Below are 55550 nucleotides of genomic sequence, written 5' to 3'. Positions count from 1 at the left end.
TAGTGAGCTGTTGTCTGATATTGAAGACAATGAAGATACTCCTACAGAAGTGACAGAACTGACTTCGGAACAGCGGGATGCTTTCCGGGAGCTTGCTCAGCCTATGCGTGACTACTATCGGGAAAATGCCGGAGACCAGGCCGGCGAGATATTAGATAAGCTGGAAACCGAAATTGAAGAAATTACTGGAGAATAAATGTAGAAAAAAGGAGCCCCGGTCACGGGCTCCTTTTTTATTGGATAAATATGCTATCCTTCTGGGAAAAAGCAGGTCAGGCGGTCCGCTTTGACGGGTTCAGGGTTGTCTGTCTTTGCAGCAGATGGTATAACTTAGGAACAGCCGCTGCGGTTAATGCGGTTAAAATAAGATCTTTAACCAGCGGAAGGGCCATCCATCCCCAAACCATGGAATAATTGAAGCCCTCTGGAGCTTCGGCAATCCATTGATAAGCGTAATACATATACGTTGTCCCGAGAGCATAATTGATAACCAGGCTTGTAAAAGCGGCGGTCAGAAAGGTAGGAAGACCGGGATTTGATTTGCTTTCAATTATTTTTCCTGTAACAAAAGCCATGATAATAAACGTAAGTATAAATCCGAATGTGGGACTTACGAGGGCGCGGAGGCCTCCGGAAAATTCAGAAAAAACCGGCATTCCAAGCAGTCCGATCAACATGTATATGATCATCGAGAAAGCGCCGAGGCGGCTGCCAAGCAGGGCACCGGCGAGAATGGCAATAATTGGCTGCAGCGTCACAGGAACCCCGCCGATTACCAGAAAGGCAGCAATGTTTGCTCCAATTCCCATTAAGGCTGCAAATAAAGCGACAGTAACAATATCGATGGGTTTAAACGTCATTATGCAGGCTCCTTTTTGTATTCTTTTTTCCATCGTAAAGGAAGGGAAAGGGTATGTCAACTTAGTTTTTATTTGAGTTTACGTATAAATCTTGTTAAAAAGGTCGATGACTTGACTTCGGTATATTATATTTATAAGGGAAGTATCCATCTCATTCATTTCGGGGGTAACGAGAATCATGGGAGTAGGTAACGATTTTGTAATCATAGCACATCGTGGAAGTACCAATGACTTGATCCGTGAAAATACACTGGCAGCTTTTCAACGGGCAGCGCGTCTTGGCGCTGATATGATAGAAACGGATATTAGAGTGATGAAAGATAATAACCTGGTGTGCTCCCATAATCCTGGGTGGAACGGCCGGCTGTTACGGGAAATGTCCTATGAAGAATTTCGAACAGGCGCCGAACAGAAAGAAGGATGGACTCCTGCTTTATTATCCGATGTGCTGCCTCTCCTGGAGGAAGGAATAGGATTCAATATTGAAATAAAAGAAAAAGGAATAGAACGTCAGGTGCTGAACAGCCTGCCTTCCACCAGTAATATCGTGTTTTCTTCATTTGAAGAGGGAGTGATTGGATCGATAAAAGCACTGGATAAAAAGGTGAAGACTGCGCTGATCGTGGGTCAATCTTTATTTTCCAGCCAACCGGGAAAACCTTTCTCCTATTGGCGGGATTATTTTCCCGAAAAACGGCTGAAAGCAGCAGGAGCCGATGTGATATGTCCGCATTTTCGGATGGCTACCCCTCGATTTATTCAACGGATGCATCGAAAAGAATATAAGGTATATGTCTGGACGGTAAATCGGCCGGAACGCTGGAAAAGGCTGTTGAAATCCGGGGCAGACGCGATATTCACAGACGAAATCGGAATGGGGCGTCATTTTCGTCGATAAACGGTGTGGATTGCCAAAGGAAACGAAAGCATTGTATGATATAAAGAAGAGAAAAAACAAAGGAGTGTTGTAAATGGCACGTGTAGAAAGTTTTGAGCTGGATCATACCAAAGTCAAAGCACCGTATGTCAGACACGCCGGTTTTCAGCGGATAGGGACAGATGGCATTGTTAATAAATTTGATATTCGTTTTGGGCAGCCAAACAAGGAAAACATGACACCGCCTGTGATTCATACGCTGGAGCACCTGTTGGCTTTGAATATCCGAAAGTACGCTGAAGAATATCCTCATTTTGAAGTGATCGACTTATCACCGATGGGGTGCCAGACCGGCTTTTATTTAATCATGAACGGTGAGCCGGAAATTGGAGAGCTCATTGATATTCTTGAAAAAACCATGGAATATTCTCTTACGCTTGATGAAGTTCCGGCAGCAAATGAAGAACAGTGCGGCCAGGCAAAACTGCATCATCTCGACAATGCAAAAGAATGGATGAGATACTGGCTTGCCCAGGATAAAGAAGAATTGAAAAAAGTATTTTAATCTCTTTCTGTTAAAACGAAACCGGGGAAAAAGATAAGAGAAATGGCGAAAACCTGAACAATTCGTATTCTATTGTTAAACAGTAGGTTGACGGAGCGACAAAAAGCAGATAACGAAAAATTCCGAACGGTTTCTATAAATCGTTCGGAATTTTTTATCTTATAAGGGTATTGTTCCGGCCCCGTTTTAGTTCTCCCTGTCATATTTTTGTGCTTGGGCAATGAGATCTTCTAATTGGTAATCTCTGCTGTTTGTAATGTCCGCTTTTAACACATGGTTCATTAAATCCAGGGCCAGTTCATTATCCCTGGAGCTGTTGGAAGCGGTACAGTCCCCGGGCACAAATAATTGATAATGCCGCATGTAAGCGTCATTTGCAGTAAAATGAACACACATATTGCCGGCAACCCCAGTGATGATTAATGTTTTCACTTCCAGATATTCGAGTAATAAATCCAGCGGCGTAGCAAAAAAAGCAGAAAACTGTGGCTTTAATACAAAATAATCATCGTCGTCCGGTTCGATCCATTCGGTAATCGGTTTTCCTTTCACGTCTTCCCGTTTGCAGTGAGCCACCAACTCCTGAAAGTCACTTTGCCAGCGCCCATAATTGTCATTGACATAAATGACAGGGATTCCATATGCTTTCACGCTTTTCTTGAGCTGGGCAATATTTTTCGCTGCATCGAGCGCATGCGGAAACAAATAATCCCTATCCTCAAATTCCATGTCATTGATCATGTCTAAAATAAGTAAGGCTGTCGATGATTTTTCTTCTACGTGGGGCAGTGTTTCAGCCAATATAAATCACCTCGTTTCTTCTTTTCCTACTATTCCCGGAACTTCACGATTTTAAATCTAAAATACAATTACGCCGCGGCTTGTTAATATGATAAGATAGACGGTAATGAGAAAAGATATAACAGTCAGTGAGCTTGAAAGGAGAGGCAGAGATGGAAACGCATGAACTTGAAATTTTACAGCTCGTGGAAGAAAACGGCCGCCTGGATGTGTCGACGATGGCCAAAATGGTGGATCGAAGAGAGGATGAAGTACAGGCGGTTTTAAATAAATTAGAAAAAGAAAACGTCATTGTCAGCTATGCGGCTGTGGTGGACTGGAGTAAAGTGGAAGAGCGGGAAGGCGTTACGGCTATGATTGATGTGAAAGTAACCCCGCAGCGTGGAGTTGGTTTTGATGAGGTAGCAGAGCGGATTTACCGATTTCCGGAAGTGAAGGCGCTGTATCTCGTTTCGGGTGCCTATGATTTATCGGTCGTGATAGACGGCAATACCATGTCCGATATCGCAGGTTTCGTGTCTGAAAAATTATCCACGCTTGAGTCCGTCATTTCCACGACCACTCATTTCCGTTTGAAAACATATAAACATGACGGGGTGGTCTTTGAAGATGGGGAAGATGATGACAAAAGGATCGTGGTGTCGCCATGACCTCCCCATCGGTGAGAAAGAAGAACAGATTGTCTGAGGCGGTTCAGAATATCCGCCCTTCCGGTATCCGCCGTTTTTTCGATATGGCTTCCACGATGGAGGATGTTATCTCTCTCGGTGTGGGAGAGCCTGATTTTGTCACGCCGTGGAATGTAAGAGAAGCAAGTATTGATTCCATGGAGAGAGGCTATACGGCTTATACAGCGAATCCGGGTATTATCGAATTGCGCGAAGCGATTGCCGGATATCTCGAACAGCAGTTTCAGACCCCCTATGATCCGGAAAAGGAAATGATTGTCACCGTAGGGGCAAGTGAAGCGATTGATATAGCCGTCCGCGCTACCGTGAATCCAGGGGAAGAAGTCATTGTGGTTGAACCGGGTTTTGTATCCTATGCCCCGATTGTTTCCCTTGCCGGCGGAAAACCAGTACCGCTCGGCACAAGAAAAGAATATGCCTTTAAATTAACAAAAGAAGAGCTGGAATCCGTTATTACACCAAACACCAAAGCCATTATGCTCAGCTTCCCCAATAATCCGACTGGCGCCGTCATGACAAAAGAAGACCTTGCTCCGCTTGCTGATGTAATAGAAAAACATGATCTGCTTGTTTTATCGGATGAGATATATGCCGAACTTAGTTACGATCACAGCCATTACAGTGTGGCCAAACTCCCTGGGATGAAGGAAAGGACCATTTTGATATCCGGCTTTTCCAAGGCGTATGCGATGACGGGCTGGCGTCTTGGTTTCGTATGTGCTCCGCCGGATATCACGGCTGCCATGCTGAAAATTCATCAATACACTATGATGTGTGCGTCCACACCGGCCCAATTTGGAGCCCTGGAAGCACTAAAAAGCGGGAGAGACGATGTCGAACGAATGATTACAAGTTACAAACAGCGCCGGAATTATATCGTGAAATCATTCTCCGAAATTGGTCTGTCCTGTCATAGTCCCGGCGGGGCATTCTATGCGTTTCCCTCCATCGAAGATACCGGCATGACTTCGGATGAATTCGCAGAAGGCCTGCTGAAAGAAGAACACGTCGCGGTCGTCCCCGGCAACGTCTTCGGCGAGGGGGGAGAAGGCCATATCCGCTGTTCCTACGCTACTTCTATGGAATCGCTGGAAACAGCGGTGGAACGAATGGGACGATTCTTAAGAAAACATGCCACGTAATCGAGACCCCGCCAAGGGTCTCTTTTTTTTAGAGGGCTGGATCAAAAGGCACAGCCCCTTTCCTGTGATAAAGAAAATGGAATCGAGGCAGAAGCGGAAGGCGGCGACTCCGGGCCAACAGGATGTTGGTCATGCAGGCGCTGCCACTTTAGCCTGTTTCCTTTTCAAGCATCAGCCTCAGCATGTAACGCACTTTTGATACAGTTCCTGGCAATGAAGAAAATATAGAAGAACGAAAACGTTTTCTGGTTGGAGGAAAAATCACTTGGACAATAAAAAACTCCGGCTTCGAAAAAAGCCGAAGCTGCTCATTACCATACTCCTAATACATGGAGAAAAGCTGCAATAATAGCGAGTGGAGTAATGTAGCGGATAAGAACCAGCCAGGTGCTGAAAAAACCTGAGCCAAGGGAAGAACCGCGCAGCAGTTCTTCCCGCAGTTCGCTGCGTTTAATAAAGTAAGAAGCAAATACAGCTATACACAGAGCTCCAACCGGCAGCAGAATATTACTGACGAGAAAATCAATTTGATTGAAAAAGATATCGCCGAAAATCAGCCATTCCGACAGCAGGCCATAGGATAAATTCGAAGGAATCCCAAGTATAAAAATTCCTAACCCGCCGGCCCAGGCTGCTATCCTGCGCCGGCCTGGATTGCTGTGAGAAACCGAGGAAACGACGATTTCAAGCAGCGAAAAGGCGGATGTTAACGTCGCAAACAACAGCAGCAGCAGAAATAAAGTAAAAAACAGAGAACCCAATGCCATTTCATTAAAAACGGCGGGAAGGACAGTGAAAATCAGACTGGGTCCTTCATTTGGTTCCAGGTCAAAAGCAAAGACTCCTGGAAATATCGCCAGGCCGGATAGAAAAGCAATAAGAATACTGAGTCCAACGATCGAGGAAGCGGAGCGAACGAGACTTTCTTTTTTTGAAAGATACGAGCTGTATGTAACCATAATGGAAACACCCAGACTTAAAGAAAAGAAAGCCTGCCCAAGGGCAAAAAGAATGGTTTGACCATCCAGGCTGTCTAGGTCAGGCTGCAGAAAAAAGCGTACCCCTTCCATCGCGCCGTCTAATGTTAAGGAACGCACAACCAGTACGATGAAAATGATGAAAAGTGCCGGCATCATAATGCTGCTTGCCCGTTCTATTCCTTTCTGAATTCCGCCCTGCACGATCAGGATGGTGATAACAATAAACCCGAGATGGGCGGCTCCGACTTCCCAATGATTTGAAATAATCGATTCAAATAAGATGCCGTAATTGCCTTCCGGCGGATCTGTCAATCCTCCGGTCAGGCTCCGGATGAAATACGTTAGAATCCAGCCGCCGACCACAGCGTAAAAAGAAAGAATCAAACAGGAAGAAATAATACCAAGGATACCTACCCAGTACCAGGGAGTACCCGGGGCCAACTCTTTATACGCTTGAATCGGTGGTTTCTGTGTTTTGCGTCCTATGACAAATTCAGCTAATAACAGTGACGTTCCAAGAAGCAGGGTGAAGACAAGAAACACGAGAAAAAAAGCGCCGCCGCCGCTAGTCCCTGCTACGTACGGTAATTTCCATACCGCACCGAGACCGATAGCCGATCCTGCTGCGGCCAATATAAACCCTATTTTCGATTTCCACTGCTCTCCAGCCATATAGGGAACCATCTCCTTTTCATCGATCATGTAAACATATCATTACAATATCGAAAAAACGTGTTTTTTGTCAGTGTTTTGTACAGAAAAAGATATCACAAAAAAATTGCCGGAACCGCCCTTTTGTGTTACAATTTATAAGCTAATAAATATTTAGGAGATGTTTGAATGTCGGTAGAGCAATACGAGGTTGGCAGTATCGTTGAAGGAAAAATTACAGGAATTAAACCATTTGGAGCATTTGTCGCTCTGGATGAAAATAAGCAAGGTTTGGTTCATATATCCGAGGTAGCCCATGGCTACGTGAAAGATATAAACGAAGAATTATCCGTCGGCGATGAGGTTAAGGTGAAGATTAAATCCATTGATAACGATAACGGTAAAATTTCTCTTTCCATCCGCGATACCCAGGCGGCCCCAGAACGGGAAGAAAGAAAAGCCAGTCCAAGCGGCGGACCAAAAGGCGCTCCCCGCAACACCCAGAAAACTCAGGGCTTTAATACCCTTGAGGATAAACTGAAGGATTGGCTGAAGCAGTCCAATGAAATCCAGGCCGATTTGAATAAAAGAATCCGTAAATAACAGAACAAAGAAGGGGCTTTCCGTAAATGGAATCAGCCCCTTCTTTGTTTTTTTGCTGAAGTATACCTCTTTTAAGCGGCGATAAGCCGAATTCTTCAAAGGGATATGAGTTACCTTATCGTTGAGGTTCGGGGCTTCGTTCCAATTCTTCATCCGGTTTGAATAGAATAGAAATGCTATAAAGACCGGCGATCCCCACAAGCGCATAAATAACCCGGGACATAGCTTCCGCCTGACTACCAAAGATGGCGGCAATAAGATCAAATCCAAAAAATCCAATCAGTCCCCAGTTCACTGCACCAATAACGGTCAAAACAAGAGCAGTACGCTGCATTCCGCTCATATCGTTCACCCCCCTTCACCTATGCCACGCTTATCCCTTATGATGAATGAAACAGGACGGCTTTATACATCTTTTTGATAAAAAAGATATCCAGCACCATGAATTCGTTTACATTATGGAAATGTCTTGAATTCCGCAGAGCCCTTCTATACATTTGAGAGAGAGAATAAATAATGGAGGAAAATAAAAATGCGAAAAAATATCCAATTTGATTACAGTAATGCTCTGCCTTTTTTGAACGAACAAGAACTTGAACAATTGCGGGGACACGTACACAGTGCCCATACTGCTATCCATGAACAGACCGGGGCAGGGAACGACTTTTTAGGGTGGGTCGATCTACCTGAAACGTACGATAGGGAAGAGTTTTCCCGAATTCAAGAAGCCGCGCAAAAAATTAAAAACGATTCCGATGTATTACTTGTCCTTGGTATCGGCGGTTCTTATCTTGGCGCCAAAGCAGCCATTGAAAGCTTGACCCCGGCTTTTCGCAATCAGCAGGCAAACGAACACCGCAGCGGTCCGGAGATCTATTTTGCCGGTCATCACCTCAGCCAGTCTTATATTCATGATTTAATGGGACGCCTGGAAGGAAAAGATATTTCCATTAATGTCATTTCCAAGTCCGGCACAACGACAGAACCGGCAATTGCCTTCCGTATTTTCCGGGATTATCTTGAGAAAAAATACGGAAAGGATGAAGCGTCCAAACGCATCTACGCAACGACAGACAAAGAAAAAGGCGCGCTTAAAACACTGGCGGAGGAGCAGGGGTACGAAACCTTCGTCGTACCGGACGATGTCGGAGGACGTTATTCTGTTTTGACGGCTGTCGGTCTGCTTCCGATTGCTGCAGCGGGCCTTGATATCGAACAGATGATGAACGGGGCCGCGGAAGCCAGAAAAACTTTTGCGGAACCGGAGCTATTACAGAATCAGGCCTATCAGTATGCGGCGCTTCGTCATATTCTTTACCAAAAAGGGAAGGCGGTCGAACTGCTCGTCAATTACGAGCCTAGTCTAGTTTATGTTTCCGAGTGGTGGAAGCAGTTATTCGGAGAAAGTGAAGGAAAGGATCATAAAGGGGTGTTTCCAGCTTCTGTTCACTTTTCGACGGATCTTCACTCCATGGGTCAGTATATACAGGAAGGACGCAGGCATCTGTTTGAAACAGTTCTGCAGGTGGACTACGCCGGAAAGGATGTACTGATTCCGGAAACAGACGATGACCTCGATGGGTTAAATTACCTTGCCGGCCAATCCATGGATTTTGTGAACAAAAAAGCATTCCAAGGGACTCTGCTTGCACACACAGATGGAGAAGTACCGAACCTTGTTCTCACCATCCCGAAGCTAAATGAATTTTATTTCGGCTCCCTTGTTTATTTCTTTGAAAAAGCATGCGCCGTCAGCGGTTATCTGCTCGGCGTCAATCCATTTGATCAGCCCGGGGTCGAGGCTTATAAGAAAAACATGTTCGCCCTGCTCGGCAAGCCCGGGTTTGAAGAGCAGCAGGCGGACCTGCAAAAACGATGGAAGGAATAAACCACTCCCGGAGGAGACTGCCTCCGGGTTTTTGTATGAAAAAAAGCAGGCGGGGGAAATTAAGAAAAAAGGAGGCATACCTGCAAATGATGGAAATACAGTCCAAACTCGAAGGGCACCGATTTGTTCTTCATGATCTCGAAAAAAAGCTGGAACCGCTCGGATATGATATCGGAGGCGGATGGGAGTATGATCATGGCTACCTGGATTATAAAATGTCCGTAGACGGAGATTATCAGTTTTTCCGTGTCCCATTCCAGGCTGTAGATGGGGAATTGGAACAGAAAGGAGTAAAGGTTGCGATCGGCCGTCCCTTTGTATTGACGCACCAATACCAGCGCGGAAATGATGACGTGGAAGAGCCCCATAATGCCGTCGTCAATCAGTTTCAGGAACCTGTTAATCCGGATGCGGAAGTTCCGGCGTCTTACCTGGAACAGGGGGAACGGTTGAATAAAGAACTGGAACAAATCTTATTATCGTGAAGATACAAGCAGTAACACGGAATGTTCTTCATGCAGTGTCGTAGAACCTTCAGGATTGAGTGTTGTCTGTTTCTCACTGCTTAAGCCGAGAAGCAGGTTTTCTTCCTTTCGTGCCTCCTGGCTGACTTCTTCAAATGTTTTCCCGATCCATTCGTCGGGACAAGGCAGAGAATGCAAATGGGGACTGGCTTCGACATCCAGCAATAACGTAATGGTTTCGGCAATTCCCTGCTGTTCCAGACTTTCTGTCATTAAAAGACTTGAAATCATATTGGAAGCAATGATTTCATCAGCTCCTGCATGGCGGGCGTTGGGAAGCTGTTCGGAAGTAAGGATTTCAACCGCTGTGTAGACCTCTTCACAATAATGTTTGGCTGTCAGTAAGGTAAGAATGGACTGCGCATCTGACGTTTGTTCCGACCCTTCCACTTCGGCTGTAATGATGAAGGCTCTGGCATTTCTGATATTCGATTGTTTAAGCACATCCTGAAACGTAGGATTCCCTTTAACGAACTGCAGGTTCTTATTATTGTAGAATGGACTTTCCGTCAGTGTGTTGTCAATAAGCAGAATCGGGCGCTCTGGATAAGCCCGCTGGATTTGGTCAATAAACTGACGGGAGCGCTCATTCCAATTTACAATAATATAATGGTCATGGAAACTGGAAGAAAGCGTGCCTTTCTGCCAGCGCCGCTGCTCATCCACGGTACTGGAAGCGAGGTTGGTTACAAAAAACAAAACGAACCCAATCCCGAATAAGATTAAAATCATGGCCGAGATTCTTCCTGCGGTGGAAGACGGGACAAAATCTCCATAACCCACCGTAGTGGACGTTACGACGGCCCACCATAATGCTTCAAAATATGTAGAAAAGGTATCAGGTTCTAGTATGTAAAGTATCCAGGCAAAGCTAAGGAGAATAACCGCAATAATGAAAAGCAGTCGAACCAGAATGGGAATCCTGTCATAAAAACGCACCGCTGCATCTATCATTGTCCTGACTCCTTTCTGCCTCCCCGACGTGTAGAAGGAGGCTGTCAGTAGAAAGTAAATTTTATAAAGTCTGTGTTGTCTATACCCTGGAACACGGTTTTTATAATCCTGCTTTTACCAATATAGCCAGACCATTGCGGTTTCATTCGTCATCTGGTAAAGTGGGAAAAGATGCGGGCGGGGGGATTTCTACATGATACTACTGGAATCGATCAGCTTCGGCCTGGCCGTTTTTATCGGCTGGCTGATCTTTGATTACGCCAAAGAGAAAAAATGGCGCAAAGAAAAAGTGGCAGAATCTTTTACCGCAGGCGTGACCGGGGGCCTCGGCTGGGCACTGCTTGCTTTGCTGATTTAGTATTGACAGTTTGTCTCAACCTGCTTATAATAAAAATTGTCGTTTCAACACGGGGCATTAGCTCAGTCGGGAGAGCGCTTGGCTGGCAGCCAAGAGGTCAGCGGTTCGAGCCCGCTATGCTCCACCAAATAAACTATGAGCGCACCCACGTTGATATTTCTTCTCTGGAAGCGAATATCGCAGTGCCCTCGGTGCACCATACATAATGATGCCAATGACGCCGGTTTGAGGATATCCTCGGCCCGGCGTTATTTTTACCTGGAATATAATTTGACGGGAAAATGATGTATAATGGCAGTGGGAAGCTAATATGAAAGGCGTGACGATTAAATGGCTACAGGAGAAAATATTGATCAGCGTCTGAAACGTATTAAACCCGTGCTCCAGGAAAAATACCACGTTAGTAAAATTGGCTATTTTGGGTCCTATGCACGGGAGAAGCAGACAGAAGAAAGTGATATAGATATATTGGTTGAATTTTCAAAACCGATTGGTTTGGAATTTGTTTCTGTAAAAGAGTATTTGGAACAGGAGCTGAATAGAAAAGTTGATCTTGTTACCGAAAGAGCACTGAAACCACAGCTTAAAGAATCGATTTTGAGAGAGGTCATTTACAAATGACACGAAAAGTCACCTTATATTTGGAAGATATATTGGATTGTATCAATAAAATAGAAGAATACACTTCAGGGGTAAGTTTTGCAGAATTTGATAAAAATCAGCTCTTAATTGATGCAGTGATTCGAAATCTAGAAGTTATCGGAGAGGCAGCCAAATATATTCCGCAGGATATTCGCGAACAGTATTCACTAATACCCTGGAAAAATATTATAGGGTTAAGAAATATCCTTATACACGAATATTTTGGTATTGACGAGCGGATTGTATGGGAAGTCGTTACGGTTGATTTAATGAACACAAAGCCATTATTAGAACAATTAATTAGAGAACTTCAATAATAAAGGGGCAGTGTCTCCAGTAATGGCGGGAGAGCGCTTGGCTGGCAGCCAGGAGTTCATAGGCTCGAGCCCTATATGCTCCACCAAATAAACAATGAAGCATATCCACGTTGATGTTTCTTCTCTGTAAGCGAATATCGAGTGCCTTCGGTGCACCATACATAATGATGCCAATAACGCGGTTTGAGGGATTTCCCCGGCCCGGCGTTATTTTTATGGTAAGAGGTCACTTGCAAACATATTGCAAACCTAAGTCAAATAAAGCCTTGTCGAAGGTTTTCAGCTGTCTCTTTTTGCATCGGTGGGGTGACACGGGAATACTTGTCTAAAGTCATTCCGATAGAAGAAGGACCAAGTGTCGTTCACTGGCTATTCCTAAATTCGAGGTCGATGATTTTCTGGAACCCCGGCATAGCATAGACAGGGGGGGTTCTAAACCATTAAAAAATAGACAGCATCTCAGCGGTCTGTTATATTACCCATTCATGAGTATTCTAATTTGTGAAAAGCTGACTTACTTTACTTTCATCTTTCAACTGTTCTTGAACGAAAGCTTTCAATTCTTCTTCATTAGTAAATTCATTTAACTCTTTACCATACCAATCCTGTAGTTTTGATTTAGTAATTTTATATTTATGGTCTCCAAAATTAAAGGTGGCCCATTCCGCATTATCAATTAACACAAATAGAAAGGCAGCATTGTAAACTGTTGTTTCTTTATATTCCTTTTCTATCATTGTTGCTTCAATGTTTTCATAGTTTAAAGTCAAGCCATAGGGCTTTGTTTTTGTTTCAAGTGAAACTTCTTGAAATTCCGTATTGTGTTGTAATTGCCCAATTATATCGATTACTGCGTTGTTATCCCCAATTACAGATCCTTTGTATTGAAATATATCCTCACCTTTATTATCGTTTCCGGCACTGTTTGAACCACACCCATTTAGGAAGAATAATAGTAACAATGAAAAGAAAATATATCTGGTTATTTTTTTCATTATAATGCCCCCTTACATAACGTTATGTCTGTTTTTGGTTAACCATCATCATTTCAAATTCCTATAATTTCTTTAGAAGTTATTTCATAAAACCAACTCATTGACCAGGCAGGACTGCTGGGATAAACTTTGAAAAATTTGATCAAAACCCGCTTTTCATCGATGCAGGGATTCGCAATCTTGAAGTAATAGGAGAAGCAGCTAAATATATTTCCCGGAAGATTCGTGGAAAACATCCATGAACCCCCTCTTTCCAGCTTTAATAAAAATAAAGTTCACATAAAAATCCTTTATTTAACCCGCTTATCTTTGATAACAAAGTGTAGGTCACTGTTTTTTCTGTCCTCTCGCATACAAAAAAACTTGAGTCATACGAAGTGAAATGGAGAAAAGAGAAGAAAAGGTCCCTTACCTTTGGTACATCCAGTTGTTTTACATTCACGGAAACATAAAAAGTGCTGTTTTCAAATGTTGATGTAAACCCTGTAACGGAATGGTATTCTGTGAAAAAATCTGATATCTCCTGGGAGATACCAGGCTCATATTCTAAGTTTACTGCTTGTGACATTTCCAGCAACGCTTCTTTATCCATCATGCATCCCTTCCTATGTGTGTCCCTTTCTAAGGCTGCCAAATACATTATACCTCACGCCGTACCGTTCAAATACCCCTGTATGTTTAATGGAAAAAGAACCAGGATAATACATATAACAGCTGGTGTACATTTTTGGCAAAAAGGGGTTTTATAATGAGTATTTTTGCAGGAATCGCCTGGATTTCCAACCTGTTAGGAATAGTCCAGGCGGGATATATAACAGTAGATGTCATCCGAAAGCCGCAGCACATGATGCCGATTATGAATGTGGTCTGGCCGTTAATTGGTTTATATTTTCCGGTTTTCGGATTATGGTCCTATTGGAAACTCGGCCAAAACAAGAACAATAGGGAAACCCCTCCTCATGATCACCATCATGACTCCCATCATCCGAATAAGCCGTTCTGGCAGAGTGTTTTTGTTTCTACCACTCATTGCAGCAGCGGCTGTTCCCTGGGAGATATGATCGGTGTTCCGATTGTGGCGTTAACGGGATTAACGATAGCCGGCAGTACCTTGTTTGCGGATTACGCTGTCGAATTTGTGCTTGCCTATATTTTCGGGATTGCTTTTCAGTATTACGGGATGGGAAGAAGCAAAAAAGAAGGGGCAGGAAAAGCCATTAAAGATGCAGTGAAAGCAGACACGCTGGCTCTGGTGGCTTTTGAAATTGGAATGTTCGGATGGATGGCACTCGTCCACTATTTGTTTTTCGCTCAGCCCCCGGAACCGATGACAGCGGTATATTGGTTTATGATGCAGATCGCGATGATGCTCGGTTTTCTTACCAGCTACCCTGCAAATTGGCTTCTGGTAAAAAAAGGAGTGAAACACGCGATGTAATCCAGGTACGCCTTAGGATTTTCAACCCTAAGGCGTCTTTTACCGCGGCTATTATTGTGGGAAAAATATCAAGAAATAAATTCTAAAAATGAAAAGGGAGGGCAGAATCAAATCCCGGCCCGGCACGGTTTCAAAGTTTTGTATTCCCCGGTGAAAATCGATAAAACCAGCGGAGCTTGGACGAGGCCGGTGAAGCGCCGGATCGAGATGAAATCTCCGCCAGGAGGGGATTGAGCAAAAAACCAATAAATCAAAAAATGCGGTGTTATAATACGTACTGAAATGCTTAATCAATAAAGGAGAATGTGATATGACAGATATAAATGTTCCCGTTTCTGTATTGAATCTTGCCCCGGTCCGGCTGGGCCAGTCGATGAGGGAGGCCGTGGAGTCGATGGTGGATCTGGCTCAGGCCGTAGAGAAGATGGGATATGAAAGATATTGGATTGCCGAGCATCATAATACTTCGACTCTTGTCAGCTCTGCCACCTCCATTCTTATGAAACATACCCTGGAACACACCGACAGCATCCGTGTCGGCTCCGGCGGGATTATGCTGCCAAACCATTCTCCGCTGGTTGTAGCGGAACAGTTTGGCACGATGGCCACGATCTATCCGGATCGACTTGATCTCGGTCTCGGCCGGGCACCGGGAACAGATATGCTGACGGCCAGTGCCTTGAGACGGTCCCAGAGTGATACCGTCCATTCTTTTCCGGACGATGTGCAGGCGCTTCTCACCTATTTTGGACCGGAAGAACGCCAGGGCTATGTGAAAGCCAACCTCGGGATAGACACGAATATTCCCATTTATATTCTCGGATCCTCAACAGACTCTGCGGTATTGGCTGCTAAGTTAGGCCTTCCCTACGTCTTTGCTGCTCATTTTGCCCCCGCGCACATGGAAGAAGCCATATCAATTTATCGGAGGGACTTTCAGCCATCCGAATACTTGGACAGTCCTTATATGATGGTTTGTCTCAACGTAATTGCTGCAGAAAGTGATGATGAGGCCCGCTTTGAACAAACAACGATGCAGCAGTTTTTCCTTAATGTAGTGCGGGGGGCCAGGCAGCCATTAAGTCCTCCAGTAGAAAATATGGATGATATTTGGAATCCGCGGGAAAAAGAGATGGCTTCCTCTATGTCGAGTGCCACGTTACTTGGAAGTAAAAGTTCGGTACGGGACCAGTTCATGCGTTTTCAAGAAAAATATGCGGTGCAGGAAATCATGGCGGTTTCCTATATTTATGATCCAGGAAAACAGAAGCGGTCGTATGAAATGTTAAAGGAAGTCGTCCAAAATAAGTAATGACCGATTTGCCGTGATGGAGCAGGGAGATATCCCCTGCTTTTTTTATATCCTAAGATAAGGAGATTCTATCGATATGAACAATAAAGATCACCATAAGTTGTTCATTCAGACATATTGAATTATCTTACCAAAATGGTATCATGTACCTACGTTAAATGGTTCTTTAGTATTACATAATTGTTATTGATTGAATGGAAAACTTATAAAAAAAGCATTTTATCCTAGATTTATACTACTGTTAATAGTAAATTTATAGGAGGAATGGAGAAAGGAGAAATGAAAAATGGGGGAAGGCCCCAAAGTCCATGAAGAAAAAGAAGAAGTTACAAAAAAAGAAATAGACCAACTATTGGATAAGTTAAATGCATATTTGGGGGAGTGCCCCACTGAAACTCCTTCTGAATCATAAACCGCGGGGGAAGGATAGACGACCAAGTATTTCTGTTGTTTTTATACAAAGCATATTGCTCCATCATCAGGGAAAGGAAGTGACAGGATGGATAAAACATCAATCATAGGAATCATAATGGGGCTGGCTGCTATATGTACTGGAATGGTAATGAAAGGAGTCAGTTTAACGGCACTATTTAACCCGGCCGCTCTTCTGATTATCTTTTTAGGAACCGCAGCATCTATTTTCATTGCTTTTCCAATGAGCACTGTTAAAAAAATACCGACGCTGTTTAAAATTATTTTCAGAGAAGAACAGAACCAGGATATAAAAAGCATTATAGACCTGTTCACCGATATGGCAGATATTACACGAAAAGAAGGGATTTTAGCATTAGAAAAAAAGGCAGAGGAAGTGGACGATCCCTTTCTTCAATCTGGATTTCATCTTGTAACAGACGGGCAATCTGCTGATTTTATCAGAGATGTACTATCAGAGAAGATAGAGGCAATGGAGCAAAGACATCAAAAAGGGGCTTCCATTTTCACCCAGGCAGGGACATATGCTCCAACCCTGGGTGTATTAGGGGCAGTGGTAGGGTTAATCGCGGCCCTTGGGAATTTGGAAGATATGGAGGTATTAGGCCACGCTATTTCTGCTGCCTTTATTGCTACCTTATTCGGTATTTTTTCCGGATACGTCCTGTGGCATCCGTTTGCCAATAAGTTAAAGGAAAAATCCAAAAACGAGGTGCAGATTAAATATATTATGATGGAAGGAATTTTATCGCTGACGAATCAGGATTCCCCAATGATATTGAAAGATAAGTTAACATCTTATCTTCCGATGAATTCTAATGAGATGGAAAATGGAGAACAGGAGAAAGACGATGCGAAAAACAAAACAGCATGAGGAAGAACACATCGGCGAATCGTGGCTGCTTCCGTATGCAGATATGTTAACCCTTTTGTTGGCTCTATTTATTGTATTGTTTGCTATGAGTGAAATAGATGCTCAAAAATATGAAGACTTATCTCAAGTTTTACATAGTGAATTTGCAGGGGGCGACGGCATGATGGAACATAGTAACAGCCCTATTGATGCCTCCGTCCCTGGAGAAATAAAGGAAGAGGAAGACAAGGAACAAAAAGGGAAAAAAGAGTTAAAACAGTTAGAAGAACTCCAACAACAAATTAACACGTATATTAAAGAGAATAATCTTTCCGATGTGTTAGGAACAAAATTGACGGAGGAAGGCCTGATGCTTTCGATTTTAAACGATGTGTTCTTTGATTCCGGCAGTGCGGAAGTAAAGGGAGATGGAAAACAGATCGCTGCAGAAGTCTCCGAATTTTTATACTCCGACCCGCCACGACAGATTTTAGTAAGTGGGCATACAGACGATCAACCGATTCATACAAGCGAATTTACCTCCAACTGGGATTTGAGTGCGATGCGTGCGATCAACTTTATGCGTTTACTGCTGGAAAATGAGAAGCTGGAACCTCAGTGGTTCAGTGCAAAGGGCTACGGGGAACATCAGCCGATTGCACCTAATAATAGTGAAGAAAATCGGGCTATGAATAGACGGGTGGAAGTCCTCATCCTTCCGAATTATGACACGGCTTCGGAAAAAGTACAGTAATACCAAGACGGAGGGCAGCCCTTAAAAGAGGCTGCCTATATGGTTTGTTTCTTTTTATTCATTTTGTGCAGAGTATGCCTGGTTCCCCATTCATGCATCGCTTCCAGAATCGGTTCGAGACTCGCGCCGTACTCTGTAATGGAATACTCCACCTTAGGAGGTACCTGCGGGTAGACTGTGCGTTCAATAATGTCTTCTTCTTCGAGTTCGCGCAGCTGTTTTGTCAGCATTTTCTGTGTAATTCCGGGCATTTTTCGTTTCAGTTCATTGAAGCGGTGCGTGCCTTTCTGTAGTAAGTGTAATAAAATGATAGGCTTCCATTTTCCAACGAGAATACTTAATGCATCTTCAACACGGCATTCCTCCGGTATTTTTTCCATTTCATCCCCTCCTAGGTATCATTTTAGATACTATACCACTTTGAAGTGCGTACTTATAATTTTTTTCCTTATCTTCTATAATAACATGGTAAAGCAGGAACTTCCTTATTTGAAGAAAGAATGGTGAAATAGCTGTGAAACAATATCGCATAGATCAAAGCAAGGGGATGGAATTTGGTATTTATACGTTAGGCGATCATCTGCCTGATCCGCATACAGGGGAGAGAATTTCGGCAGAGCAGCGGATTCATGAAATTATTGAGTATGCCAGGCTTGCTGATGAAGCGGGGCTTGATTTTTTCAGTGTGGGGGAGAGTCACCAGGACTACTTTGCCACCCAGGCCCACTCCGCTGTTCTCGCCGGAATTGCCCAGGCTACGAAAGATATTAAAATCGCAAGTTCCTCCACCATTATCAGTACATCGGATCCGGTCCGGGTCTATGAGGATTTCGCAACGATTGACCTTATTTCCAGAGGACGAGCAGAGATTGTGGCAGGACGTGCTTCCAGAATCGGGCTTTTTGACTTGCTCGGGTATAATGTTCGTGATTATGAAGCTCTATATGAGGAAAAGTTTGATCTGTTGTTGAAAATCAATGAGCAGGAAACTGTAACATGGGACGGGGACTTCCGTGCTCCGTTAAACAATGCGAAAGTACTGCCGCGTCCACAGCAGGGAAAGCTGCCTATATGGCGTGCTGTTGGAGGAACCCCTCAGAGTGCCATCAAAGCCGGGTATGCCGGAGTTCCTATGTTCATGGCCCATTTAGGAGGGCCCGTCACGGCATTTAAAAGAACAATAGATGCCTACCGGGAAGCGGCCCAAAGCAGCGGTTTTGACCCTTCGAAGCTGCCGGTAGCTACGGCCGGTTTTTTCTACGCCGCCGAAACCTCCCAGCAGGCCCTGAAAGACATGTATCCCCATATTAACGAAGGCATGAAAAAGACCAATGGACAGGGTTTTTCGAAACAGGTTTTTGCCCAGGGAGCAGATAAACGAAGTGTGATGAATATCGGAAGTCCTCAGGAAATTATTGAAAAAATTCTTTATCAACATGAAGTGTTTGGCCATCAGCGCTATATTGCCCAGATCGATTTTGGCGGGATGCCGTTTGATAAATTAAGAAAAAACATTGATATTATCGGCACGGAAATACTGCCGGCTGTAAAAAAATACACAGCAAAACAGCAGGAGGAATAAGAAATGAATGTTGTTGTAGTGGCCGGTTCCATAGCCGGTTCAAAAACACGGACCGCCGTCGATTATACAGTGAAATCGTTAAAGGAAAACTATTCAGATGTCGACGTCACGCTGCTTGATCTGGCAGAATATAATGTTCAGTTCAGTGACGGAAGGAATTATCTGGATTACGATGGGGATACGGGCTATGTCGCCCGCACCTTGATGAAGGCGGAGGTCCTAATCATTGGTACTCCCATTTTTCAAGCCTCCATCCCGGGCTCATTAAAAAATGTCTTTGATCTACTCCCGGGAGACGGGCTGCGTGATAAAACAGCTGCCATGATCGTTACCGCTGGCTCGGCAAGACATTATTTAATCGCTGAGCAGCAGTTGAAACCGATCCTTGGCTATATGAAAGCACAAATCGTACAGAGCTACGTATTTATTGAAGAAGACAATTTCTACCGCCGGGAAATAACAAATGATGATGTGTTGTTCCGCATCGACCGCCTGCTGGAAGATACCATGGTGCTGGCGGAGACCTCCGCCAAAATCCGAGAAGCAAAAGAAGCAGAATATGACTTTTAAGGGAAAAACCCATGGGCGGACATTTGTTCCTTTATTTCCTCCAAATCAGTAAATTTGATGCTGGGTCCGGACATTTATTCCGTTATTCAAGCTTTTTAACCGGTGAACGGCTCCGTTTCAGGCCAATAGCGGAACAAATGTCCGCATTCCCTTTAAATATTAGCAAAATCGTTAAAATAGAGGAATAAATGTCCCATTACATTACCTCAATTGATACGTTCGCCTCCTTTTCTCTCCACTTGCGGCTGTCAAGGCACCTTTTTCTACCAATTGGTAAAGGATACGCCTGGCATGACGGTCACTGACGTTTAGATGCCGGGCCACATCATTTGGAGAAAATGGACGAAGAAGGCGGCGGGCAAATCTGACTATTTCTGCTTCTGCGGGGGTGAGGGTGGAAGATACTTCTCCTGATATGAACTTTCCAATAAAAGCAAGGATTAGCTGCTGACACTGTTTGGGTTCATCTCGTATGGATAAATAAGCGATCGGTAAAAACGTCCAACCGTCCAGAGCAAGCAGAGAATGACGCCAGCATAAATCTTTAAAACGTCTGACATCAAGGTCTCTGCCGTGAGGGCCGTATCCCTGAATTTCAACCCCCCCTTTTGCCCCGCCGGGCATATAAGCAAGATCCAGGTAACGAAAACCATTATTAAAATCACGTACCTCCCATTCCGGATATAGATAATCAAAATTACCCACTGCCGGAAACCACACACGCTGCAGGAATTCTATCGTTCCATGTCCCAGCCCTTTCTCCAGTATTTCACGTCTTCGATGATGTTTCTCTTCGGAAATGTTTTTTTCAAGCCATGCATGATACGTTTTTTCATATGGAAGAATGAGTGTCACATCCTTTTTGAGGAAATAAGAGGAAAAGTAGAGGCTTCATTATTATACCAAAGGACGCTCTCCCATGAAATATTAGAAAAGCGAACCCCTGCGTCATAAAAATACGATTTTTCTAATTGTATGGTATTTTCCTCATTCATTCTTTCAATTGATACTTCTAAAGTAGTTGTCTGTCCTTCTTCCAGTGGAAGTTCAAGATCGGTAAGGAAGGCCGCGTTCCCTTGAAGTGACCGCTCTTTTTCGGTTAATATCACTCCCTGGTCATTTTGCCAAATGTCGGCAGCCGCCAATCTGGAAATCCAATAAAAAAAGCGGGATTAGGCCCGCACTTGTCTTAGATGTCATATAGAGAGCAAAAGAAGGGAAGGCTATGACGGGTGATAAGGATGAAGGCAGATAAAAATGATTTTAATAAATACAGTGAAGCCATTGATAAGATTCAGGAAGGCAATAATGAAATGATTGAGCTGTTTAATGAAATGGAAGACGATGAACCTGTCATCGAGTATACTCCGGAAGTGTTGGAAAACATTGAAAAAGCTAAAAAGAAGTATGGGAGCGGGGTGGTGGACGAAAAAATAAATACGGTTGTGGGGGAAATGCTTTCCTGGCTGGAGCTGGAGGACGTAACCATAGACGAGCCAGACAGAGATAGTACATAATATGGGAAATCCCCTGTAAAGGAAGATGAATATTGATTCTCCGATTAGAAATAACATATCAAACGAAAAAGGGGACAAAGGCTGTATTTCGTTCCGAAGAAATGTCCGCGGAGAAGGCGGAAGAGATTGCGGATGATTTTGAAAGAACAGGCCGTGTCCACCATATCGTCTTTTTGGACTATGTTGAAACGACCTGGACAAGAAAAGAATTAAAGGAATATCAAAGCGAAATTCAAACCGAACCTCATGATATTAGCGTGTATTTTGATGGAGGATTTGACCGGAATTCCAAGAAATCCGGGTTAGGGTGTGTGATTTATTACAATCAAAACAGCACCTCCCTCCGGCTTCGCAAAAATGCGAAGGTAGAAGAACTGCATACGAACAATGAAGCGGAGTATGCAGCATTATATTTGGGGCTGCAGCAACTCGAAGATTTAGGAGCGCACCATATTCCTGTTACCTTTTATGGGGATTCCCAGGTGGTTCTTAATCAATTGAAGGGAGAATGGCCGTGTTTAGAAAGAGACCTCTCCTATTGGATCGATCGGTGCGAGGAGAAGCTAAACGTATTAGGTATGGAGCCGGAGTATGAACAGATACCGCGGAAAAAGAATCGTGAAGCGGACCGGCTGGCCTCTCAGGCCTTGCAGGGTATTGAAGTGAGCAGTACAAAAGAGGTATAACATTTCTTAGAATAGAAGAAAGTTTAGAGGTTGGCGTTTTTGAGAGCCACATCCAGCTCCCCGCCGCTCGCGGCCCTGCAGGACGCATGTCAGTCCGGCTCTGCCCCAGGACGCGGCGTTATGAGCCGCACTTCTACTGTTCAGGGAGCCCGCACTTTTTGAAGTATGTAGGAACAGGAGGGACGGACGGAAGCGTCCCTCTTGTTTTTTAGCAATGATGATGATCCATGCCGGCAACCAAGTCGGGATCCAGGCATTGAATGGCGCAGAAGCACTTTAAATCCACTTCAATGCAGTGCCTGGTGCGTTCCAGCTCATCAACGTCACATAACGAAACGGGATCGACACAGCATTTGTCAAAGTCCAGATGGCAATCTGGAGCCAGCATGGACAACGTAGCGCAGCAGGTATCTTTATCTATGCTTTCAACACGGAAAAAGACCGTTTGGAAACAGTCCTTTTTTCCAATCGCTCCAGTAGCACTGAAATAGTCGCCGTTTTTATCTTGAAGCACAAAAGGAATGGTGTCCAATCCATTATTATTTCCATTGCCGCTTAATAACATTTTGTTAAAGCAATTATTTCTGCAACTGCCATTGTTATTATTCTCTGCCTCGTCCTGTGCCTTCTTTATAGCAGCAACAGCACTGCACACACAACTGCCGCTATCTTTTCTTCTGTGGTGGTGATGTTCTTCCATTACAGTTTCTTCTTCTCTTTCTTCTTTGCGTCTTCTATTTCCCATGTTTTTCACTCCTTTAAGTTTCTTTCCTTATCATCATATATCCAATGGTCCAGGATGGTGTTGAGTCTTTCACCCAATTTGAATGCCCGAAACGCCTGGTTTCAAAAATTGGGCACTGTAAGTTTGGAATCAAACCAACAGAGCAAAATTTTCCACATTATGTTTAAGTATACTATTATATGGAAATAGTCAAATGAAATCTAATGAAAGGAGGCTGGAAATGAAAAGGAGCATTGCTTTGATTTCTTCCTTAAGCCTACTGTTGTTTGGCGTGTATGCCTGTGGTTCAGAAGAAGAAGCGAATGAATCTGATAATGAAACAGAAGGGCAGGAGGATGCAGCGGAGGAGGAGACAGAGGGAAATGGTTCGGTCGTCTCTCTTATAAATAGCGAAGAAGAAGAAATAGGAACAGCGGAAATAAAAGAAGCAGAAGAGGGGGTACAAATGAACCTGGAAGCCTCTGACCTTCCTGAAGATAGTGAACATGGATTTCATATTCATGAAACCGGGACTTGTGAAGCTCCGGATTTTGAGTCTGCCGGGGGTCACTTTAATCCTGGAGACCAGGAACATGGTTTTGACAGTGAGGGCGGACCCCACGCAGGAGATCTATCCAACCTGACGACCGATGAAAACGGCGAAGTATCAGAAGAATTCAAAGCCGGTGAAGTCACCCTGCAGGAAGGAGAAAATAATTCCCTGTTAAACGGTGATGGCACAGCCCTTGTTATTCATGCAGAAGCAGATGATTATGAATCCCAGCCTTCCGGAGATGCCGGTGATCGCATAGCCTGCGGCGTGATTGAAGAATAATAACGGGCGGCCGGGCCTCGGCCCCCGTTTTTAATCGCTGGTTTATCTAGTTGTTTTTCACTTGCAGCCCAAAATATTCTTGAGCCAGCTCAAGAAAGTCCTCCCGGGTGACGTTTTGCTTTTGTGATGTGCCGTAAATACGCCTGGTTAAAGAAGTATCCGTTAATGTAATATTTCCATTATCGGTAAGCTGCGTAATGAGCGGAGTTTTATAAACGGAGAGTCCTTATGCTCTTTGATAATACTCTGGATTTCATTCATCTCCTCGGAGACTTTCGTTAAGGGACGTCTGGAATCAAAACCATAACCAATTTTCCAGTCTTTGTCTTTATGCTTTAATTTCATTTCAAGGATGGAGTCTCCATATTCGCTGTCTAAGGCGGTCACTCGAAAATCGCCATTTCTCGAACTTATTGTTTCCCCGTTTAACGGCACAGGTTCTAAAGGGAGATTGGCTCCAAATCCAGTGTCCACTAAATAGAAGTCGTCTTCGTGCATCAGAAGAATCGCAGCGTGTGTTCTCCCTAAGTTGTTCCATTGTTGTGATTCATTGTTGTATGTTTCCCCCCGGACGAGCGTGGCATTAAATCCATTTTGCACCAGAAAAAAATACAGCAGTGAATTTAATTTCCCTCTTTGTTGTTGAGAATTTTATTTGTTAGATGGTCTCTTGTTACCGGCTGGAGGCTGCCCCTTAATAACGTTAAATTTTCAAATGGGAAGGCCGCTGCTGTTTTTTCCAGGAGACGGGGGAGAGAATCGAAATCGACGGGTTCATCCTCCGGCATATTAATTCTTTGGCGGAATCGCTTATTTATTTCCGTTCTCATTCCAGCACCTCTTTTCGTATGTTTTTCGTCTATCATTATATTCTGTTTTTCTAATGATACCTTCGGTGAGATGGAGGATCTTTATCTACAACTTTTGAAGGAGATTATAAAGAGAAAATAAATTCCCGATGGCCTGCTGCGACCATCGGGAAGGGTACTACCTATTCAATATATCGTCTTGCTCCGGCAAATTCTATTTCATAGGCAGAATTCTCCCAGTCTTCGATGATTTCCACGGTGCTGCTGGAATTCGGAGAGTGGATCATGCTTCCGTCTCCGGCATACATACCGACGTGGTGGACGCTTCCTTCCCCTTCATCATAGGCGAAAAACAGCAGGTCGCCTTTTTGCAGGTTATCGCGGTCGACAGCCTCGCCATGGGTGGCCTGTACGGAAGAATCACGCGGGATGGTAATACCGTGAGAATCATAGACAGTATGGGTGAAACCAGAACAGTCAAACCCGAACCCGGAAGTTCCAGCCCACAAATAAGGAAGGCCGAGAAACTGTTTCCCGGTTTCTACTAAATCGCTTCCGTCCGGCGCTGGAATATCGTCTTCAGCAGCATAAACAGAGATATCTGAAGCTGGCAGCCATTTATTGCCGTCGCTTGGGGTAGCAACAAGCACGGCTTCTTCTTTTTCGTTTATCACCGGCAGGCGTGTATTATAGCTGAGTTCTTTAAACTTGGAATCAAGTTTTTTATTCGTGTAGAGCCAGGTGGTTGGCTCGGTGACAAGCGCAAAAGGCTCTTTATCGGTATGGTTGAATCGTTGATTGTCAGCCAATTGGTCTTTTGGCATCCATGCTGGATAGCCCAATTCATTTTTCGGAGTAGGCTGGCCATCTGCTGCGACTTTCACCCAATCTGGCTCTTCTTCCAGTATGGTCACCTTGCTTCCATACAATGCCTGGGTTTGCAGTTCCCCGACCAGCCAAAGTTTTTCATCCAAGGACATACTTTCGGTCCAGGTCCACAAATCGGCGGGGTTGGATACAGCTGGTTCGTCCACCTCACGTAAATCTCCCGGAGTGGTCCAAAGGGAAGCGGCAGAAACATCAATATATGCTTCCTCTCCGGCAGAAAAGGTACCTTTGGCAGACACAGAGCCGGAAAACAGCACGCATGCTGTGACAACAGTGATCAAAGCAAAAATCCATGACTTGCAGCAATTTTTCAATAACAGCACCTCCAAGAATTAATTTAATCCAAGTCCTGGTCGGTTCGACAGTTCAATGGTGTTTCCCTGCCATTGCATCCCTCCTTGTACGCCCTGATCCTGCAGCCAGAGTGCAGCATCAAGGTCATATTTTGTGATATTACTGTGGGCGTAAGCCAGATGAGCGGCCGCTGTAACCGATAGATGGGATTCCATCATACTGCCAATCATGCATTCTATGCCTGCGCTTTGGGCCATATCAGCAATCTGTCTGGCCCGGCGGACACCGCCGCATTTCATTAGTTTAATATTAAGCAGATCCACCGCTTCCTCTTTTACCAATCGAAACGCATCTGCCGGAGAAAAAACACTCTCGTCCGCCATGATAGGGGTGTCTACTCGTTCGCGGATATATTTCAAACCGGCAATATCGTGGGCCGGGACCGGCTGTTCCACTAATTCAAGATTTGTTTTTTCTTCGAGTACGCGGATAATTTTTACAGCCTGTTTGCTGTTCCAGCCCTGATTGGCGTCCAGGCGGAGCTTCACTCTGTCCCCGGCAGCTTCACGAATCTTGGAGATACGCTGAATATCCAGTGCTTCTTCGTTGCCGACTTTTATTTTTAATATATCAAAACCCTGCTCTATGGATTGTTTTGCATTGTCCTGCATGGTTTCCGGTTCATCGATGCTGATGGTCATATCGGTCACAGGAAATACGGCACCCCCGCCCAGGTATTGGTGAAGCGGAAGCCCAAAAACTTTGCAGCAGGCGTCATGTAGAGCGATATCTACGGCAGCTTTGGCACTCGTGTTCGCTGCACAGCTTCTTTGCACGGCGGTTAAGATGTCTTCCAGCTGTTCAATATCACGGCCAAGGACTGCTTGTTTTATTGGCCCCTCCATCGCGGCCTGGATACTCTCCAATGATTCCCCGGTGATCTGCCATGTAGAGGAAGCGGACCCGAGGCCGCTGTCCCCGTTTTCAAGCTGAATGGTTACATTAATAACTTCAATGGCATTAATGCTCCTCAGGGCCGTTTTAAAAGGTTTTTCCAAGGGCAGTGATGTTTTTTGTGTCATTAATTCCGTAATTTTCACGATGTCTGACTCCTTTTTTCCGATATCATCTGCATTGGCTTCAAGCTGCTTTTACAAAAAGGACAGTAATTGTGCGGTAAGCAGGCCGAAGTAGGTCCCCAGGAAGGACCCGGCTAGGGCCATAACCACCCCTATGGGAATGAGCGCGCGGTGATAGGCACCGGCAAGCAGCGGGGCGGAAGCCATGCCGCCGATATTGGCCAGACTTGAGACACCAAGTGTAAATAGATCCAGTTTGAAAACCTTCGCCGCTAATGCCATGATGAGACCATGGATAGCGAGGATGATAAAACCGGTGAAAATGTAAATGGGAGCCTGCCAAAAATCAGAGAAATCTGCTCTGGATGCAATCAGTGCGATGACAATGTAAAGGAAGACATTGGCTATATCCATGGATCCGGGAATGTTGGATACTCTTGTCATAGCAAGCATCACTCCCGCTATAGAGACAATGAATATGGTCCACGTGAGCGGACTGACAATATCACCGTAGGAAGGAAGCATGCCGCCAATACTTGTAGCCACAGCAGATCCAAATACGCCAAGGGCAATCAAGCCCATTAAGTGAACAAAGCTCGTTTTTTCACCCTGTTTCCGTTCCTCTTCTTCCACTAATTCTTTACTTACTTCATCAAGATGAGAGGTGTTAGCTTTTGCCCAGCGGTTAAAAACAGCCGCAAACGGGACAAGCCAGAACATAATCATCACCCAGGTGGAATAGTTAATAGTATCCATTACCAGCGCATAACCAAAAATATTTTCCGGGATATCCAGGATTCCTTGAATAATTGCCATATTGGCAGAACCGCCGGTCCAGCTTCCCGTCAAAGCGCCGAATGCCTGCCAGGTATCTGTGACATAAAGGCCCTTAAAGAGGAGATAAGTCACTACAAAACCAAGAATAATGCTGACAACTGCAGTGAAGTATCCAATCAGCATTTTTGGCCCTAGTTTGATAAGCTTACGTAAATCACAGTTTAATAACATTAATAAGATCAAAGCAGGTAATATCGCATCTCTTACTGTACCGTACGTATTGTCGACTGCTTCGCTGTCCCCCAGCACCCCGATGGTTTTTAGGAAGGCACCGGCAAAATAAATAAGGATAATACCAGGAACGTACTTGAAGAACCTGCTGTCCGAGCTTTTTTCAATGTAAGCAATAAGCCCGGCCAAACCGATCATGATTCCCAGATATAAAAAGCCGTCCTGAATCATACAAGAACCCCTTTCTATGAAATATGTAATAATATAAGAAAAACCCAGCCAATAGGAAATTAAATTCCTATCAGCTGGGTTTTATCTACGTTGTAATAGATAAAGCAGCGTGATTGAAGTTATTCTGATTCAAGTGCCTGTTCATATTTTATCTGGGCATGTCTGAAAGCAACAATAATTGCCTTTTGGGAGGATCCGAGATAACGGTTCATCACCCGGTTTGTTACGGCATCACTGTCCCAGATATTGTGACCGGTGAACAGAGACTGCACGAACTTTTTGGTTAGTCCGAGAACAGAAGTACAGTCTGCATCTACAATAGTGCCGTCGGTGCGGTCAATAACGAAACCTACAAAAAAAGTGTCGTATTGTTTCATGATAGGGTTGTTTTCCGGAGATTTCGCTTCTCCAACGACATACACCGTTTTTTCATCATACATGGTATCTTGCTCCTGAAAAGCCAGTCAGACTCCGCATGGGGGTTCATCCGGAAAAGATAAAGATATATAACGGAATGATCTGCTTTTGGAGATTTTTTTAAATATTAACACAGATAAAGGTTATCCTCAATAGTAAATTTTAAGTCTTCTGACATCTCCTGCTGTGCTGAACGAATATAAAGCTGATACATCCGCTATACGTGCAATTTTTGGAGATATATGTCTAATAATGGACATACAGCGCTAAAAGCTTATTTTATGGAAGTTTACGGTATTTGTTTATTTGTTTCATTTTTCCTAGTCTATAGGGGATAGTGATTAATAAGAATATATTTATTTAAGAAGGAGGTTAAATGTGGAAAATAACAATGATCAAAAAGGATTGACTACGTTTAGTCAAACGCTGAAAGCTCCGGTATTTATTATTTCTTTTATTCTTGCTGCAGCTTTTGTTATTGTCGGGATTGCCCTGCCGGCGTTTGGCGATTATATGGATGCAGCATTCACCTGGATGACGACTAATCTGGGCTGGGCCTTTATTATAGGAGCCAGTGTTTTTTTAATCGTTACTATTTACCTCATCTTCAGCCCTCTTGGGGAAATTAAACTCGGTGAAGATGATGAAGATCCGGAGTATCCCACAGGAGCCTGGTTTGCAATGCTCTTTAGTGCAGGGATGGGGATCGGCCTGCTTTTCTGGGGTGTCTCCGAACCACTGAACCACTATGACTGGCCGCCTCTGGGAGAAGCTGGTACGGCAGCAACCGTACATACCGCGCTGCAATATTCTTTCTTCCATTGGGGATTTCATCCTTGGGCGATCTATGCGGTTGTTGCCTGTGCTCTGGCCTACTTTTCTTACCGTAAGGGACTCCCAATGCTGCTGAGTTCCACCCTCGAGCCGATTCTTGGACGCGACAACCTGAACGGCACTTGGGGGAACCTGGTTAATATTATTGGGGTACTGGCCACGCTGCTTGGTATTTCTACTTCTCTTGGTCTTGGTGTGATGCAGATCGGAGGAGGGCTGGAGCAGTTGTTCGGCATCCCCAACAACCAGGGGCTCTGGGTCGCTATCGTGGCAGTTGTCACAGTCCTTGCTATTATTTCAACGTCCACCGGTATTGACAAAGGAATTAAATGGCTGAGTCAGATTAATCTGAGTGTTGCCGGCCTCTTAATGTTGATCGTGTTTGTAGTGGGGCCGACATTGTTCATCCTGAATGCTCTAACTCATTCTACCGGAACATACTTCCAAAATCTGATCCATATGTCCTTTGGACTGGATGCAGCAGGGGAAGGGACAGAAGGATGGTATCAGGCCTGGACCATATTCTACTGGGCATGGTGGATAGCCTGGGCTCCATTTGTCGGCTCTTTTATCGCTCGTGTATCCAGAGGACGCACGATCCGGAGTTTCGCCGTCGGAGTGCTGCTCGTTCCCACAGCTGTCAGTATGGTCTGGTTCAGTGTATTTGGCGGAGCTGCGCTCTATAATCAACACTTTGCTGGTGTCAATATTCTGGAGGCCGTTTTGGAGGATGAAGCGCAAGGCTTCTTCGCCTTGTTATCCGAGTTCCCGGTATCTGGTCTGTTGATTGCCGTAGCAATGATCTCGGTAGCTGTCTTCTTCGTGACATCTTCGGACTCTGGAACGTATGTGATCGGCATGCTGACATCGAAAGGGAACCCTAACCCGCCGCTTGGGGTACGTATTACATGGGGAACGATCGAAGGTCTGTTTGCGATCGTGCTCCTTTTAGCCGGAGGCCTAAATGCTCTGCAGACAGCGTCCTTTCTCGGTGGTTTTCCATTTATGCTTGTCATGCTTTTAATGGTGTATTGCCTGATTAAAGCATTGTATGACGAACTCCGTGATGGATCGCTTCCACTGGAGAGACAGCGTATTTTTGCTGCACTGGAAGATCTGCAGCGCGAAAGAAAAATTGATGAAGATGTCATCACCGAAGAAACCAACGATGAGTCAAATAAATAAGAAATTCCGAGAGCTGTATCAAAAGGGTGCAGCTCCTTTTTTATGACAAAACGTTCCTTTTATAGGGAGAGATATCTTTTTTAAAGTGAAACATAGCAGAGGGCGTTTCGTATATTTCTGAAAGCACGCAAATAACAACAAGGGGAGACAAGTTATGTTTAGTTGGATATTTATCATGGCACTGGCGTGTATAGAGTTAAATCCCTTCGTCTGGATACAGGGACTACGCCGCGGAAAACCCTTTTTGGCTGCTCAAGCCGGCCGGTATCTGATTGGTCTGATACTCAGTTTTGGGATCATTTATTTTCTTTTAATTGATATCTCTCTGACTGGATTAATGAATACGTTCGGCTTTATCATAGCCGGCAATTTGATTCTTTCCGGCTTATTTCATGCCTCCGCCCGAAAAGACGATGGAGACGAAATGAAAGAAAAAAGGAAAGAAAAGTCCAAACGAACCATCGTTGGGGTTCAAAGCGGAGTGGGCCTTTTATTTTTGATGGTCCTTTTATTTCTGAACTTCGTCTATCCGTTCACAGTTACAAAAGAGCTGGCAGAAATGGGGGACATAGAAACCAGTACAGATCAGATTGAATCGGTAACGGAAGAATCAGTACGTTCTGTCCCTTATACGTATGCACGGTATAAATCAGAAATCGTATTCGGGAACATTGATAATTATTCTTTCTATGAAATGGGCGAATCGAGTATACAGAAAATAGAGGATGAATTGTTTTGGGTAACGCCGATTGAGTATGCCAGCGTATGGAGATGGTGGCGGGCGGACAGCGTCCCGGGATATATTATGGTGAGCGCTGAAGATCCGAATGCGGAAGCTCAGCTTGTAGATGATTACAATATGAAATATCTGCCGAGCGGTTTTCTGGAAGATAATCTGGAACGTCATGTTCGGCAGAGCTACGAAGATATTGTACTGATGGGGGCCTCCTTTGAACCGAATGACGAAGGGAAGCCGTATTATGCGTATTCTTACGCCCATTATGATCATTACCGTTCCGGGCCGGATGCAGACGGCGTTATCCTCATTGATGCAGAAACAGGGGAGATGGAGCAACATGAGTTAGGGGAACAGCCGGAGTTTGTAGATAATGCCATTGATTACCGCCTGGCCCTTAATTATGCGGAATGGTTTGGGAAATACAGCAATGGTTTTCTAAATTCAATTTTTGCCAAGGAAGGGGTTCATGAACCGACCAGCGATGAAGAAATGATTGGAGTGCTGGGCCCGGACCATGATATGTATTGGATGGTGGACCATATGCGTCCGAATCAGGATTCCAACACAATGGTTGGATTCACGATGGTAAATGCACAGACCGGCGAGGCAACCTATTACACTGGCTCTTCTGGGCTGTTAAATGCTGGCGGTGCCCGTGAAGTAGTCAACAAATCCTTTCAGCGGGAGCAGTGGAGCGGAACGCAGCCGGTATTATATTCTGTTTATGACAATTACACATGGGTGGTTCCGGTCGTGGACCAGAACGGCTTGATGAGAGAAATAGCAATGGTACATGCCGAGACGGGGACCATAGCCTCTGGTTCTTCGCGGGAAGAAGCCTTCCGCAGTTACCGGCAGACTTTGGCCAACGAATTGGACGCGGATAATTATACGCCAACTGATGTGCTTGAAGAAGAAACGGTGGAAGGTACCGTTTACCGGGTGAGTGATATGAATGACCAGGTTATTCAAGTCCTGCTTTCTGGAGAATCACGCGTGCTTGAGTTTGATGTGTCGGAGATCGCAGATGTGGTTTTCCTGCGCGAAGGAGATAAAATAGAGGCCCAGGTAGTGGACACAGAAGAAAATGTGCTTAATGTGATCGAGTACACCAACCTCACCGTCGAAGAAGAATTTGGCGGAGTGGAAGAGTTTGAAATTGAAGAAAATACAGGAGAAGAAACACAGACGGATTCTTCCGGCCCCCAGGGGGACCAGACAGATGGATAAGGAGAAAGAAGTCGGGGACAAAAGGAAAAAGTGTTAAAATGACGGACACAAAATACCCGAACGGCTCATCGAAGAATCGTTCGGGTATTTCTTTTCCTGTAATGGTTTGTCCCAGCCCCTCTCCGAACATCCACTGATTTTCCCGTTCCTTCCGGCATAATGATTATAAGAAAGCGCTGACATGATAAAATAGGGATAAACTGTTGTAGCAGCAGGGAGGATTTGGATGTTGCAGATTTTAGAGAATTATCAGGACGGTACTCTGGATACGATTTTCGGTAACGTAAACCACTGTATCGTAGTGGTCGATCGTCACGGTCTGGTCTCTTATATGAATGACAGCTATTGCAACTTTCTGCAAGTCGATAAAGAACAGGTGAAAGGCAGGCATGTAACGGAGGTAATTGAAAACAGCCGAATGCATATTGTGGTGGAGACAGGAAGGGAAGAAATTGCCGATTTACAGTTTATCCGTGGTAATTATATGATTGCCCACCGTATTCCCCTTCGATCAGAGGGCATGGTAGTCGGCGCCCTTGGAATGGTATTATTCCGGGATACAGGGGAATGGCAGGAATTAAACAGTCACATCCGGGAGTTATTTCTCGAAATGGAAACCCAACGTCGTTCTGCCAACAATAAAACTTTGTATTCGCTTCATGATATTATCAGCAGCTCTACGGAGATGCTGTCGTTAAAAAATAAAATAAAGAAGGTCGCTCCGGGGGATGTATCCATTTTACTGCGGGGCGAAAGCGGGACCGGCAAAGAACTGTTTGCCCACAGCATACATCATTTGAGTGAGAGGAACACCAAACCATTTGTCAAGGTGAATTGCGCAGCAATTCCAGAGCATCTTATAGAATCGGAATTGTTTGGATACCATGAAGGGGCTTTTACCGGCGCCAAAAAAGGAGGAAAACCTGGAAAATTCCAGCTCGCTAATGGAGGGACCCTGTTTCTGGATGAAATCGGCGATATGCCTCTTCATGCCCAGGTGAAAATACTGCGTGTCCTTCACGAGGGGGAGGTGGAAGCGCTTGGAGCTGTAGAACCACAAAAAGTTGACGTGCGTCTTATTGCAGCGACCAATCAACCCCTGGAAGAACAGATAGAAGAGCAGACATTCAGGGAGGATTTGTTTTACCGGATAAACGTCGTACAAATCGATATTCCTCCTTTACGAAAGCGCCCGGAGGATCTGCGTCTTTTGACAAAATACCTGCTGGAAAAAATAACAAAACGAACGGGGAAACGGATCGTTGAATGTTCTCCTGCTGTGTACGATGTGTTTCAACAGTATCATTGGCCGGGAAATGTAAGAGAGCTGGAAAATGTAATAGAAGCAGCGGTCCACTTGACGAATAAGGAGGCCATTGATGTAGAAGATCTGCCGGCTCAACTGCAGCCTGATTTGAATCTTCCCCGGGAGAATCAGACGCTGAAAACCATTATGGAAACCACCGAAAAGCAAGTGTTACAGCGTACCCTGAAAAAGGTGCACGGAAACAAAGGAAAAGCCGCGCAGATACTGGGAATAGGAAAATCCAGTCTGTATGAAAAATTAAAAAAATACCATATATAACGGATTCCGGAAATCCGGAAAACCATTCCAGTATTCTGGAATGGTTTCTTTTTTGCCTGTAGGAGCGGAGCGTTTGTCGATGTTTCTACCAACCAAAATTCTGGATGATTGGAAGCGCTTTCTCTGGCTCTTTTTTCCTCCCCCTGCCAGGTCTCGATATTCAACTTGGCATGAATGTTGCAAATGTAAATAGATGAATCAAACCAATGCAGGAAAGGGAGCGGTACAAAGATGGTCGCAAACAAGGTTGTATTTATCACGGGAGCCGCCGGCGGAATAGGATTTGAAATAGGGAAAGCGTTCGCGGAGCAGGGAGCAAAAGTGGTCATCACGGATATCAATGAAAAGGTAAAGGGGGCCGCAGAAGAAGTAACGGAAAAAGGAGGCGACTGCCTCGGGATGTTATGTGATGTGACCAGAGAAGAAGATTTAAAAGCAGCGCTGGATAAAACGGCGGGCCTGTATGGAAGGCTTGATGTGTTAATCAATAATGCAGGACTTCAACATGTAGCTTCTGTAGAAGACTTTTCCATGGAGAAATTTGAATTTATTACGAAAGTGATGCTTACAGCTCCTTTTATGGCAACAAAGCATGTCTTTCCCATGATGAAAAAGCAGAAGAGCGGACGGATTATTAATATGGCCTCGATTAATGGGTTAATTGGGTTTGCCGGAAAAGCCGGGTATAACAGTGCAAAGCATGGGGTCATCGGACTGACGAAGGTGTCAGCATTGGAGGGAGCAGAACATGGAATTACAGTTAATGCGCTCTGTCCGGGATATGTCGATACACCGCTTGTCCGCAATCAATTACAGGATTTGGCTGACAATCGAGGTGTCACGATGGAAAAAGTGCTGGAAGATGTAATCTATTCCCTCGTCCCGCAAAAACGGCTGCTGACGGTTCAGGAAGTGGCTGATTATGCGATATTTTTAGCAAGTGATAAAGCCCGCAGTGTTACGGGGCAGCCTGTTGTCATGGATGGCGGCTATACCGCTCAGTAAAAATGAAAAGGAGGAAAAGGAATGTTTGGGATTATACTTGGTCTTATTGTGTTAATGGTACTTGCCTATTTGGGCTGGTCCATCATCTGGGTAGCACCGATCGCTGCCGGAGTTGTAGCCCTGTCAGGAGGCCTTGATCTGCTGGAGGCTTACCGGGATACTTATATGGGTGGTTTTGTTGACTTTGCGAAGGAATGGTTTCCGGTTTTCATGCTTGGAGCTGTGTTTGGAAAATTAATGGAGGACACTGGGATGGCCCGATCCGTGGCGGCAGCATTGACAAAAGTAATCGGGACCAAACGGGCGGTACTTGGAGTACTGGCATCGGCAGCGGTGTTAACGTATGGAGGGGTCAGTTTGTTTGTCGTGGTGTTTGCTATATATCCCCTGGCTTTATCTTTGTTCCGGGAAGCCAATATCAGTAGAAAGCTTATTCCGGCAACCGTGGCTTTAGGGGCTTTCACGTTTACCATGACAGCCATTCCAGGTACCCCGCAGATCCAAAATCTTATACCGATGCAGTACTTTCAGACAGACGCAGCAGCAGCACCGGTGATGGGACTCATTGCAGCCCTGATTATGGCTGTAGGAGGCTATTACTACCTAAGGTGGAGAGAAAAAAAGATGGCTGAAAAAGGAGAAGTTTTCACGGAGCCTAAAGATAAAAATGTTTTAGAAGAGGAGAATGAAAAAGACCCTCTATTTGTATTGTCCCTGCTGCCTCTGCTGACTGTGTTGATCACATTGAATATTTTAAACTGGGATATTGTAATCGCTCTTATTTCAGGTATTTTATTAATTATGGTCTTAAACTTTTCAAAATATAAGCGTTTTGTTCAATCGATGAACAATGGGGCCGGCGGCTCTATCGTAGCTATCATTAATACAAGCGCAGCGGTTGGATTTGGAACTGTGGTAAGAGAAGTTCCTGGATTCGAGCGGCTGACAGAACTATTAATGGGCATCAGGGGCAATCCGCTCATCTCAGAAGCGATTGCTGTCAACGTTTTGGCAGGTTCGACCGGTTCCGCCTCCGGCGGTATGGGTATTGCACTGGAAGCACTAGGCTCCAAGTATTATGATATTGCGATGGAGACCGGCATCAGCCCAGAAGCTTTCCACCGCATCGCCTCCCTTGCCTCCGGCGGCTTGGATGCCCTTCCTCATAATGGGGCAGTTCTTACTCTCTTTGCCATTACAGGAATGAGCCATAAAGACAGTTATAAAGATTTATTCGTTGTAGCAGTACTCATTCCAGTGATTTCCGTTATAGTGGTGATATTCCTGGCTTCTATCGGTATTCTGTAAATTAATAGGAACCCACACCAAAAACAGGACCAGCTGCTCTCAGCTGGTTCGTTTGATTATAGGGGCTTGATCAGAAAGACGCAGTCCGATAGCGAAGGACTGGCTTTATTCCTTGTTGTATAACTTTTTAACAAGCAGCTTTTCATATTCATTCAATACCTCATCAAGCTTTGCACTTTTTTCCAGCATCTCCGGATCGGTCAGAGATTTATCTTTGCTAATATCGTGGAGCTGCTTCCTTAAGTTTTCTATTTGTCTCTGAATCTCTTCCATCTTGCTTGTCATAACGTTCCTCCTATTCTCTTACTAATAGTATTTACATTCCTAAATAATTTATAAACACCTTTTTTACATCCCATGGGTCAGGCCCCACCTAGATTGGACTGGGAAAGGCTTAAAAAGTATTTCAAATATTTCATTCAGCTAACAACTATGAAATCTCGAGTTTTTAAGACATACTATTTTTTTATTACGGGTAAAGCGCCCATATATTGAAAAAGGAACAGGTGGTGAAGCATTATGACAACAAAAACTAACGCGAAAATCACTTATGTTTGTATGGCAGCAGGAGGTGTCATAGGCGGCACAGCACTGCTGGTTAATCAAAAAGCAAAAAAGAATTCTTCCACAGGGGAGGAGACGTCCTCCGTGGGCAGCGAAAAGCAAAAACCAAAATACAAAATGAAGTATAGGACGAAAGTGGAACCCCTGAAAAAAACCCAAGAAATCATGAAGAACGTAAAAAATTCGGCGGGAGAAAGGTTAGAACGGAAAGGACAGAAAATGCAGAAGGAGGCGGGGCAGGAAGCGCCGGTTAACGTGAAGAGAGCAACCATCCAGCGTGAACATTCGGAAAATAACGATAAGCAGCCAAGGGCGCAGTAATCCCTGGAGAGTGGTAGTTCGTGAAAGAAAAATACAAAGACAAAACGTATGTATTAAAAGATTCGAGAGAAATATTTCACTACTCCAATGAGGAATATCCAACCTCCAGTGCCGGAGGAGAAAAGGAAAGGAATCTCAAAGAAAAAATAAAAGCAAAGACGAACGGTTTGCTGCCAAAAGCGGTGAACAGGGACAAATCAACAGAAAACAAGGAAGAGGATTTAGCAGCACAGGCAAAAGAGGTAACAAAAGAAGCAGTCAAGGAAACGGCAAAAGAAACGATGGAAAATATCGCGGATAAGAACTCAACAGAGGAAATCAAGGAAGAAGCAAAAGAGACGGCGGCGGAAACAGTCAAAAAAGAAACGGAAGATAGGCCAAAAGCCAAAAACGCCGCGGCAGCCTCACTGATCGGAAAGAAATTTTATGATGCTTTTGAGAAAGCAAGGATAGTCAAAGAAAAAGCGAAAGAGAATGCGGAAGAAGCTGCTCAAAAGGTTAAACAAGCCGGCGAAGGGGCGTCGGAGAAACTAAAAAACCAAACCGAAGAGGCAAAAGAGCAGGTTCAGGAAAAAGTAGAAGATACGAAGGAACAAGTCGAGGAACACGGGATTCCGTTTCAATCGGAAACAAATCGAGATAACACGGACGGTCCGCCAAACTCCGTTATAAAATCAAAAAAAGATCTCCAAGGATGCAAGGATATAAAAGGAGTCCGTTATATAAAAGGAATCAACGAACTTAAACGGTATGAAAACAGGAAAAGGAGCAGTCAGGTAAAAGGAATCAGTAAAAGGAAGGGCACAAAGGATATTAAAACTTTAACCTAAAGGAGTGAATTTCTATGGAAACATTAGAAAAACGTACAGATTCTTCAAGTCTTGCAGAGGTCATTGACCGAATTCTTGATAAAGGGGTCGTTATTGACCTTTATGCCATTGTTTCCGTGGTGGGAATTGAATTGATAACAGTAGAAGCACGAGTTGTTATTGCCAGCGTGGATACTTGGTTGAGATACGCGGAGGCAGTAGGGCTGTTAAGGGATGATGTACAGGGAGAAATCGACAATGAAACCGGTGGGAATGACAGAAGAGATCAACTGAATTTTGCTTAATTTGATCCAGGAGATGGAACCTGCCCAGGCATGTATACCTGTGCTTAGGCGGGTTTCCTCCTATAAATTAGAAAACGAGTATAAATAAGGAAGAGGAGGTCCAGGAAATGGCAGTGGAAAATTCTCAAACCAATCAAACGGAAAAAGAATCTTCTTCCCAGAAATCCTCCACCTCAAAACAATCTGGGGCATCCTCGGGGGCCGATCAAAAGAAAACTTCGTCTAATAACCAAAAGCAAAAGGAGAACCGGGACCAAAATATGGGAGAAGTATTCCGTATTCTTCGTTCTTTTTTTACAGAGCACATTGCCCCTCCTTTCCGTATTACCTCTATTGTAAATAACGAAGAGAACGGCTGGGAAGCCGAAGTGGAAGTAATCGAAGAAAAAGAATATATGAAAACATATGCCAAAGATCAACTGTTGGGAGTATACGAAGTGGCTTTAAATAATAAGTTGGAAATTATATCTTTTGACCGAATAAAGCTTCGTCCAAGAACTGCTTTGGTGGACAAAAATGAAGGGAGGCAGTAGAGGTGGCAGCAAAAACCAGGAAAAATAATGCACCCGCCTCCCGGAAATCCACCGACAGCGCTGACGGCCGGAATTCAAGAGGAGCGGAGGAACAGAAACAAAGCTATGGAAAAAAACAAATTCATCATGTGGACAGTTTTGTTTCATCAAAAAAAATTGAGGAGATTCTGAAGCGGTCTCTCCAATACTTGAATATAGGATATCCGGTTCATTTTACAGGAGCCTCCGGTGTTGGGAAAACGACAATGGCTATGCAGCTGGCTAAGCGTACAAATCAGCCGGTGGTCCTGTTGAATGGGAACCGCAGTTTATCCAATGTTGATTTGATCGGAGGTTTTTCCGGTTACACAAGCAATAAATTTGTGGATAATTATGTCCGCAGAGTCTATAAACGAGAAGATACACTAACAGAGCATTGGAAGGCAGGGCATCTATTCGAAGCGGCGGAAAATGGCTGGACCGTTATTTACGATGAGTTCACCCGTACGGAACCGGAAATAAACAATATTCTTTTGCCGCTACTGGAAGAAGGGATTCTCCCTTTATATGGAGCTAAACAAAAGCACTACTTCAAAAGTGTCCATCCTGATCTCAAGATGATTTTTACCAGCAATCCGGAAGAATACAGCGGGGTTCATGCAACCCAGGATGCGCTGCTTGACCGGATGATTACCATTCCTGTAGAGGAGTCAGACCGTGAAACCAAAGTCAAAGTGTTAAAGGAAAGCACAAACGTGGCAAAAAACGAAGCCGAGCTTATTATACGATTCATTGACAACATGCAGGCTGTTTGTGAAGAAGACCAAAGCAGGCGCTTAAGCTTTAGATCAGCCGTTATGATTGCGACTATCAGCAGACAGAACAAGATCAAAATAAATCCAAACCAAAGCGATTTCTTAAAAGTGTGTGTAGATACGGTTGGTGTGACGGTACGAAATTGCAAACATCTTTCTGATATGAAGGAGACCGAACAATTTATCCAGCAGGAAATAAAAGAAATATAGGAGGGAAACGTGTTGAGCGAGGAATTAGGCGTTTACATGTTTGGGGTCATTGAAGAGAAGGAGCCCGTGAATTTTGGGCATGTTGTTCTTGCAGAAGGAGAACGGCCTGTTTATACCATTCATAAAAATAACAGAGCAATGGTTGCAGCGGACGCTCCTATTCAGATATATGACCCCAGCAGGAAAAATCTGCAGGCCCATCAGGAAATAGTATCTAAGGTGATGGCTTCCTATGATATTATTCCGATGAGTTTCGGCAATGTGCTTGAAGGAACAGAAGACATTCATATTCTAATGGATAAGCTTGATGAACAATTCGATGAAATATTTCCGAAAATCAGAAACAAAATAGAGGTCGGCCTGAAAATTATCGGAAAAAAAGAATGGCTGTCAGAAAAAGTGAATCAAGAGCCGCATGTAAAGGCCCTGCAAAAACGAACCCGGAATAAAGAAAAAAATGCAAGCTACTATGATCGTATGGAGCTGGGAGAGACAGCTCATAAATTTATGATGAATCTTCACTATCAATTTGAAGAGGACGTATTTCAACCATTAGCGGACATGGCAGCAGCTGCCAAAAGTAATGAAGTAATCAGCGAACGGATGCTGCTGAATGCTTCTTTTTTAATTGATAAGGAAAAAGAAGAAGCATTTGATGCAAAAGTCAACGAGATTTACAATGAATGGCTGGATAAAGCAGAATTTAAATATACAGGACCGTGGCCGGCTTATAATTTCATTGACATCAAATTGAAAGCGAAGAACCCAACATGATTCACAAACTCTTCACCTGGCCGGCGTCCTTGTTAATGACGGTTGGAGATAAAGTGAAAGAAGAAGTAGATAAAGAATACTATGACCTGGAATTTATCCAGCAAAAACTATCCAATCTGCAAATGATGTATGAAATGGAAGAAATATCAGAAGAGCTGTTCTTGAAACAGGAAGAGATTCTGCTTGCCAGGTACAGGCAGGCAAAAGAGCGGGAACAACAGCTGACGCGGGACCAATTTAGGAAATAAGGAGGGCATTAAGGTTGCAAATACAATCTGATTCTCCTGCACTGATTTATGTCTACGCTTTTATCCCCACCGAAGAGTATGACCAACATTCATGGGTGGAGGCAGACGGAATGGAGCCTCCCCAAAAAATAGAAGGCCTCAGGTTGAATGACATGATTACAGCAGTCACGTGCAAAGTTCCAGAAAAGGACTATTCCCAAGATATCCTCCAAAAAAAAGTAGAGGATATGGAGTGGCTGCAGGGAAGAGCCTTTCACCATCATGAGGTGATGAATCAATTACATGAAAATTTCACCGTGATTCCGCTTAAATTTGGGACCATTTATGAACAGGCCGATCATTTAACAAAACGTATAACAATAGATAAGGAAAACATACAAAAGATATTTGCTTACCTCTCTGAAAAAGAAGAATGGAATATAAAAATTTACGTAGAGGAAGAGAAATACATCAAAAATATGATGGATCAGGAAAAGGAAGTAGAAAGGAAGAAAGAAGAGATAGAAAAACTTTCCCCCGGAAAACGATTTTTTGAGAAGAAGAAATTGGATCAGTTTGCCGAAGAGAAAGCAAAAGAGAATATACAGAATACGTGCAGGGCTATTCATGAAAAGCTTTGTGCCTCGAGTTTTAACGAGGAAGTGAAAAAAAACTGGGAGAGAAAAGTGACAGGGCGAAACGATGAAATGAATTGGAATGGCGTGTATTTAATCAAAACGGATTCGAGGGACAAGTTTTTGGATATTGTAGAAAACGAACAGCGGAAAGCAGAAGAAACAGGAGCAGGAATATCAATTGCAGTCACCGGTCCGTGGCCCGCTTACCACTTTTCTGACATGTAGGAAGAGGTGAACAAGATGGAAGATAACAGTTTAAAGAACCAGGATGTTTCGCTTTTAGATATTCTGGATGCTGTTCTGGATAAGGGAGTTGTACTCCGCGGAGATTTGACGATTACCGTCGCGGATGTCGACTTGGTTTATCTAGACTTAAAGGTACTGATATCTTCTGTAAGCAAGCTTCAGGAATCTGCATCGATGGGCGGTGAAACAGAAAAAGAAGGCCAGAAAAATGGCGGAAAGGAGTAACAAGGAGATGGAGAAGAACGCAGAAGTTACCAATACTGAAACCCGTCACCCAACCGGCCGCATTTCTCTTGACCCGGATAACGCAGAAGAAGGTCTTTCCCAATTGGTAATAACCGTGGTGGAACTGCTGAGAGAACTAGTGGAACGACAGGCGATGAGAAGAGTAGATCAGGGGGAACTCACCGAAGAGCAGATCGAGCAGGTGGGCGTGGCGCTTATGCAGCTTGAAGAGAAGATGGAAGAAATGAAACATATTTTCGGTTTGAACGATGAAGACTTAAATATTGATCTAGGTCCATTGGGTAATTTGCTTTAACGGATCAATGAGTGAAGAGGAGAGTGATCTTAATGGCAGCTTATCAGCATTCAACGCCAATGAATAATACAAGTAACCTTGTGGACGTGTTGGAAACGGTGCTGGATAAAGGAGTAGTCATAGCCGGAGATATTAAAATTAATCTTGCAGACGTCGAACTGTTGACCATAAAAATACGTCTTCTTGTTGCTTCTGTAGACAAAGCAAAAGAAATGGGAATAGATTGGTGGGAACACGATTCTCATTATTCCTCCGGCGCAGCCAGAGTACAGGAAGAAAATGAAGAGCTTTGGCAGCGTATAAGACAGCTGGAAGAACGTCAAGGCACAAACGCAGGAAACAGGGGAACGGTCCTTTCCGATACAAATGCGAAGGGAGAATCCACCAATGAATAACAAAGACATATGGCATGATATCTACACGCTCTTAGAGGATATGAGTCAAGAAAAGGAATCCTCCGTCAGCCGGGTCGAAGAAAGAACATGGGACCAAAAAGGAGAGATTCCTTTATGGAGGGTGGAATATCATTTAAGAGCAAAAACAGATAGGACCTCCTAATCTAAGGAGCTGCATCAATGGAGGAAGATCGGCTAAGTTCCGCATGTCCTGTGCCCACGCCGATCTGACCCGCTTCCTGCGGGCCCAAACACCGTTTGATGGGATCTTCGGCTGCTGCTTGAAAAGGAAACAGGCTAAAACCGCCACATCATGTGGCAGCGCCTGCATGACCAACATCCTGTTGGCCCGGAGTCACCGCCTTCCGCTTCTGCCTCGGTTCCATTTTCTTTATCACAGGAAAGGGGCAGCCTCTCTCATTTCCCTACGCCTACAATAAATTTCGGCATTCTGCAATGCATTGTTCCAGATCCTCAACAGCATGCTCCATTTTTTCTCTCGAATCACTATGAGCAACGTCGATGGCATTGTTTAAATGAGACAGTGCACTTTCGCATTCTGTAATACACTGCTGTAATTCTGATTGATCCACGATATGTCTCCTTTCTATATAGACGATCTTTCTTTAGGATGCTTTCTTTTTTCCCTGTATTCATATTTCAAACAGAGTTGTCGGGGATTACTGGCTGCAGCCTTTTATGGCTCAACGTCTCCGTCCTGTAAAAAATAAACACAAACATCCACAGCAGGCTGCTTGAGGACGCACGTATGTTGAAAACAGGGATGGAGAATCAAACTTGTGAAAAAATATACAGGCGTTTTTCCATCCCACAGTTAAGTCCGGTAAAGTGAAATTTTCTTTCTCTTTTTCCGACCGCCGAGTCTTGAAAATTATGGTGAAAAAAGGCACACTTATACGTAGAACTTAAATATTTTTCGACAGCAACTGCCTGGACAAGGAGGAAAAATGATGGAATTTGAACAGGTGATAGATAGAAATCAATCTAACTCAATGAAATGGGACTTTTATCCGGACCGATACGGGGCGGACGATTTATGGCCGATGTGGGTGGCGGATATGGATTTTCAGGCGCCGAAGCCTGTGCTTCAGGCCATGCAGGAAGTAGTGGAACATGGCATTTTTGGCTACCACCGCCGTCCCAAGTCGCTGTTTGATGCAACCACAGCATGGCTCGAGAAACGCTTTGACTGGAACGTGGAAAACGATCAAATTGTTTTTACACCAGGGGTGGTCCCCTCCATCAGTCATATTATTCAAACATTTACAGAAAAGGAAGACGGCGTTATCATTCAGCCGCCTGTCTATTATCCTTTTTATGCACTCATTCATAACAATGAGCGGACGCTGGTAAGAAATCCGTTGAAAGAAACCGGGCAGGGATTCACGATAGATCTTGAGGACTTAGAGGAAAAAATGAAGCAGGCCAAAATGCTGCTGCTGTGCAGTCCGCACAATCCGATTGGCAGGGTGTGGACGGAAGACGAATTATCCGCTGTTGCCGAACTGGCTGAAAAGTACAACGTGCTCGTCGTATCCGATGAGATTCATGCAGATATCGTGCTGGAAGGGCAGCATATCCCGTTTGCCAAAGCAGCTGCCGGTAAAGAAGTAGAGACAATCTCGTGTCTTGCTCCGAGCAAAACTTTTAACCTTGCTTCCCTGCAGCTTTCCTATGTTGTTTTTGAAAATAAAGAAGCAAAGAAAAAATACGAGTCTCACCTGCAGCGTGAATTTGTCGGTATCGATAATCCATTTGCCACAGTAGCTGCTGAAGCGGCTTACCGTTACGGGGAAGAATGGCTGGAACAGATGCTGCACTATGTCAGAAGTAACGTACACCGCGTTAAAGATTATATTGAATCCAACATGCCGGAAATGAAAGTAATAGAGCCGGAAGGCACCTATCTAGTCTGGATCGATATGCGTGAATTAAATATGGGGGATAAGGAATTGGAGAAATGGCTGCGGCACGAAGCCAAATTAGCCCTGAGTGATGGTCCTATATTTGGAAAAGAAGGAGCCGGATTTGTGCGGATGAACGTGGCCTGTCCCCGCGAAACTTTGGAAGAAGGTCTCCGGCGGCTGCAGACAGCGTACGACAATAAAAAATGACGATAGATAGGGGAAGAGAAGCCTATATCCAGAAAGTAGGCTGCTCCTCCCAAAGGTTACTTTGTAATCAAAAGTAATATTTTATAACTTTTTTGTGCTGGAAGGAATTAATAAAAAAAGTATCGAATACATTCCTTAGTATAGTACAAGATGTTTCGTACCTCGACGCAAAGACATGTAAACCATTAACATTCTGTACGTACGAAAAGGAGCCTGTTCATGATGCAAAATTATTTTGCGGAAGAGCTTCAGAAAGATTTTGAACGAAAACTGGGGCGTTTATTGACGGCTGATGAAAAAGAACTGATCCAGTGGATGGCAGATTCTCAGAAGGAGAAAGACCGGGCAGAGGTGGAAAAATGTTTTATGTTGAAGGCCGAAAGTTAGATGAATAAAAGAGGGAAAGTGGTTGAAAAAGCTGTCGCAAAAGTTTATCTTTTGAAAGACAGCTTTTTTACCCTTTAACACGGGAAGGAGTACCATAAAAGTGAAGACATTCCAGCTGGTGTCATTGCATCTTTTATTAAAACAGAAAAAGGATATTGCTACCTGCGAAGTCCCACTGGAAGAAGGCTTAATTATTAATCGGGAGGAAAAGGACAAATCCTGGTTAATCGAAGCTGTCGTTCCGACCAAAGAGGAAATGTTTTTCCGGGAGAAGATGGAGCAGGGAGAAAAAATGGTTTTGGAAGTTATCATTACAGACCGTCATAATACCCCGGCGCTGATGACGGGAAGCATAAGGCATATTATTACGCTGGAAGAAAAAATAAGTGTGATGCTCGATGCGAAAATGGCAGCCGGCAAAGATGATGTTTCTAAACTGATATTGGAAGAATTGATAAAGGATGGATACACAGGAGAAGACATGGTGAAAGAGTTTATGAACCGGAAGGAAGATCAGGTACAATGGTCGAAAAAGGCGGCACAGCAGATTTATAAGAATATGTCTGGATGACTTTATTATGGTTGAGTAAAAATAAAAACGGGAAGGATTACAAACAATGGGTAACAAATGCAGCAACGAAAATAAGGAAGATCAGGCATGAAAATTTTTACATTTTTTGATTATTACCATAATGAAGTGAAACTAGCTTTTGAAAAGAATCCTTTTTCTGACTCTCCGCGGCATGTATGGGTGATTTGTCGTTTTCAGGGGCAATGGCTGTTGACACGCCATCCACGAAGAGGGCTGGAGTTCCCCGGAGGAAAAGTGGAGAAGGGGGAAACTCCGGAAGAAGCGGCAGTTCGTGAAGTATGGGAAGAAACAGGCGGTATTGCAGAGATTGTAAAGCAAGTCGGTCAATACCGGGTCAAGGGACGGGCAGAAACGGTAGTGAAAAATATTTATTTTGCCGATGTCCAATCGATGGAAACCAAAAAAGATTATATGGAAACACTGGGCCCCGTCCTGCTTCGGAAACTCCCCAGAGAGCCGGATGACAACTACAGCTTTATTATGAAAGATGACGTCCTGCCGAAAACTCTTCATTATTTAAAAAAGCAAAAACTTCTGCCCCGGGGTGACATCAAGGAATGAAGACCTGGGAGGGGGCAGTTATTTTTTTCTGCTTCTTCTGATTAAAAAAGACTCCAGCGCTTCAATGCTTTTGTACATAAAGGCTGCTAAGACAGCGATGACGATTAAACTAAGCATTACCTGTCTGAATTGAAAGACCTGAAATCCATAAATGATGAGATAGCCCAGCCCCTGTTTTGCTACAAGGAACTCTCCTACAATGACCCCTACCCACGCTAACCCTACATTTACTTTCATTGTAGAAATGATCGTCGGATAACATGCCGGCAGCACAGCATACTGAAACAGTTGTTTTTTGGTTGCTCCGAAGGTAAGAAGCACTTTTTTATAATTTTCGTCTACCTGCTGAAACGCATGATAAACGACAAGGGTAGTAATAACAATCGAAAGCAGACAAGCCATAGCAATGACAGAAGGGATGCCGGGACCGAAGGCCACAATAATAATAGGGCCGAGTGCTACTTTCGGCATAGCATTTAATACGACAAGATAAGGATCCAGTACTCTCGATAAAAAAGTAGACCACCACAGAACGAGAGCAATAAACGTACCGCCTGCCGTCCCAAGTAAAAATCCGATAATAGTTTCTGACAATGTCACGGAGGTGTGTAACAATAGCGACCCATCAAGGCTCTTCTCCATAAAGAGTTCAGCTATCCGGCTGGGCATGCTGAATATGAGAGGATCGATCCATTCCATACGGCTCAGTATTTCCCAGCTTAAAAAGAATAATCCTAAAAGCAGGAGCTGAGTACTGAGAATACGCCGTTTTTCCGTTTTCCGGTTTTGAAGAAAATCATTATGGCGTGTTTGGATGCTGGTTTTCAACATTCTCCAACTCCTTCCATATTCTCTGGAAGAATGGATGAAATTCCGGGTGATTTCTTGCTTCAAGTGGAAGCATGCGCCTGAAAGTTTCTGGAACCTGATAGACATTGTAAATGCTGCCCGGATTGGTGCTGAATAAAAAGATGCGGTCGGACATGGCTATGGCTTCACTCAGATCATGTGTGACGAGAATGGCGGTTTTTTGCTGCGAGTTTAACGTGTGAGAAACCAAATCTTCCAGTTTTAGTTTGGTTTGATAATCCAGGGCGGAGAACGGCTCATCCAGCAGCAGCAATGACGGCTCAGGAGCAAGCATTCGAACCAGGGCGGCCCGCTGCCGCATTCCGCCTGATAATTCAGAAGGAAAGGCATCTGCTTTATCTCCAAGACCAAGCTGTGCTAAAAGGGACATTGTTTTTTCTACGGTGTCTTCGTTGTGCATTCCGGTAATTATCAAACCGAGTTCAATATTTTTGCGTATGGTAAGCCATGGAAACAAGTAATCTTCCTGCAGCATATAGCCGGTTTCCTTGGAAAACCCGGAAATTTCGGTGCCATTCATTAAGATTCTTCCGGATGTAGGAGGGATTAGTCCGGCAATGATAGACAGAACAGTGGTTTTGCCGCAGCCGCTTGGGCCGATAAACGAAACGAATTCCCCATCTTCCACCGAAAGTGAAATATCCGTCACGGCTTCCACCGCATTTTCTTCCGTAAAATATATTTTTTCTATCTCCTGCAAAGAAAGCATATTGCTTCCTCCTTTACTCATCGATCACGGATTCCGCTATTTCCGTATCCACGTATTGCTCATAATCGGAGCGTTCAGGGAGTTCTCCTGCTTCGTCCATAATGTTCTGCAGGTTATCCCAGGCCGATTCCGGCAGAAGCGGGGTTTCTGCATAAGACTGCTGATCGCGGTAACGTGCAGCGGAGTCAGCGATAATATCCTCGGGTGTATCATCAAAATAAGGGGCAAGCACTTCAGCAATTTCGTTGGGAGAGGCGCTATATACCCATTGCTGTGCTTTGTATATTGCCCGCGTAAATCGTTCAGCAGCCTCCTTGTCGTCTTCAAAAAAGCTTTCTTCTGCCATAAAGACGGTGTATGGCAGTGCTCCTGATTCTTCTCCGAAAGAAGCAACAATGTGTGCGAGTCCTTCCTGTTCAAACTGGGTAGCCTGTGGTTCGAAAAGCTGGACGTAGTTCCCTGTCCCGGAAGCAAACGCATTGGATATATTGGCAAAATCAATATTTTGGATGAGATCGAGATCTTCCTGAGGATCTATATTGTTCTGTTTGAGTACGTATTCGCCTGTCATTTGCGGCATTCCGCCTTTGCGCTGGCCAAGAAACGTTTTTCCTTTTAAATCTTCCCACTCAAAATTCTCCGGTTCTTCCCTTGCCATTAAAAAGGTGCCATCAGTACGTGTCAGCATGGCAAAATTAATAATTGGCTCGGCCGGATCCTGGGCATTTACATAAATCGACGTTTCCGCTCCCACGAGAGCTACATCTGCCCCATCGGATAGAAGGGCTGTCATTGTTTTGTCTCCGCCCCATGTCGTAGTCAGGTTTATGTTCAAATTCTCTTCTTCAAAATAGCCGTTTTCCAATGCCACATATAAAGGAGCGTAAAAGATAGAACGTGTTACTTCGGCCAGTTCCACCTCGGTTGTTTCATCTTCCTGCAGAGAACAGCCGGTAAGAATCCCGGCTCCCATAAAAACGCTGCCCAGTATTGATATGATCCATTTTTTCATCGTTTGATTCCCCTTTCTGACAGCTCGTAATATAAGATATGAGAAAAGCATGGACCTCGTGCCATAAGAAATAGGTAGGGAAGAAATACAAATAAAGCTGGGACAAACACAAAAATCCGAACGATTTACGTTCGGATTTTTGTGTTTGATAATGTTTTGTCCCATTCTCATTTATCACTGATTAATGCTCCGATAACCGGAACCACGAAATGTTCGTTTTTTTAATACGTCTTCCTTTTGTCCTGAACTCGTTTTTTAGTATTCAGCGGTTTCCGGTGTATGCAGTATCGGACCAGCCTTTCTGATCTGTTCCGGCATGTTCGCAAATTTCTCGAAGTTCTCCTCGAATTTCCATGCCAAGTCTTTGGCTTTTAACATATAAGCTTCTTTATCCTGCCAAGTCGAAGCCGGGTGCAGTAATTCATCCGGGACTCCGGGGCATTGCAGGGGGAGGTGCAGCCCGAACACGGCATCCCGGGTCGTTTCAGCTGATTTTAATTCTCCCTGCAGGGCAGCCTGAATCATTGCTCTAGTGTAGGCCAGATCCATACGTTTACCTATACCGTAAGGGCCGCCGGACCAACCCGTATTGACAAGAAACACCTCTGCGGCATGTTTTTCAATCTTTTCACCAAGCATTTCGGCATAGGTAGAGGCGTGTAATGGTAAAAACGGGGAACCGAAACATGTAGAGAAGGTAGCCTGTGGTTCTGTAATACCACGTTCGGTTCCGGCCAGTTTACTCGTGTATCCGCTCAAAAAATGATACATCGCCTGTTCCTTAGTCAAACAGCTGATCGGGGGCAGCACGCCAAAAGCATCAGCAGTCAGGAAGATAATCGTGGAAGGGTGTCCGGCCATGCTTTGTTCAAGTGCATTTGGTATATTTTCTAATGGATAGGCTGCTCTGGTATTTTCCGTTAATGTTGTATTGTCGTAATCCGGTTCTCCTGAATGAGGGTTGACATATACATTTTCAAGTACAGTGCCAAAGTGAATCGCATTCCAGATCTGCGGTTCTTTTTTGTAGGATAAATGAACACATTTGGCGTAACAGCCGCCTTCAATATTAAAAATGCCATTATCTGACCAGCCGTGCTCATCATCTCCGATTAACAGCCGGTTTGGATCGGCGGAGAGGGTTGTTTTCCCCGTTCCGGAGAGGCCGAAAAAAAGTGCTGTATCTCCCTCCTCCCCAACGTTTGCCGAACAATGCATGGAAAGGATATTCTGTTCCGGCAGCAGAAAATTCATGACAGAAAAAATAGACTTCTTCATTTCCCCGGCATATTCTGTTCCACCGATTAGAACGACCCGTTCTTCAAAGGAAATTACAATAAACGTTTCTGAATTGGTCCCATCATGATTTGGATCTGCCTGAAATTCAGGGGCACTAATGATGGTGAAAGGGGCTTCCTTTGTGTCAGATTCCCCTGAACGAATAAATAATTGACGGGCAAATACGTTGTGCCAGGCATATTCATTAATAACCTGGATGGGAAGTTGATAATCCGGATCTGCCCCTGCAAAGCCATTCGTGACAAATAATTCTTGTTTCTGTTCTAAATGTCGGAGAACTTGATCGTATAAAGAAGCGAAGGATGCTGGACTAAGCGGCTGGTTTACTGCACCCCAGTCGATTTTATCCCGGACAGATTCCTCCTCCACGATATATTTGTCTTTTGGGGATCTGCCTGTATATTTTCCCGTTTCCACACTTAATGCGCCATCGGAGGTTAATATACCTTCTCCGCGGAAAAGTGATTTTTCAACCAGGCGGGAGACAGGGAGATCCATTAAAATATTTTCCCCCCGCAAAAGACGGGTGAAAGGCTTGGAAAAACGAGTCGTCATCATGGCGGCAAAATCCTTTCTATGGTAATAGTAAAACATTTATTACGAATTAGTATAACACATTTATATAATTAGTCTATACTTATTTGGCGAAAATGCTCATTGTCCCATACAAAATTTTTTGGAATGATGTTTCAGAAGAATGTGTTATAATAAAAAAAATCTTGTTTTAGGTGGAATCAGAAATGGCAGTAATGGTGTTTTATGATAAAAGCTGTGGTTTATGCCGGCAGTCTAAACAACAACTGGAAAATTGGGATCCAAACGGACTCATAACATGGCGTGCTATTCAGGACCCTGACATTTTAACGGATTATCCTTTTCTAAAAGAGAGAAACGTTCAAAAGGCCATGCATCTGCTGGAACAAGAAACGTATTTATATACAGGATTTGCAGCCGTAAAACGAATCATGCAGCTGCTCCCGGCGGGAAAATGGATAAGGCCGCTATTTTACCTGCCGGGTTCAGACTGGGCGGGCGATAAGATATACAAGGCGGTAGCCAAAAACAGACACAAGTTTTCAAAAAACACCTGTGAGACAGACAGCTGCGGTATAGTCAGTAAATAATTTGACAGAAGGTGTCAACTGCGTTACGATAGTGTTCGAACGGATACTCTTATCCCGAGCTGGTGGAGGGACAGGCCCTTGGAAGCCCGGCAACCATCCTCATGAAATAAGGAGGCAAAGGTGCTAACCTGGAAAGGCGGAATAGCGTCTTGGAAGATAAGAGGCGAAAAAGGTGAACGGCCGATGCCCCTTTTCCTCGCCATGGAAAAGGGGTTTTTATGTTTATCATCCAGTATGAAACACTGTTTACGCCTGCTCGTCTTAGATGAAGTATCAGGGAATGAGTGCCGTAAGAAACTATTTCGCAGAGGAGGCAGTATACGTGTCGACGGATGGACGACGTTTATTTACTTCAGAATCAGTAACAGAGGGGCATCCGGATAAAATTTGTGATCAAATATCCGATGCCATTTTGGATGAAATTGTTTCCAAGGATCCCAATGCCCGTGTGGCTTGTGAAACCGTAGTAAATACAGGGCTTGTGTTGGTGGCAGGGGAAATTACCACCTCTACCTATGTTGATATTCCCCATATTGTCCGGGAAACGTTAAAAAAAATAGGTTACACCCGGGCAAAGTACGGGTTTGATCATGAAACATGTTCTGTCCTGACTTCCATAGATGAACAATCAGCCGATATTGCACAGGGTGTGGATCAGGCGCTGGAAGCAAGAGAAGGGCAGATGACAGAAGATGAGCTGGAAGCGATTGGAGCCGGAGACCAGGGCTTAATGTTTGGATATGCGGATAACGAAACACCGGAACTGATGCCGCTGCCGATTTCGCTTTCCCATAAGTTGGCGAGGCGCCTGACAGAGGTGCGGAAGGAAGGAATTATTCCTTATCTCCGCCCGGATGGTAAAACCCAGGTGACTGTGGAATACGGCGATGATGGAAAACCATTACGGGTAGAAACGATAGTCATTTCCACCCAGCACCATGCAGATGTATCGCTGGCAGAAATCGACAAAGATTTGAAAGAACACGTGATATACCCCATCGTTCCAGAGCATCTTCTGGATGAGGAAACGAATTATTTCATTAACCCAACCGGACGCTTTGTCATTGGCGGGCCCCAGGGGGATGCAGGACTGACCGGCAGAAAGATTATCGTGGATACGTACGGCGGATTTGCCCGTCATGGAGGCGGAGCGTTTTCTGGAAAAGACGCGACAAAAGTCGATCGTTCTGCTTCTTACGCCGCCCGCTATGCTGCGAAAAATATCGTAGCCGCCGGTCTTGCTGAAAAATGCGAAGTGCAGCTGGCCTATGCGATCGGGGTAGCGCAGCCGGTTTCGATTTCTGTAGAAACATTTGGAACAGGGCACGTTACAGAAAGTCTCCTGGCTGAGCTTGTTCGTGAAAACTTTGATCTTCGTCCTGCCGGGATTATAAAAATGCTTGATTTACGGCGTCCGATTTACAGCCAGACGGCAGCATACGGCCATTTTGGAAGAACCGATGTAGAGCTGCCATGGGAAGCGACGGATAAAGCAGAAATATTAAAATCTCTGGCGGCAGAAGTAAAATAATAAAAAAGGGAAGGACCGTCCTGCAAGGGCGGTTCTTTAACATTAACGGAGAAGGGGAGGGCCTTGAATCATTCCGGCAGTATCTGCCAGGTTCCGGGAGGGGAGAAGCTGTTTACCTCCACTTGTAATGCAGCGCTTAAATTACTCCAGGTGGGGAGTGTTTTCTTTATAATATTTGGCTTTTTCCACGTAAGACTGTTGAATACGGTGCATTTCATCCAAATCTTCTTCCGTGAGTTCCCGGATGACTTTAGCGGGACTGCCGAAAGCTAGGGTACGAGGGGGAATTACTTTACCCGGCGGGACCAGACTTCCCGCCCCAATGAAAGCTTCCTCCCCGATCTCCGCCCGATCAAGAATCTTGGATCCCATCCCTATCAGGGAATTTTTGCGGATGATGGCACTATGTAAAATAACCATATGTCCAATAGTGACATCATCTTCGAGTATAAGCGGGTTTTTTTTACTTTGGTGTAACACGGAGTTATCCTGGATATTCACTCTATTTCCAATGACTGTAGGAGCTACATCCCCCCGGATTGCCGTGTTAAACCAGACGCTTGATTCTTCTCCAATTTTCACATCACCGGTGATGGTTACATAATCGGCAATGTAGGCGGAATTGGCGATATCCGGATATTTCCCTTTATAGGAGTATAGCATGTAACGAAACCTCCTGCCGTTCCATAAAATTTCCTTTCCTATAATGTAAGTTTAGCAAAATTCGTAGTAAAATGAACAGGGAAATGTTATAGCAAGGATGCACATCAGGGAAAGGCAGGGACTGAACATGATAAAGACCTGGACGAGTGAAACTCCTCTCGCAGCCCTAGTTATCATACATGGAGCCGGCGAACACCACGGCCGTTATGAATGGTTAATTGAACGCCTTAATAATCAGGGGTTTCATGTTATCAGCGGTGATTTACCTGGTCATGGGAGAACGAGAGGTAAACGCGGGCATATTGACAGCTTTGACCAATATATTGATACAGTATACGCATGGTATAAAGAAGCAGCTGCTTTTGACGTTCCAGTTTTTATATTCGGACACAGCATGGGCGGGCTTATCACCATCCGGGCTTTAATGGAAAAGTATATGCCTGTGCAGGGAGTCATTTTATCCTCCCCCTGTCTTGGATTGTATGAGTATCCGAGTAAAGCGGCAGAACTGGCGGGGAAAATGATGCACCGTCTGGCTCCTTCTCTCCGTGCTAAAACAGGACTGCGGGCAGAAGCGGTGACTAGAGATGAGGAGGCCAGATCTCTCTACGAACAGGACGAGCTTATCGTATCAAAGGTCACCGTACGATGGTACCAGGAAATGGCAAAAGCAATGAAAATCAGCCATCTGCAGTCCGACCGTTATCCGGATATCCCGACACTGGTTATGCAGGCAGGGGAGGATTATGTTGTTGATTCCTTTTCCACCCACCGCTGGTTTAACCGGCTTGAGATCTCGGACCGGGCTCTAAAGGAATGGAAGGGCTTGTATCATGAACTGTTGAATGAACCAGAACGGGAAGAAGTTTTTCAATTCATGATGCATTTCATTTCCCAGAGATGGTAAACGTATGGAAAAAAGAGGAGGATGAATGTGAAAGTACCGACGAAACCCTGGACAATGATGTATAAGATATATAAAGAACTGGTTCCACAGGTCCATCGTCTGCTCGGAGAATGGAGAATCAAAGCAGACCGAATTCCAAACCCGGAACTACGGAAACAGGCGCTTATCAGTATAGAGACCAAAGCATTTCACTGTGAGGGAGGGGCGGTTTATGCGCTGTTAGCACCGCCGGAGCAGCGGGAAGATGTACTGCGTTTTATCATTGCCTATCAGACCATCTGCGATTACTTGGACGGTCTGTGTGACTGGAGTGATTCCCAGGATCCCGAAGACTTTTTTATGCTGCATCAGTCCCTGAAACATGCCCTGCTTCCCGGCAGTGAACAGGATAACTATTATAAATATAGAGAAGATCAAGATGACGGGGGGTATTTAAAAGAATTGGTAGACACCTGCCAGCAGACCCTCACGGCTTTCCCTGGATTTTGGAATGCACAGAAAGATATGGAAGAGCTCTCTGCCTATTATCGAGGCCTTCAGGTACATAAACATGTGAAAAAGGAAGATAGAATTCCTCGTTTGACTTCCTGGTTTGACGAACATAGACACAGACTCCCAACAATGGAATGGTACGAATTTAATGCCTGTACGGGTTCCACCCTGGGGATTTTTGCTTTAGCTGGTTATGCAGCCAGATCTCCTATCGCTGAAATTCAGTCCCATTCCATAAAATCTGCTTATTTCCCTTACGTGCAGGGTGTTCATATTCTGCTTGATTACTTTATTGACCAGCAGGAGGATATAGCGGATGATGAATTGAATTTTTGTGCCCAGTATCCGAATGAAGAAAAGATGGCGGCCCGGGTACGTACCTTCAAACAGGAAGCGGAAAAAAGTGTTAAGAAATTACCCGATGCCTCTTTCCATTCGATGATTATAAAAGGTCTGTTCGCTATTTATCTGGCAGATGAGAAAGTTCAGACCAATCCTTCCATGAAGAAGACGGCAAAGCGTTTTATCCGCTTCGGCGGTCTTCCCGCAGTCTTTTTCTATGCTAATACATGGATATACAGGAGAAAGTCAAAGGAAGTCTATGGATGATCATAGGCGGATAAAAGAGTCTGGGACCAAACATTATCAAGGACAAAAAATCCGAACGATTTTTTCCATAAATCGTTCGGATTTTTGTGTATTGTTCTATCGCTGCGTCAAAATAGGTCGCTTTCCGCGGGCACGGCTCGA

General features: G+C 44.4%; 68 protein-coding genes, 1 tRNA gene, 1 pseudogene and 1 riboswitch (1 of these 71 running past the window's edge). Of the genes and pseudogenes, 47 read left to right on the top strand and 23 right to left on the bottom strand.

Annotated features, from left to right (window positions below):
* On the top strand, positions 1-196 hold the 3' portion of the coding sequence (gene dctP / locus G475_RS0106350; protein WP_026700554.1) for a TRAP transporter substrate-binding protein DctP. The gene continues 923 nt to the left of window position 1, outside the view; the window shows 196 of its 1119 coding nt (coding positions 924-1119); its start codon lies beyond the left edge, outside the window; its stop codon occupies positions 194-196.
* Positions 197-272: 76 nt separating this feature from the next.
* Here the strand turns inward: dctP and G475_RS0106345 are convergent, their stop codons facing one another.
* Positions 273-860, bottom strand: a complete 588-nt coding sequence (locus tag G475_RS0106345) for a biotin transporter BioY (protein ID WP_026700553.1) — start codon at positions 858-860, stop codon at positions 273-275.
* Between the two features lie 178 nt (positions 861-1038).
* Here G475_RS0106345 and G475_RS0106340 point away from each other — a divergent pair, with 178 nt between their 5' ends.
* Positions 1039-1758, top strand: coding sequence for a glycerophosphodiester phosphodiesterase (locus G475_RS0106340; protein WP_026700552.1), 720 nt, complete (start codon positions 1039-1041; stop codon positions 1756-1758).
* Between the two features lie 73 nt (positions 1759-1831).
* Entirely contained in the window at positions 1832-2302 is a 471-nt protein-coding gene (locus G475_RS0106335) for an S-ribosylhomocysteine lyase (protein WP_026700551.1), read from the top strand.
* 186 nt (positions 2303-2488) lie between these two features.
* Here the strand turns inward: G475_RS0106335 and G475_RS0106330 are convergent, their stop codons facing one another.
* Positions 2489-3103: an isochorismatase family cysteine hydrolase gene (locus tag G475_RS0106330; RefSeq protein ID WP_026700550.1), complete on the bottom strand. Its 615-nt coding sequence runs from the start codon at positions 3101-3103 to the stop codon at positions 2489-2491.
* Between the two features lie 152 nt (positions 3104-3255).
* On the opposite strand from G475_RS0106330, the gene G475_RS0106325 reads away from it, so the two are divergent.
* Together G475_RS0106325 and G475_RS0106320 are read left to right on the top strand one after the other, a co-directional pair.
* Positions 3256-3753, top strand: a complete 498-nt coding sequence (locus G475_RS0106325; protein WP_026700549.1) for an Lrp/AsnC family transcriptional regulator — start codon at positions 3256-3258, stop codon at positions 3751-3753.
* Positions 3750-4934 (top strand): aminotransferase, encoded by a 1185-nt coding sequence (locus G475_RS0106320; RefSeq protein ID WP_026700548.1) that lies wholly within the window; start codon positions 3750-3752, stop codon positions 4932-4934. Before G475_RS0106325 ends, G475_RS0106320 begins: the two co-directional genes overlap by 4 nt.
* A gap of 311 nt (positions 4935-5245) precedes the next feature.
* Here the strand turns inward: G475_RS0106320 and G475_RS0106310 are convergent, their stop codons facing one another.
* Complete coding sequence (locus G475_RS0106310; RefSeq protein WP_407636191.1) at positions 5246-6616, bottom strand: sodium-dependent transporter; 1371 nt, start codon at positions 6614-6616, stop codon at positions 5246-5248.
* 138 nt (positions 6617-6754) lie between these two features.
* Here G475_RS0106310 and yugI point away from each other — a divergent pair, with 138 nt between their 5' ends.
* The gene (gene yugI / locus G475_RS0106305; RefSeq protein WP_026700545.1) at positions 6755-7168 is read left to right on the top strand and encodes a S1 domain-containing post-transcriptional regulator GSP13; all 414 of its coding nucleotides are present in this window, start codon (positions 6755-6757) and stop codon (positions 7166-7168) included.
* Between the two features lie 115 nt (positions 7169-7283).
* Here yugI and G475_RS0106300 read toward each other — a convergent pair whose 3' ends face one another.
* Positions 7284-7511, bottom strand: a complete 228-nt coding sequence (locus tag G475_RS0106300) for a DUF378 domain-containing protein (protein WP_026700544.1) — start codon at positions 7509-7511, stop codon at positions 7284-7286.
* 189 nt (positions 7512-7700) lie between these two features.
* Here G475_RS0106300 and G475_RS0106295 point away from each other — a divergent pair, with 189 nt between their 5' ends.
* Both G475_RS0106295 and G475_RS0106290 read left to right on the top strand, forming a co-directional pair.
* A complete protein-coding gene (locus G475_RS0106295) occupies positions 7701-9056 on the top strand; it encodes a glucose-6-phosphate isomerase (protein WP_026700543.1) in 1356 nt (451 codons plus the stop codon).
* An 86-nt stretch (positions 9057-9142) separates the two neighbouring features.
* Positions 9143-9541, top strand: a complete 399-nt coding sequence (locus G475_RS0106290; RefSeq protein ID WP_026700542.1) for a YugN family protein — start codon at positions 9143-9145, stop codon at positions 9539-9541.
* On the opposite strand, the gene G475_RS24380 is transcribed toward G475_RS0106290, so the two are convergent.
* Positions 9533-10534, bottom strand: a complete 1002-nt coding sequence (locus G475_RS24380; protein ID WP_051302245.1) for a potassium channel family protein — start codon at positions 10532-10534, stop codon at positions 9533-9535. The genes G475_RS0106290 and G475_RS24380 overlap by 9 nt on opposite strands.
* Before the next feature lie 193 nt (positions 10535-10727).
* On the opposite strand from G475_RS24380, the gene G475_RS27135 reads away from it, so the two are divergent.
* From G475_RS27135 to G475_RS0106265, 4 genes are all read left to right on the top strand, one after another.
* A complete protein-coding gene (locus G475_RS27135; RefSeq protein ID WP_156911638.1) occupies positions 10728-10892 on the top strand; it encodes a hypothetical protein in 165 nt (54 codons plus the stop codon).
* 51 nt (positions 10893-10943) lie between these two features.
* Positions 10944-11019, top strand: a tRNA-Ala gene (locus tag G475_RS0106275).
* A 203-nt stretch (positions 11020-11222) separates the two neighbouring features.
* Complete coding sequence (locus G475_RS0106270; RefSeq protein WP_026700541.1) at positions 11223-11513, top strand: nucleotidyltransferase family protein; 291 nt, start codon at positions 11223-11225, stop codon at positions 11511-11513.
* On the top strand, positions 11510-11851 hold the full coding sequence (locus G475_RS0106265) for a HepT-like ribonuclease domain-containing protein (protein ID WP_026700540.1): 342 nt from the start codon (positions 11510-11512) through the stop codon (positions 11849-11851). Before G475_RS0106270 ends, G475_RS0106265 begins: the two co-directional genes overlap by 4 nt.
* Positions 11852-12345: 494 nt before the next feature.
* On the opposite strand, the gene G475_RS0106255 is transcribed toward G475_RS0106265, so the two are convergent.
* The gene (locus tag G475_RS0106255) at positions 12346-12846 is read right to left on the bottom strand and encodes a DUF4825 domain-containing protein (protein WP_026700539.1); all 501 of its coding nucleotides are present in this window, start codon (positions 12844-12846) and stop codon (positions 12346-12348) included.
* Between the two features lie 122 nt (positions 12847-12968).
* On the opposite strand from G475_RS0106255, the gene G475_RS27885 reads away from it, so the two are divergent.
* Entirely contained in the window at positions 12969-13088 is a 120-nt protein-coding gene (locus G475_RS27885; protein ID WP_156911647.1) for a HepT-like ribonuclease domain-containing protein, read from the top strand.
* Between the two features lie 17 nt (positions 13089-13105).
* Here G475_RS27885 and G475_RS0106245 read toward each other — a convergent pair whose 3' ends face one another.
* Complete coding sequence (locus G475_RS0106245) at positions 13106-13441, bottom strand: hypothetical protein (RefSeq protein WP_026700537.1); 336 nt, start codon at positions 13439-13441, stop codon at positions 13106-13108.
* Positions 13442-13594: 153 nt separating this feature from the next.
* Between G475_RS0106245 and G475_RS0106240 the strand changes: the two genes are divergently transcribed.
* The 4 genes from G475_RS0106240 (at position 13595) to motB (ending at position 17635) form a co-directional block, all read left to right on the top strand.
* A complete protein-coding gene (locus G475_RS0106240) occupies positions 13595-14284 on the top strand; it encodes a DUF4396 domain-containing protein (protein WP_026700536.1) in 690 nt (229 codons plus the stop codon).
* 310 nt (positions 14285-14594) lie between these two features.
* Positions 14595-15596: an LLM class flavin-dependent oxidoreductase gene (locus tag G475_RS0106230; RefSeq protein ID WP_026700534.1), complete on the top strand. Its 1002-nt coding sequence runs from the start codon at positions 14595-14597 to the stop codon at positions 15594-15596.
* Positions 15597-16095: 499 nt separating this feature from the next.
* Entirely contained in the window at positions 16096-16902 is an 807-nt protein-coding gene (motA, locus tag G475_RS0106220; RefSeq protein ID WP_026700533.1) for a flagellar motor stator protein MotA, read from the top strand.
* Positions 16880-17635: a flagellar motor protein MotB gene (gene motB, locus G475_RS0106215; protein ID WP_026700532.1), complete on the top strand. Its 756-nt coding sequence runs from the start codon at positions 16880-16882 to the stop codon at positions 17633-17635. The genes motA and motB overlap by 23 nt, the downstream gene beginning before the upstream one ends.
* A gap of 35 nt (positions 17636-17670) precedes the next feature.
* Here motB and G475_RS0106210 read toward each other — a convergent pair whose 3' ends face one another.
* On the bottom strand, positions 17671-18015 hold the full coding sequence (locus G475_RS0106210) for a winged helix-turn-helix transcriptional regulator (RefSeq protein WP_026700531.1): 345 nt from the start codon (positions 18013-18015) through the stop codon (positions 17671-17673).
* 134 nt (positions 18016-18149) lie between these two features.
* On the opposite strand from G475_RS0106210, the gene G475_RS0106205 reads away from it, so the two are divergent.
* Together G475_RS0106205 and G475_RS0106200 are read left to right on the top strand one after the other, a co-directional pair.
* Complete coding sequence (locus G475_RS0106205) at positions 18150-19217, top strand: LLM class flavin-dependent oxidoreductase (RefSeq protein WP_026700530.1); 1068 nt, start codon at positions 18150-18152, stop codon at positions 19215-19217.
* A gap of 3 nt (positions 19218-19220) precedes the next feature.
* The gene (locus G475_RS0106200) at positions 19221-19787 is read left to right on the top strand and encodes an NADPH-dependent FMN reductase (protein ID WP_026700529.1); all 567 of its coding nucleotides are present in this window, start codon (positions 19221-19223) and stop codon (positions 19785-19787) included.
* A gap of 201 nt (positions 19788-19988) precedes the next feature.
* Here the strand turns inward: G475_RS0106200 and G475_RS0106190 are convergent, their stop codons facing one another.
* A complete protein-coding gene (locus tag G475_RS0106190) occupies positions 19989-20633 on the bottom strand; it encodes a helix-turn-helix domain-containing protein (RefSeq protein ID WP_026700528.1) in 645 nt (214 codons plus the stop codon).
* A gap of 395 nt (positions 20634-21028) precedes the next feature.
* On the opposite strand from G475_RS0106190, the gene G475_RS24375 reads away from it, so the two are divergent.
* Positions 21029-21304, top strand: coding sequence for a hypothetical protein (locus tag G475_RS24375; protein WP_051302243.1), 276 nt, complete (start codon positions 21029-21031; stop codon positions 21302-21304).
* 32 nt (positions 21305-21336) lie between these two features.
* On the top strand, positions 21337-21990 hold the full coding sequence (locus tag G475_RS0106175) for a reverse transcriptase-like protein (RefSeq protein WP_026700526.1): 654 nt from the start codon (positions 21337-21339) through the stop codon (positions 21988-21990).
* A 208-nt stretch (positions 21991-22198) separates the two neighbouring features.
* On the opposite strand, the gene G475_RS0106170 is transcribed toward G475_RS0106175, so the two are convergent.
* Positions 22199-22735 (bottom strand): CotY/CotZ family spore coat protein, encoded by a 537-nt coding sequence (locus tag G475_RS0106170; protein ID WP_051302241.1) that lies wholly within the window; start codon positions 22733-22735, stop codon positions 22199-22201.
* 220 nt (positions 22736-22955) lie between these two features.
* On the opposite strand from G475_RS0106170, the gene G475_RS0106165 reads away from it, so the two are divergent.
* Complete coding sequence (locus G475_RS0106165; RefSeq protein WP_026700524.1) at positions 22956-23549, top strand: superoxide dismutase family protein; 594 nt, start codon at positions 22956-22958, stop codon at positions 23547-23549.
* Between the two features lie 46 nt (positions 23550-23595).
* Here the strand turns inward: G475_RS0106165 and G475_RS24370 are convergent.
* From G475_RS24370 to G475_RS0106140, 6 genes and pseudogenes are all read right to left on the bottom strand, one after another.
* A pseudogene (locus tag G475_RS24370) lies at positions 23596-24149 on the bottom strand (arylamine N-acetyltransferase family protein).
* Between the two features lie 23 nt (positions 24150-24172).
* Complete coding sequence (locus G475_RS27710; protein ID WP_233275735.1) at positions 24173-24379, bottom strand: arylamine N-acetyltransferase family protein; 207 nt, start codon at positions 24377-24379, stop codon at positions 24173-24175.
* A 161-nt stretch (positions 24380-24540) separates the two neighbouring features.
* Entirely contained in the window at positions 24541-25560 is a 1020-nt protein-coding gene (locus G475_RS0106155) for a C40 family peptidase (RefSeq protein WP_051302239.1), read from the bottom strand.
* An 18-nt stretch (positions 25561-25578) separates the two neighbouring features.
* Complete coding sequence (locus G475_RS0106150; protein ID WP_026700522.1) at positions 25579-26640, bottom strand: dipeptide epimerase; 1062 nt, start codon at positions 26638-26640, stop codon at positions 25579-25581.
* A 51-nt stretch (positions 26641-26691) separates the two neighbouring features.
* Positions 26692-27858, bottom strand: a complete 1167-nt coding sequence (locus G475_RS0106145; protein ID WP_026700521.1) for a DUF819 family protein — start codon at positions 27856-27858, stop codon at positions 26692-26694.
* 119 nt (positions 27859-27977) lie between these two features.
* A complete protein-coding gene (locus G475_RS0106140; protein ID WP_026700520.1) occupies positions 27978-28298 on the bottom strand; it encodes a DUF3870 domain-containing protein in 321 nt (106 codons plus the stop codon).
* A 355-nt stretch (positions 28299-28653) separates the two neighbouring features.
* Between G475_RS0106140 and G475_RS0106135 the strand changes: the two genes are divergently transcribed.
* From G475_RS0106135 to G475_RS0106115, 5 genes are all read left to right on the top strand, one after another.
* Positions 28654-30294 carry a BCCT family transporter gene (locus G475_RS0106135; RefSeq protein ID WP_051302236.1) on the top strand — a complete coding sequence of 547 codons (1641 nt, stop codon included), beginning with the start codon at positions 28654-28656 and terminating at the stop codon, positions 30292-30294.
* Positions 30295-30448: 154 nt separating this feature from the next.
* Positions 30449-32263 carry a hypothetical protein gene (locus G475_RS0106130; protein WP_026700518.1) on the top strand — a complete coding sequence of 605 codons (1815 nt, stop codon included), beginning with the start codon at positions 30449-30451 and terminating at the stop codon, positions 32261-32263.
* 226 nt (positions 32264-32489) lie between these two features.
* A complete protein-coding gene (locus G475_RS0106125; protein WP_026700517.1) occupies positions 32490-33848 on the top strand; it encodes a sigma-54 interaction domain-containing protein in 1359 nt (452 codons plus the stop codon).
* A gap of 231 nt (positions 33849-34079) precedes the next feature.
* The gene (locus tag G475_RS0106120; protein WP_026700516.1) at positions 34080-34853 is read left to right on the top strand and encodes a 3-hydroxybutyrate dehydrogenase; all 774 of its coding nucleotides are present in this window, start codon (positions 34080-34082) and stop codon (positions 34851-34853) included.
* Between the two features lie 21 nt (positions 34854-34874).
* Entirely contained in the window at positions 34875-36161 is a 1287-nt protein-coding gene (locus tag G475_RS0106115) for a GntP family permease (protein WP_026700515.1), read from the top strand.
* Between the two features lie 105 nt (positions 36162-36266).
* Here the strand turns inward: G475_RS0106115 and G475_RS0106110 are convergent, their stop codons facing one another.
* Complete coding sequence (locus tag G475_RS0106110; protein ID WP_026700514.1) at positions 36267-36446, bottom strand: aspartyl-phosphate phosphatase Spo0E family protein; 180 nt, start codon at positions 36444-36446, stop codon at positions 36267-36269.
* Positions 36447-36680: 234 nt separating this feature from the next.
* On the opposite strand from G475_RS0106110, the gene G475_RS0106105 reads away from it, so the two are divergent.
* From G475_RS0106105 to G475_RS27125, 12 genes are all read left to right on the top strand, one after another.
* Positions 36681-37046 (top strand): hypothetical protein, encoded by a 366-nt coding sequence (locus G475_RS0106105; RefSeq protein WP_026700513.1) that lies wholly within the window; start codon positions 36681-36683, stop codon positions 37044-37046.
* 20 nt (positions 37047-37066) lie between these two features.
* Positions 37067-37876, top strand: coding sequence for a hypothetical protein (locus G475_RS0106100; RefSeq protein WP_026700512.1), 810 nt, complete (start codon positions 37067-37069; stop codon positions 37874-37876).
* Between the two features lie 14 nt (positions 37877-37890).
* On the top strand, positions 37891-38160 hold the full coding sequence (gene gvpA / locus G475_RS0106095) for a gas vesicle structural protein GvpA (RefSeq protein ID WP_026700511.1): 270 nt from the start codon (positions 37891-37893) through the stop codon (positions 38158-38160).
* Positions 38161-38267: 107 nt separating this feature from the next.
* The gene (gvpO, locus tag G475_RS27880; RefSeq protein WP_084414023.1) at positions 38268-38693 is read left to right on the top strand and encodes a gas vesicle protein GvpO; all 426 of its coding nucleotides are present in this window, start codon (positions 38268-38270) and stop codon (positions 38691-38693) included.
* A 2-nt stretch (positions 38694-38695) separates the two neighbouring features.
* Positions 38696-39697 carry a gas vesicle protein GvpN gene (gvpN, locus tag G475_RS0106085; RefSeq protein WP_084414022.1) on the top strand — a complete coding sequence of 334 codons (1002 nt, stop codon included), beginning with the start codon at positions 38696-38698 and terminating at the stop codon, positions 39695-39697.
* 12 nt (positions 39698-39709) lie between these two features.
* On the top strand, positions 39710-40471 hold the full coding sequence (locus tag G475_RS0106080; protein ID WP_026700508.1) for a GvpL/GvpF family gas vesicle protein: 762 nt from the start codon (positions 39710-39712) through the stop codon (positions 40469-40471).
* A complete protein-coding gene (locus tag G475_RS0106075) occupies positions 40468-40719 on the top strand; it encodes a gas vesicle protein GvpG (protein WP_026700507.1) in 252 nt (83 codons plus the stop codon). Before G475_RS0106080 ends, G475_RS0106075 begins: the two co-directional genes overlap by 4 nt.
* A 14-nt stretch (positions 40720-40733) precedes the next feature.
* Positions 40734-41561, top strand: coding sequence for a GvpL/GvpF family gas vesicle protein (locus G475_RS24365; protein ID WP_051302233.1), 828 nt, complete (start codon positions 40734-40736; stop codon positions 41559-41561).
* A 15-nt stretch (positions 41562-41576) separates the two neighbouring features.
* Positions 41577-41807, top strand: a complete 231-nt coding sequence (locus tag G475_RS0106065) for a gas vesicle protein (RefSeq protein WP_026700506.1) — start codon at positions 41577-41579, stop codon at positions 41805-41807.
* A gap of 7 nt (positions 41808-41814) precedes the next feature.
* Positions 41815-42123, top strand: a complete 309-nt coding sequence (locus G475_RS0106060) for a gas vesicle protein K (protein WP_051302281.1) — start codon at positions 41815-41817, stop codon at positions 42121-42123.
* Between the two features lie 32 nt (positions 42124-42155).
* The gene (gene gvpJ, locus G475_RS0106055; protein ID WP_026700504.1) at positions 42156-42518 is read left to right on the top strand and encodes a gas vesicle protein GvpJ; all 363 of its coding nucleotides are present in this window, start codon (positions 42156-42158) and stop codon (positions 42516-42518) included.
* Complete coding sequence (locus G475_RS27125; RefSeq protein ID WP_156911637.1) at positions 42511-42681, top strand: hypothetical protein; 171 nt, start codon at positions 42511-42513, stop codon at positions 42679-42681. Before gvpJ ends, G475_RS27125 begins: the two co-directional genes overlap by 8 nt.
* A gap of 268 nt (positions 42682-42949) precedes the next feature.
* On the opposite strand, the gene G475_RS27120 is transcribed toward G475_RS27125, so the two are convergent.
* Positions 42950-43111 carry a hypothetical protein gene (locus G475_RS27120; RefSeq protein WP_156911636.1) on the bottom strand — a complete coding sequence of 54 codons (162 nt, stop codon included), beginning with the start codon at positions 43109-43111 and terminating at the stop codon, positions 42950-42952.
* 378 nt (positions 43112-43489) lie between these two features.
* Here G475_RS27120 and G475_RS0106040 point away from each other — a divergent pair, with 378 nt between their 5' ends.
* The 4 genes from G475_RS0106040 (at position 43490) to ytkD (ending at position 46193) form a co-directional block, all read left to right on the top strand.
* Positions 43490-44653 (top strand): MalY/PatB family protein, encoded by a 1164-nt coding sequence (locus tag G475_RS0106040; RefSeq protein ID WP_233275734.1) that lies wholly within the window; start codon positions 43490-43492, stop codon positions 44651-44653.
* Between the two features lie 219 nt (positions 44654-44872).
* Entirely contained in the window at positions 44873-45040 is a 168-nt protein-coding gene (locus G475_RS27115; protein WP_156911635.1) for a hypothetical protein, read from the top strand.
* A 100-nt stretch (positions 45041-45140) separates the two neighbouring features.
* Entirely contained in the window at positions 45141-45611 is a 471-nt protein-coding gene (locus tag G475_RS0106030) for a YwpF family protein (protein WP_026700502.1), read from the top strand.
* 93 nt (positions 45612-45704) lie between these two features.
* Positions 45705-46193: an RNA deprotection pyrophosphohydrolase gene (ytkD, locus tag G475_RS0106025; RefSeq protein ID WP_026700501.1), complete on the top strand. Its 489-nt coding sequence runs from the start codon at positions 45705-45707 to the stop codon at positions 46191-46193.
* Positions 46194-46211: 18 nt separating this feature from the next.
* Here the strand turns inward: ytkD and G475_RS0106020 are convergent, their stop codons facing one another.
* The 4 genes from G475_RS0106020 to pckA form a co-directional block, all read right to left on the bottom strand.
* On the bottom strand, positions 46212-47024 hold the full coding sequence (locus G475_RS0106020; protein WP_051302231.1) for an ABC transporter permease: 813 nt from the start codon (positions 47022-47024) through the stop codon (positions 46212-46214).
* On the bottom strand, positions 46993-47772 hold the full coding sequence (locus G475_RS0106015; RefSeq protein WP_026700499.1) for an ABC transporter ATP-binding protein: 780 nt from the start codon (positions 47770-47772) through the stop codon (positions 46993-46995). The genes G475_RS0106020 and G475_RS0106015 overlap by 32 nt, the downstream gene beginning before the upstream one ends.
* Positions 47773-47785: 13 nt before the next feature.
* Positions 47786-48784, bottom strand: coding sequence for an ABC transporter substrate-binding protein (locus tag G475_RS0106010; protein ID WP_026700498.1), 999 nt, complete (start codon positions 48782-48784; stop codon positions 47786-47788).
* A gap of 255 nt (positions 48785-49039) precedes the next feature.
* Positions 49040-50641 (bottom strand): phosphoenolpyruvate carboxykinase (ATP), encoded by a 1602-nt coding sequence (gene pckA, locus G475_RS0106005; protein ID WP_026700497.1) that lies wholly within the window; start codon positions 50639-50641, stop codon positions 49040-49042.
* 182 nt (positions 50642-50823) lie between these two features.
* Here pckA and G475_RS0106000 point away from each other — a divergent pair, with 182 nt between their 5' ends.
* Positions 50824-51207, top strand: a complete 384-nt coding sequence (locus G475_RS0106000; protein WP_026700496.1) for a thiol-disulfide oxidoreductase DCC family protein — start codon at positions 50824-50826, stop codon at positions 51205-51207.
* A 46-nt stretch (positions 51208-51253) separates the two neighbouring features.
* Positions 51254-51370, top strand: a riboswitch (SAM riboswitch).
* 159 nt (positions 51371-51529) lie between these two features.
* Complete coding sequence (metK, locus tag G475_RS0105995; RefSeq protein ID WP_026700495.1) at positions 51530-52738, top strand: methionine adenosyltransferase; 1209 nt, start codon at positions 51530-51532, stop codon at positions 52736-52738.
* Between the two features lie 141 nt (positions 52739-52879).
* Here metK and G475_RS0105990 read toward each other — a convergent pair whose 3' ends face one another.
* A complete protein-coding gene (locus G475_RS0105990; RefSeq protein ID WP_026700494.1) occupies positions 52880-53401 on the bottom strand; it encodes a gamma carbonic anhydrase in 522 nt (173 codons plus the stop codon).
* Positions 53402-53528: 127 nt separating this feature from the next.
* Here G475_RS0105990 and G475_RS0105985 point away from each other — a divergent pair, with 127 nt between their 5' ends.
* Entirely contained in the window at positions 53529-54308 is a 780-nt protein-coding gene (locus G475_RS0105985) for an alpha/beta hydrolase (RefSeq protein ID WP_051302229.1), read from the top strand.
* A gap of 27 nt (positions 54309-54335) precedes the next feature.
* Positions 54336-55409: a tetraprenyl-beta-curcumene synthase family protein gene (locus tag G475_RS0105980; RefSeq protein WP_026700492.1), complete on the top strand. Its 1074-nt coding sequence runs from the start codon at positions 54336-54338 to the stop codon at positions 55407-55409.
* Positions 55410-55550: the final 141 nt, after the last annotated feature.

It is taken from the genome of Salibacterium aidingense DSM 18341 (genome assembly GCF_000429685.1).
In the GTDB taxonomy this organism is placed as follows: Bacteria; Bacillota; Bacilli; order Bacillales; family Marinococcaceae; genus Salibacterium; species Salibacterium aidingense.
Note: the sequence above shows the minus strand (reverse complement) of the source record. Positions and strands in the feature narration are given on the sequence as shown.

Coding starts and splice junctions, on each gene's coding strand:
- G475_RS0106345 (WP_026700553.1), bottom strand. CDS start 860: ATGACGTTTAAACCCATCGATATTGTTACTGTCGCTTTATTTGCAGCC.
- G475_RS0106340 (WP_026700552.1), top strand. CDS start 1,039: ATGGGAGTAGGTAACGATTTTGTAATCATAGCACATCGTGGAAGTACC.
- G475_RS0106335 (WP_026700551.1), top strand. CDS start 1,832: ATGGCACGTGTAGAAAGTTTTGAGCTGGATCATACCAAAGTCAAAGCA.
- G475_RS0106325 (WP_026700549.1), top strand. CDS start 3,256: ATGGAAACGCATGAACTTGAAATTTTACAGCTCGTGGAAGAAAACGGC.
- G475_RS0106320 (WP_026700548.1), top strand. CDS start 3,750: ATGACCTCCCCATCGGTGAGAAAGAAGAACAGATTGTCTGAGGCGGTT.
- G475_RS0106310 (WP_407636191.1), bottom strand. CDS start 6,616: ATGATCGATGAAAAGGAGATGGTTCCCTATATGGCTGGAGAGCAGTGG.
- yugI (WP_026700545.1), top strand. CDS start 6,755: ATGTCGGTAGAGCAATACGAGGTTGGCAGTATCGTTGAAGGAAAAATT.
- G475_RS0106300 (WP_026700544.1), bottom strand. CDS start 7,511: ATGAGCGGAATGCAGCGTACTGCTCTTGTTTTGACCGTTATTGGTGCA.
- G475_RS0106295 (WP_026700543.1), top strand. CDS start 7,701: ATGCGAAAAAATATCCAATTTGATTACAGTAATGCTCTGCCTTTTTTG.
- G475_RS0106290 (WP_026700542.1), top strand. CDS start 9,143: ATGATGGAAATACAGTCCAAACTCGAAGGGCACCGATTTGTTCTTCAT.
- G475_RS24380 (WP_051302245.1), bottom strand. CDS start 10,534: ATGATAGATGCAGCGGTGCGTTTTTATGACAGGATTCCCATTCTGGTT.
- G475_RS27135 (WP_156911638.1), top strand. CDS start 10,728: ATGATACTACTGGAATCGATCAGCTTCGGCCTGGCCGTTTTTATCGGC.
- G475_RS0106270 (WP_026700541.1), top strand. CDS start 11,223: ATGGCTACAGGAGAAAATATTGATCAGCGTCTGAAACGTATTAAACCC.
- G475_RS0106265 (WP_026700540.1), top strand. CDS start 11,510: ATGACACGAAAAGTCACCTTATATTTGGAAGATATATTGGATTGTATC.
- G475_RS0106255 (WP_026700539.1), bottom strand. CDS start 12,846: ATGAAAAAAATAACCAGATATATTTTCTTTTCATTGTTACTATTATTC.
- G475_RS0106245 (WP_026700537.1), bottom strand. CDS start 13,441: ATGATGGATAAAGAAGCGTTGCTGGAAATGTCACAAGCAGTAAACTTA.
- G475_RS0106240 (WP_026700536.1), top strand. CDS start 13,595: ATGAGTATTTTTGCAGGAATCGCCTGGATTTCCAACCTGTTAGGAATA.
- G475_RS0106230 (WP_026700534.1), top strand. CDS start 14,595: ATGACAGATATAAATGTTCCCGTTTCTGTATTGAATCTTGCCCCGGTC.
- motA (WP_026700533.1), top strand. CDS start 16,096: ATGGATAAAACATCAATCATAGGAATCATAATGGGGCTGGCTGCTATA.
- motB (WP_026700532.1), top strand. CDS start 16,880: ATGCGAAAAACAAAACAGCATGAGGAAGAACACATCGGCGAATCGTGG.
- G475_RS0106210 (WP_026700531.1), bottom strand. CDS start 18,015: ATGGAAAAAATACCGGAGGAATGCCGTGTTGAAGATGCATTAAGTATT.
- G475_RS0106200 (WP_026700529.1), top strand. CDS start 19,221: ATGAATGTTGTTGTAGTGGCCGGTTCCATAGCCGGTTCAAAAACACGG.
- G475_RS24375 (WP_051302243.1), top strand. CDS start 21,029: ATGAAGGCAGATAAAAATGATTTTAATAAATACAGTGAAGCCATTGAT.
- G475_RS0106170 (WP_051302241.1), bottom strand. CDS start 22,735: ATGGGAAATAGAAGACGCAAAGAAGAAAGAGAAGAAGAAACTGTAATG.
- G475_RS0106165 (WP_026700524.1), top strand. CDS start 22,956: ATGAAAAGGAGCATTGCTTTGATTTCTTCCTTAAGCCTACTGTTGTTT.
- G475_RS27710 (WP_233275735.1), bottom strand. CDS start 24,379: ATGAGAACGGAAATAAATAAGCGATTCCGCCAAAGAATTAATATGCCG.
- G475_RS0106145 (WP_026700521.1), bottom strand. CDS start 27,858: ATGATTCAGGACGGCTTTTTATATCTGGGAATCATGATCGGTTTGGCC.
- G475_RS0106140 (WP_026700520.1), bottom strand. CDS start 28,298: ATGTATGATGAAAAAACGGTGTATGTCGTTGGAGAAGCGAAATCTCCG.
- G475_RS0106130 (WP_026700518.1), top strand. CDS start 30,449: ATGTTTAGTTGGATATTTATCATGGCACTGGCGTGTATAGAGTTAAAT.
- G475_RS0106125 (WP_026700517.1), top strand. CDS start 32,490: ATGTTGCAGATTTTAGAGAATTATCAGGACGGTACTCTGGATACGATT.
- G475_RS0106120 (WP_026700516.1), top strand. CDS start 34,080: ATGGTCGCAAACAAGGTTGTATTTATCACGGGAGCCGCCGGCGGAATA.
- G475_RS0106115 (WP_026700515.1), top strand. CDS start 34,875: ATGTTTGGGATTATACTTGGTCTTATTGTGTTAATGGTACTTGCCTAT.
- G475_RS0106110 (WP_026700514.1), bottom strand. CDS start 36,446: ATGACAAGCAAGATGGAAGAGATTCAGAGACAAATAGAAAACTTAAGG.
- G475_RS0106105 (WP_026700513.1), top strand. CDS start 36,681: ATGACAACAAAAACTAACGCGAAAATCACTTATGTTTGTATGGCAGCA.
- gvpA (WP_026700511.1), top strand. CDS start 37,891: ATGGAAACATTAGAAAAACGTACAGATTCTTCAAGTCTTGCAGAGGTC.
- gvpO (WP_084414023.1), top strand. CDS start 38,268: ATGGCAGTGGAAAATTCTCAAACCAATCAAACGGAAAAAGAATCTTCT.
- G475_RS0106075 (WP_026700507.1), top strand. CDS start 40,468: ATGATTCACAAACTCTTCACCTGGCCGGCGTCCTTGTTAATGACGGTT.
- G475_RS0106065 (WP_026700506.1), top strand. CDS start 41,577: ATGGAAGATAACAGTTTAAAGAACCAGGATGTTTCGCTTTTAGATATT.
- G475_RS0106060 (WP_051302281.1), top strand. CDS start 41,815: ATGGAGAAGAACGCAGAAGTTACCAATACTGAAACCCGTCACCCAACC.
- gvpJ (WP_026700504.1), top strand. CDS start 42,156: ATGGCAGCTTATCAGCATTCAACGCCAATGAATAATACAAGTAACCTT.
- G475_RS27125 (WP_156911637.1), top strand. CDS start 42,511: ATGAATAACAAAGACATATGGCATGATATCTACACGCTCTTAGAGGAT.
- G475_RS0106040 (WP_233275734.1), top strand. CDS start 43,490: ATGGAATTTGAACAGGTGATAGATAGAAATCAATCTAACTCAATGAAA.
- G475_RS27115 (WP_156911635.1), top strand. CDS start 44,873: ATGATGCAAAATTATTTTGCGGAAGAGCTTCAGAAAGATTTTGAACGA.
- G475_RS0106020 (WP_051302231.1), bottom strand. CDS start 47,024: ATGTTGAAAACCAGCATCCAAACACGCCATAATGATTTTCTTCAAAAC.
- G475_RS0106015 (WP_026700499.1), bottom strand. CDS start 47,772: ATGCTTTCTTTGCAGGAGATAGAAAAAATATATTTTACGGAAGAAAAT.
- G475_RS0106010 (WP_026700498.1), bottom strand. CDS start 48,784: ATGAAAAAATGGATCATATCAATACTGGGCAGCGTTTTTATGGGAGCC.
- pckA (WP_026700497.1), bottom strand. CDS start 50,641: ATGATGACGACTCGTTTTTCCAAGCCTTTCACCCGTCTTTTGCGGGGG.
- G475_RS0106000 (WP_026700496.1), top strand. CDS start 50,824: ATGGCAGTAATGGTGTTTTATGATAAAAGCTGTGGTTTATGCCGGCAG.
- G475_RS0105990 (WP_026700494.1), bottom strand. CDS start 53,401: ATGCTATACTCCTATAAAGGGAAATATCCGGATATCGCCAATTCCGCC.
- G475_RS0105985 (WP_051302229.1), top strand. CDS start 53,529: ATGATAAAGACCTGGACGAGTGAAACTCCTCTCGCAGCCCTAGTTATC.